Origin of the sequence: Saccharothrix sp. CB00851, assembly GCF_001905065.1 — a bacterium.
Lineage (GTDB): Bacteria > Actinomycetota > Actinomycetes > Mycobacteriales > Pseudonocardiaceae > Actinosynnema.
This window is the reverse complement of record NZ_LWLC01000003.1, coordinates 1-57,671: the sequence shown is the minus strand read 5'-3', so window position 1 is coordinate 57,671 and position 57,671 is coordinate 1. Positions and strand designations below refer to the sequence as shown.

Here is a 57,671-nt window from a genome sequence, read left to right as displayed (position 1 = left end):
GCGCGCCGGGACGCGGACGCGGCACGGGTCGAGGCCGAGGCCGCCGGCCGGGCCGTCGAGGACGCCCGCGTGCGGCTGGACGAGTTCGCCGGCGCGAGCTTCCAGCGGGGCAGCGTGGTCGGCTCGGTCTCGGCGTACTTCGGCGCGACCAGCCCGGAAGACCTCCTCGCCCGTGCGCAGCTGTTGCAGGCCGTCAGCGAGTCGAGCCTCGACGCGCTGGACGACGTCGAGCGCAGCCGGGCCGAGCAGGCGAACAAGGACTCGGCCGCGCGAGCCGCGCTCGACCTGGCCGACCGCAAGCAGGCCGCCGCCGACCAGGCCAAGCGGGACGCCGACGCGGCGCAGGCCACCGCCGTGCAGGCACAGCAGGGCCAGGCCGCCGCCGCGCGGAGCATCCAGGACGACAAGACCCGCGTCGAAGCCGAACTCGACCAAGCGCTGCAGGCAGTCGAAGGGCTGGAGGGCCGGCGCGCCCAGTACGACCAGTGGCTGGACGACAAGCGCCGCGAGGAGGAGGAAGCCGCCCGCCTGGCCGCCCTCGCCGCCGCGCCGAAACCGCAACCGCAGGCACCTCGGCCGCAACCGGTGACGGCGCCCGCCGGTGTCGGCGTGGAGACCGTCGTCGCTCGGGCCCTGCAGCAGCTGGGCGTGCGGTACTCCTGGGGCGGCGGCAACTACGACGGCCCGACGGTCGGCATCCGCGACGGCGGTGTCGGCGACGCGCACGGCGACTACTACAGCGTCGGCTTCGACTGCTCCGGGCTGATGATGTACGCGTTCGCGGGTGTCGGCATCTACCTGCCGCACTACAGCGGCTACCAGTACCACGCGGGCCGCAAGGTGCCGCTCACCCAGGCGCGGCGCGGCGACATGCTGTTCTGGGGACCGGGCGGCGGCACCCACGTCGCCCTCTACCTCGGCGGCGGCATGATGGTCGAGGCGCCCTTCTCCGGTTCGCACGTCCGCGTCGCCCCGGTCCGGTACAGCGGGATCATGCCGTACGCCACGCGGTTGTTGTAGCGCTTCCTGCGTACGCTGGAGTGGTGACCTGCTTGCTCGTCACTCCTTGGTGGCGCCACCGGCAGCCCGGGGAGGACCTCGAAGCGGTCGACGGTGGTGCGGAGCCGACGCCGATCCTCGACTGGGACCACCCGCTGGTGCGGTCGCTCGCCGCGAGGGTGACACCGTCGCGGGATCCGGTCGCCCGGCTCCGCGCGGCCCACCGACTCGTCACGGACGCGGTCCGACCGGTGTACGCGGTGGACGACGCGCAGCCGATCTCGCGCACCCTGCGGCGGGGACGAGGATCGTGCAGCCAGAGGATGGCGGTGCTCGAAGGTGTCGCGCGCGCCCACGGGATCGCGACGCGCGTGCGGGGACTCGTGGTCGACGGGCGGTTCTGGTACCCGCGGTTCCCCCGGGTGCCGTTCCTCGTGCCGGCGGGGGTTCTCCTGGCGTGGCCGGAGTTCCGGGTGGCGGGGGAGTGGCTGGCGGTCGACGCGCTGTTCGGCGCGCCGGCGGACCTGGCGGCGGGCGGCGGGTCCGGGTTCACCAACGCGGGCGGCGAGACCTTGTTCGACGCCGTCGCGCGCACCGCGGTGGACTGGGACGGTCTGACCTGCTCGCCGGGGGTGCCCTCGGCGTGCGACCTGTCCGCGACCGTGCTCACCGACCTCGGTCGGTTCGCCACCCGTGACGAGCTGTTCGCCCGGCACGGGCAGACGCTCTGCGGCCCGCTGACCACCCTGGCGGACCCCGTCCTGAGCAGGTGGGCGCCACCGGCCGTCGCGGCCCGCTGACACCGCGGGCTCAGCCGCGGTCGCCCACCGGTTCCAGGCGCAGCGCCCGGACTTCCTCGCGCAACGCCCTGATCTCCTCCAGCAACCGGTCGTCCGGCGTGCTCGGCGGGTGCGGCGCGGCCTCGGACTCCATCGCGCTGCACACCACCGCGATGAACAGGTTCAGCATGGTGAACGTGCCGACCAGCAGGTAGACCAGGAAGAAGATCCAGGCCAACGGCTGGGTGGCCATCAGGTCCCGCATCACGTCCGACCAGCCGTCGCCGGTGGTGATCTGGAACAGCGTCAGCAGGGTCGCGCCGAGGTCGCCGAACCGGGGATCGCCGCCGGCGCGGAACAGGTTGACCGCGACCACGCCGCCGACGTACAGCATCAGCACCAGCAGCCCGGACAGCGACAGCAGGCCCGGGATCGACTTCACCAGCGCGGACACCACCCGGCGCATGCTCGGCACCATCGCGATCAGCCGCAGCGCCCGCAGGATGCGCAGGGCGCGGACCACCGACAGCGGCCCGGCGGCGGGCAGCACGGCGACGCCGACGACGACGAAGTCGAAGCAGTTCCACGGGTCGCGGAAGAACCGGGGGCCGTGCGCGTAGAGCTTCGACGATCAGTCGGTAATCATCCATGGGCCATGATGGCGCGGGCCTCGGGAGGCCGGGACCCGCGCCCCGCGTCAGCGGTCCATCAAGGCGAACACGCCCCAGCCCAGGTACTCGCGTTGGTAGCGCGCGTACCGGGCCGGCGCGTGGTCGAGCTCGGCGCGCAGCACCGGCGCCAACTCGTCCTCCGGGTTCTCGTCCAGCCACCGGCGGGTGTTGAGCCACTGGGCCGCGACGTAGCGGTCCCAGCTGTCCTGGTCGGCCAGCACCATCTCGACCACGTCGCAGCCCAGCGCGCCGAACTGCGCCAGCAGGTCGGGCAGCGGCAGGAAGTCGTCCCGGCTGGACGCCTGGCTGCCTTCCACCGCGGCCTGGTCGGGCGGGTCGAGCCGCCAGAACGGGTGCCCGATCAGCAGCAGGCCGCCGGGGCGCAGGCTGCGCCGCAGCAGCTCCACCGTGCCGGGCACGCCGTCGCCGATCCAGGTGGCGCCGACGCACGCGGCGACGTCCACCGGCTCGTCCGCGACGTGACCCGACGCGTCGGCGTGCACGAACTCCACCCGGTCGGCCACACCCAACTCGGCCGCACGGGCTTTCGCCGAGGCCAGGAACGTCGCGCTGAGGTCGACGCCCGTGCCGGTGATCCCGTGGTCGCGGGCCCAGGTGCACAGCATCTCGCCCGAACCGCAGGCCAGGTCGAGCACGCTCCAGCCGGGAGCCGGGCGCAGTGCCCGCCCGAGGACGGCCAACTTGGCGTCGTCCAGCGGGTTGTGGATGCGGTGGGTGCTTTCGCGGATGGTGAAACTACGGGGTATGTCCACTTCCGGTTGTCCTCACGTGACGGGGAAAGGTCGGCGTGATCGGCCGCGTGGCGGCCGGGAACCGGACGGGCATGCAATGCACCTCTTCGCACTCGTGAGGACGGACGGCGGTGAGGCTAGGCGTGGCCGCGAGCGGCTGTCCACCGGTTTGCCGGAGCGTCTCGATTGGGCTGTCCACTGTGGACTACGGGTGGATATGAACCCCTATTCGGTCCGATCTCGGAATGGTGACCCCAGAATTGCGGGGAAATGCTCCTGATCACCCGAATGCGCGGCGCGGATTCGGTAGCGTCGATGGTTACAGGGAGGAAGTCAAGTCCAGGGGGGACCATGACGGCCGGCCGCTTGATTCTCGACGACGGCGAATTGTCCTACGACAGACGTGGCGACGGGCCACCGGTCGTGCTGCTGCACGCCGGCGGGCTCGGCGGCGTCACGTGGGACCGCCAGTTCACGTTGCTCGCACACGACCACACCGTGATCCGGTACGACGCGCGGGGCCACGGCGGGTCGTCGCCGGTGACGGGACCGTTCGCGCACCACGAAGACCTGAAGGAACTGCTGGACGGGCTCGGCCTCGACCGGGTGACGCTGGTCGGCCTGTCGCTGGGCGCCCGCACCGCGATCGACTTCGCGCTCCTGCACCCCGACCGGGTGGTCGTCGGCGACCGCGACTCGTCCGACATCCACGCGGTGGCCGACCTCGTGCGCGAGTCCGCGCCGCGCGCGGAGGAGGTCGTCGTGGAGGGCGCCGGTCACCTGGTGAACCTCGACCGCCCGGACGAGTTCGACCGGGCCCTGCTGCGGTTCCTCCGCGCGTCGCGATGAACGGCGGCTTCCACCAGGCGGTGCTCGAACGGGCCGACGCCGCCGTGCTGGTGGTGGATCCGAGCGACCTGGGCGTCCGGTGGGCGTCCCCGGCGGCCCGGCGGTTGTTCGGCGGCGCGTCCGGCCTGCTGCCGGACCTGGTGGCGACCGGTGACGCGGCGGCGGTCGGCACGTTCCTGCAGGCGACGGGCAGGGCGGGCGCCTCGCGGTTGTCGTGCGCGGTGCCGGTGGAGGGTTCCGTGCACCGACGGGTGGACCTGGTCGCCCGGGACCTGAGCGCGGACCCGGACGTGCGCGGCCTGGTGGTGGTGGCGCTCGACGTCACGGGCTGGGCGGAGACGGCCGACGAGCTGGGCAGCCGGCTCAACACCGACGCGCTGACGGGCCTGGCCAACCGCACCGGGTTCCTGCCGCGGCTGGAGCAGGCCGTGCGCGGCGCGCCGGGACCGGTGCTGGTGTTCCTCGACCTCGACCAGTTCAAGGACGTCAACGACCGCCACGGGCACGCCGCAGGCGACCACGTGCTGCGGCTGGTCGCGTCCCGGCTGGCCGCGGTGGTCGCCGGTCGCGGCACGGCGGCCAGGCTCGGCGGTGACGAGTTCGTCGTGCTGCTCGACGAGCTGGACGAGCAGCAGGCGATCGACGCGGCGCGGGAGATCCTGGCCGTGATCGCCACGCCGGTGACGTTGGACGAGGGCGTGATCCGGGTGTCGGTGTCGGCGGGCATCACGTTCGTCCGGTCCGGCCGCGGCGCGGAGGACCTGCTGCACCAGGCCGACCTGGCGATGTACCGGGCGAAGACGATCCCGGTCGGCGTCGCCGTCTACGACGAGGACCTGGAGGACTGGGCGCTGGCGCGCAAGCACCAGGTCGACCGGCTCGCCGAACGGCTGGAGGAGCTGCACGCGGAGAACCGGGCGCTGGCCGAGGCGGCGACCATCGACCAGCGGACGGGCCTGCCGAACCCGGCCACGTTCGACGCCGACCACGCCCGCCGCAACCGCGCCGGCGAGCCGTACGGCCTGCTGCTGGTCGACATCGACCGGTTCCACAGCTACAACACGCTGTACCGCTACCTGGCCGGGCACGAGACGTTGCGCAAGGTCGGCGAGGCCATCGTCCGCACCACCCGCACGGGTGATCGCGCGTACCGGTACGGGGGCGAGGAGTTCACCGTGCTGCTGCCCGGCACGCGGCTGGAGGGCGCGCTGGCGTCGGCCGAGCGGATCAGGCAGGCGGTGGAACGGCTGGGGCTGGAGCACCGGGGCAACACCGGTGGAGTGGTGACGGTGTCGATCGGCGCGGTGGAGGTGATGCCCGGCGCGTCCGTCACCGACGCGGTGGAGGAGGCCAGCGTGGCGGTGCTGGAGGCCAAGGACGCGGGCCGCAACCGCGTGGTCGGCCGCCGCACGGGCGGCTAGCTGAAGCCATCACCCGCCTGGGGCTGGCGTCGTCCGTTCAGCGCAGCCGATGACTACTTTGTGTAGAGAAATGTCGGAGATTCATGTCCAGTCGATGAACTCATCTGGACTAACGTCATGAGTGTGATGACTCTGAGTCAGGGTTCAGTGTGAACCACGACTCGCTTCAGCACTTCTCCGACGGCCTGTCCACCCTGGTGCTGGCCTACATCGTCTCCGTCATCGGCTCGCTGATCGGCCTGGCCTGCATGGCCCGCGCCCAGGGCGAGCCGACCCGTGCCACCAAGGCGCGCTGGACCGTGTTCGGCGCGTTCGCCATCGGTGGCGTCGCGATCTGGCTGATGCACTTCATCGCCATGCTCGGCTTCGACATCCCGGGCGCCGCGGTGAAGTACTCCGTGCCGCTGACCGCGCTGTCCGCCGTGGTGGCGATCGGCGTGGTCGGACTCGGGCTGTCGCTGGTGACGCTCGTCCGGTTCACCAGGATGCGGCTGCTCGTCGCGGGCACGCTGGCCGGGCTCGGCGTCGCCGGTATGCACTACCTGGGCATGTCGGCCATCCGGTTCCGCGGCGAGATCACCTACGACCGGACGCTCGTGGTGCTGTCCTGCGTGATCGCGGTCGTGGCGGCGACCGCCGCGTTCTGGTTCACCCTGGTCGTCAAGACCGGCGTGGCCAGGGTCGCGGCAGGGTTGATCATGGGCGTGGCGGTCACCGGCATGCACTACACCGGCATGGCCGCGGTGCGGGTCACGACCGACCCGACGATGCCCTCCCCGCAGGGCACCGCCGTGTTCGACCTGGTGTTCCCGGTGTTCGTGACCAGCGCCCTGGTGGTGGCGGCACTGCTGTGGATGCTCTTCACCGCCGACGACGAGGTGGTGGGGGAGACCGCGTAGGCACGGCTACGGTGGGCCGCGTGACGTGGTCGGCGGTGGTCCTGGCGGGTGGTCGGGGCAGCAGGCTGGGCGGCGTCGACAAGGCGTCGCTCGTGGTCGGCGGCCGCACGCTGCTCGACCACGTGCTGGACGCGGTGGCGCTCGCCCGGCGGACCGTCGTCGTCGGCCCGCGCAAGGACCACGTGCCCGGCGTGACGTGGGCCCGGGAGGAACCGCCCGGCGGCGGACCGGTCGCCGGGCTGGCCGCCGGGCTCGCCCACGTCGGGACGGACCTGGTGGTGGTGCTCGCGGTGGACCAGCCGGGCCTCACCCGGTCCACGGTGGACCGCCTCCTCGCGGCCGTCGGCGAGACCGGCGCGGTGCTCGTGGACGAGGAAGGGCGGTCGCAGTGGCTCATCGGCGCGTGGCGCACCGACGCGCTGCGCGCGGCCCTGCCGGACGACCCGCGCGACACCTCCCTGCGCTCGGTCCTCGGCCCGCTGGACCCGGTACCCGTCATCGCCCGACCGGGTGAGGCACGGGACGTCGACACGCCACGCGACCTGACACCGTGACGGGGTACCAAGATCGGGTGAGAACGGCGTGAGCTGCGTCGCTGCCCGGATTCCGGCGGCCGACCCCCTTCACAAGAGCCATACCGACGGCAGGAGAGACTGGGCCACAGTCGTACAACCCTGTCGAGGAGGACCTTTGTCCGAGCCCGCCGCCGAGGCGCCCAACACGCCGGCTCGTGACGCCCAGTTGCTCGAACGCACCGTGTTCGAGGTCAAGCGGGTGATCGTCGGTCAGGACCGGCTGGTCGAGCGGATGCTCGTCGGCCTGCTGGCCAAGGGCCACCTGCTGCTGGAGGGCGTGCCCGGCGTGGCCAAGACGCTGGCCGTGGAGACGTTCGCCAACGTCGTCGGCGGCTCGTTCTCCCGCGTCCAGTTCACCCCCGACCTGGTGCCCGCCGACATCCTCGGCACCCGCATCTACCGCCAGGGCAGCGAGAGCTTCGACGTCGAGCTCGGCCCCGTGGTGGCGAACTTCGTGCTCGCCGACGAGATCAACCGCGCGCCCGCCAAGGTGCAGTCGGCGATGCTGGAGGTCATGGCCGAGCGGCACGTGTCCATCGGCGGCAAGACGTTCCCGATGCCCACCCCGTTCCTGGTCCTGGCCACCCAGAACCCGATCGAGAACGAGGGCGTCTACCCGCTGCCCGAGGCGCAGCGCGACCGGTTCCTGTTCAAGATCCAGGTCGAGTACCCGACGGCCGAGGAGGAGCGGGAGATCGTCTACCGGATGGGCGTCGAGCCGCCGGTGCCCACCCAGGTGCTCGGCCCGGACGAGCTGGTCCGCCTGCAGGGCGTGGCCTCCCGGGTCTTCGTGCACCACGCGCTGGTCGACTACGTGGTGCGGCTGGTCATCGCGACCCGCGCGCCCAAGGAGCACCAGCTCACCGACGTCGCCGGGTGGGTCGCCTACGGCGCCTCGCCGCGTGCCAGCCTCGGCATCATCGCCGCCGCCCGCGCCCTGGCGCTGGTGCGCGGGCGCGACTACGTGCTGCCGCAGGACATCGTCGACGTGGTGCCGGACGTGCTGCGGCACCGACTGGTGCTGTCCTACGACGCGCTGGCCGACGGCGTCCCGCTGGACCACATCATCACCCGCGTGCTGCAGACGGTGCCGTTGCCGCAGGTCTCCGCACGTCCGCAGACGCCGCAGCCCGCGGGCAGGCCGTGACCGAGCCGAACCCGACGGCCGCCGACCGGCCGAGCTGGGCGCCGCCGGTGCTGCACGGCGGCCGGATGGAAGCGGCGCTGCGCACGCTCGAACTGGAGGTGCGCCGCCGGCTGGACGGCCTGCTCCAGGGCAACCACCTGGGCCTGGTGCCCGGACCGGGCTCCGAGCCCGGCGAGGCGCGGCCCTACCAGCCCGGTGACGACGTGCGGCGGATGGACTGGGCGGTCACCGCACGCACCACCGTGCCGCACATCCGCGAGACCGTCGCCGACCGCGAGCTGGAGACGTGGCTCGCGATCGACCTGTCGCCGAGCCTGGACTTCGGCACGGCGGCGTGCGAGAAGCGCGACCTGGTGGTTGCCGCGACGGCCGCCGTGGCGCACCTGACCCGCGGTGGTGGCAACCGGATCGGCGCCCTGGTGTCGACCGGCGACAACCTCGTCCGCGTGCCCGCGCGCGGCGGTCTGGCGCACTCGCGCGGCCTGATCCGCAAGGTGGCCGAGACGCCGCGCGCCCCCGAGGGCACCCGCGGCTCGCTGGCCGACGTGGTCGAGCAGCTGCGCCGTCCACCTCGTCGGCGCGGCCTGGTCGTGGTGATCTCGGACTTCCTCGGCGGCACCGAGTGGCAGCGCCCGCTGCGCGCGTTGTCCGCCCGGCACGACCTGGTGGCCGTCGAGGTCGTCGACCCGCGTGACATCGACCTGCCCGAGGTGGGCACGGTCGTGCTCGCGGACCCGGAGTCGGGGCGGCAGCGCGAGGTCGTCGCGTCACCGCTGCTGCGCCGGGAGTTCGCCGCCGCGGCGGCCGAGCACCGCGCCGAGGTGGCCGCGGGCCTGCGCCGCGCCGGTGCCGGCCACCTGGTGCTGCGCACCGACTCGGACTGGATCGCCGACACCGTGAGGTTCGTCGTCGCGCGCAAGCGGCGCTGGTCGGGAGGGGTGGCCTGATGAGCCTGTCGGGCTTCACCGCGCCGTGGTGGTTCCTGCTGCTCGTGGTGGTGGCGGGGCTGGCCGCGTTCTACGTGGTGCTGCAACGCGTGCTGCGCAAGCGGACGCTGCGGTTCGCCAACCTGCCGATGCTGGAGAAGGTCGCGCCCAAGCGGCAGGGCTGGTACAAGCACGTGCCGGCGGCGCTGCTGATGGTCGCGTTCATCGTGCTGACCGTGGCGCTGGCCGGGCCGACCGCCGAGCAGAAGGTGCCGCGCAACCGCGCCACGGTGATGCTGGTGGTCGACACGTCGCTGTCGATGAAGGCCACCGACGTGCAGCCGTCCCGGTTGGAGGCCGCGCAGGTGGCCGCCAAGTCGTTCGCCGACGGGCTCACGCCGGGCATCAACCTGGGGCTGATCTCGTTCGCGGGCTCGGCGACCGTGCTGGTCGCGCCGACCACCGACCGTGCCGCGGTCACGCAGAGCATCGACGGGCTCAAGCTGGCCCAGTCCACCGCGACCGGTGACGCGATCGTGGCCGCGCTGGCGGCGATCGACTCGTTCGGCAAGGTCGTCGGCGGTGCGGACGGCCCGCCGCCCGCGCGGATCGTGCTGATGACGGACGGCAAGGAGACCGTCGGCACGCGTGACGCGTTCGACGCGGCGGAGGACGCGAAGACGGCGGGCGTCCCGATTTCCACGATCTCGTTCGGCACCGAGGAGGGCGTGGTCGAGATCGAGGGGCGGCGGCAGGAGGTGCCGGTGGACGACGACTCGATGAAGGAGATCGCGAAGCTGTCCGGCGGCGAGTTCTTCAAGGCCGCGAGCGCCGAGGAGCTGCGCCGGGTGTACGACACGCTCGGCGAGCAGATCGGGTACGAGAAGAAGCAGGCCGACGCGTCGCGGCCGTGGGTGGCGCTGGGCACCGTGCTCGGGATGATCGCCGTGGCGGGTGCGCTGCTCTTCGGGCAACGTCTGCCGTGACGCGGCAGTATGTCGCCCGTGGTGGTGGCGGAGAACTGGCGGGAGATGGTCGACTGGTCCGTGGCGCTGCTGCGCCGCGGTACCGGCGAGGGCGTGCCGGAGTGGAATCGGCGGGTCTTGTCCACCGGCCTGGACAACGAGCGTGACCTGCGGATTTGGCTGCGTGAGCAGGGCGTGTCGGGCTATCCGCAGATGCTGCTGGTGATGGAGCGGTTCGGTTACCCCGAGCTGCTGAGCGCGTCGTCGGACGCGCTGGTGGACGCCCAGTACGCCGACCGGCCGGAACTGCGCCCCATCCTCGACCGGCTGCTGGCCGAGGCGGCGTTGCTGGGGCCGATGCACGTCCAGGCGCGCAAGACGTACGTGGCCCTGGTGACGCCGCGCCGGACGTTCGCGGTGGTCAAGGCCCGCACCCGGGCCCGCGTCGACCTGGGCCTGCGCCTGGCCGGCCACCCACCGACCGGCCGTCTGGAGCCGGCGGGCTCCGTGGGCAACGACACCATCACCCTGCGGATCGGCATCGGCAGCGCCGACGACATCGACGACGACACCCTCGCCTACCTGCGCCACGCCTACACCGCCAACACCTGACCGCGAGAGTCCAACGCTCACGCGCCGAGAGTCGTCCCTTCACCTCGCGCGTGTCCTACGTTCGCGTCGCGCGTGTCCTACGTTCAGAACACCCGAGTTGAACACTCAGCACACGGCCTGCCGTCCGGAGCGTTGAATTCGGGTGTTCCGAACGTAGGACACGCGCGTTCTGAAGGTAGGACACGCGCGTTCTGAACGTAGGACACACGCGGGCTGGGGGTTGGACTCTCGGGTCAGCCGTGGAGGGTGCGGTAGGTGGCGGCGGCGCCCGGGTGGAGGGGGAGGCCGGCGGTGCCGATCAGACTGCGGACGTCGAGGAACTGGGTGCCCAGGGTTTGGCCGGGGACCAGGGCGGCGGCGCGGGAGACCAGCGTCCGGGTGACGGCGGCGGCCACGTCGTCCGGCAACGACGCCCGGCACACCAGCAGGTTGGCCACGCCGATGGTCGGCACCTCACGGGTCGCGCCGTACACCCCGACCGGCACGGGCACCTGCTCGTACACCGAACCGTGCGCCGCCCGCAGCCGCGGCACGAGGTCGGCCAACGGCAGCAGCCGGATGCCCGCCAGGCCGTCCAACGTGGGCGTCGGCACGCCACCCGACCACAGCAGCGCGTCGATCCGCCGCTGCGCCAACGCCTGTGCCGCGTCACCGAGCCGCAGGTGCTCCACCCGCACGGCGCCGCGCAGCCCGAGCGCCACCAGCATCCGCTCACCCGACAGCGACGCCCCGGACCCCTCCGCGCCCAACGACAGGGTGCGCCCGGCGAGGTCGGCCGGAAGCCGCGCCGGGTCGTCATCGCGCACGACCAGCTGCAGGTAGTTCTCGTACACCCGGCCCAGCGCGCGCAACTCCAGCCCCGGATCGGCGACCAGGGCGGAGTCGGCCAGGGTCAGCGCGACCTGCGCCTCGCCCGACCCCAGCAACGCCAGGTTCGCCAGGCTGCCCTCGGTCTCCAACGCACGGCCGCGCACGTCGATCAGCTGCTCGGCGAGCAGGGTGGCGAAGTCGAAGTACATGCCGCCGCGCTCACCGGCGGCGATCGCGATCTCACCCGACGGCACGCCGGTCGTGCACCCCGCGGCCAGCAGCCCGAGCAGGAACACCCGCCGGTTCACAGCGCCGGCTCCAGCGGCAGCGCGACCCGCGCGGTGAACCCGTCCGCCGACGACAGGGTCAGCACGCCCTGCCGCGCCTTGACCAGCTGGTCCGCGATCGCCAGGCCCAGACCCGTGCCCGGCGGCCCGGACCGCCCCCGCCAGAACCTCGACGTGGCCAACGCCAGCTCCTCCTCGCTCAAGCCCGGACCGTCGTCGTGCACCTCCACCCACCCGATCCCGGCCGCCCGGTCCGCGCCGAGCGACACCCGCACCGCGCCGCCGTACTTGACCGCGTTGTCCAGCAGCACGTCGAGCACCTGTGCCAAGTCCGACTCCGGGCACCGCACCAGCACCGCCAGCACGGGCGTCTCCGGCAGCGGCACCTGCCAGAACCCGGCCCGGTCCACCGCCACCGCACCCACGTCGGCCAACTCCGGTTCACGCCCGCCCGCCGCGACCTCGGTGGCCGCGCTCTCCGCCGACGCCAGCGCCAGCAGACCGTCCAGCAGCGACTCCAGCCGTTCGATCTCGGCCACGCCCGCCGTGTACGCGCGCAGGCCCTCGGGCTTGACCTGACCGCTCAACGTGTCCATCCGCAGCCGCAATGCCGCCATCGGGTTGCGCAACTGGTGCGACGCGTCCGCGATCAGCCGCCGCTGCTGGTCGGCGGCCTCCGTCACGGCGTCGGACATCCGGTTGAACGACTCCGACAACTCACGCACCTCCGGTGGACCGCTGCTGCCCGGCACGTGCGCCCGCCGCTCGCCCGCGGCCACCGCGCGGACGCCGATCGCCAACTCCGCCAACGGCTTGAGCAGCCACCGCGCGACCGCCAGCACCAGCAGGACCGAGATGACGGCCGCCGCCAGCGCGCCGCCGAGGACCAGCAGCCACCGCGTGGTCACGTCCGCCGCCGCGCGGTCCAGCGACGCGCGCAGCACCACCGCACCGGCCACCCGCGTCCCCGTGCCGACCGGCCGGGCGAACACCACGTCACCCGACGACCACGGCTTCACCGTCGGCACCGACGACGCCGGCTGGTTGCGCAGCGCGGCGTCCAGCACCCGCGCCAACGCGGGGTCGTCGGCGGTCAGCCCGGCCTGCGCGACCGGTTGCCTGCGCGCGTCGACCACGACCACCGGATCGCCGTACAGCTCGACGTACGCGGCGACCTCGTCCTCCAAGGCCGCCTTGTCGCCGGTGGTCTCGGCCTGCTGCGCGAGTGCGGCGAAGCGGTCCAGGTCGCCGGTGCGGGTGAGCACGAACCGCTGCGTGCGCTCGGCGGCCGTGGACGACAGCAGCGGCACGGCGAACCCCGCCACCGCGACGGCGGAGAACAACAGCAGCACCAGCAGCAGACGACGGCGCATTCACTCACCGAGCCGGTAGCCGAAACCGCGGATGGTGGTCAGCAGGCCGGGGCGGTCCAGCTTGGCCCGCAGCCCCGCCAGGTGCACGTCCAGCGACCGTGACACGGCCAGGTACGCGTCACCCCACACCTCGTCCATGAGCTGCTGACGGCTGACCGCCGTGCCCGCGCGGCTGGCCAGCGCGGCGAGCACGTCGAACTCCTTGGTGGTCAACGAGACCTCCGCGGCTCCGACCACCACCCGCCTGCCCTCCAGGTCGATCTCGACGTCACCGACCCGCACCGTGCGGTCCTTCGGCCCGGTGAGCGCCGCACTCCGCCGCGCGACCGCGTCCATCCGGGCCAGCAACTCACCGAGGCGGACCGGTTTCACCAGGTAGTCGTCCGCACCGAGACGAAGGCCACGCACTATCGACCGCTCGTCGCCCCGCGCCGTGAGCACCAGCACAGGCACCGGCGACACCTTGCGGATCTTGCGCAGCACCTCCAGCCCGTCGGTGTCGGGCAGGCCCAAGTCGAGTAGCAGCAGGTCGAAGTCTCGGTGGACCAGGAGCGCGTCCGCGCCGCGGGCCACCCGGCTCGGCCGGTGGTCGTTGGCCTCCAGCGCCTCGACCAAGGCGTCGGCGACCCCGTCGTCGTCCTCGACGAGCAGCACGCGCACCCGTCCACCCCCTTTGGTTGGGGCGATTATGGCGTTCGAGGTGTAGACAGTGGCTGTGAGCATTGACGAACACGTGCCCGCGGTCCTGCTGGACGAGGCCAGTGAGGCATTGGAAGAGCTCGCGGGCGTGCTGGCCGAGGGCCAGACCTTGCGGGAGGCGTTGCAGCAGGTGGCCGAGTCGGCTTCCCGGGTCATCCCGGACGCGGAGAACGTCAGCGTGACCGTAGTCGACCCCGGCGGGGCGTCCACGCTGGCGGCGACCGACGAGAAAGTCCTCGCCATCGATGCCGACCAGTACGCGGCGGGCGACGGCCCGTGCTTGGAGGCGGCCACGAGGCAGCGGCCCATTCGGGCCACCGTGGCGGACGGCCGGGACAAGTGGCCCGAGTTCGCCGCCGCGGCCGAGCGCGCCGGGGTGCGCGCCTACCTGTCCGCGCCGATCGTGGTCGCGGACGAGATGATCGGCTCACTGAACCTCTACAGCTCCGAGGAACGGGCGTTCGACCCGTTCGACGAGGCGTTGCTGCGGCTGTTCGTCACCGCCGCGTCCACCACGATCACCGGGTTCCGCCGGTACGAGCGGTCCCGTCAGCTGGTCGAGCACCTCCAGCGCGCGCTGGAGTCGCGTGCCGAGATCGACCAGGCCAAGGGCGTGCTGATGGCCGCGCACGGTGTCGACGCCGAGGAGGCGTTCGGTCAGCTCGTGGCCGAGTCCCAGCAGCACAACACCAAGCTGCGCGAGGTGGCGCGCAACCTGCTCGACTCGGTGCGAAGACGGCCGTGATTGTCACCGCCCTGACAAAAGTCGAATTCGAATTTTGGTTTCCGCAACAGGCGTGAATTGGTCGGCGACGATACGGCGACGTGCGGTTAGGGTGGGGAAACTCGATTTCCCTATTCTGGTCCGAGGAGAAGCATGCGCTCCAACCGTGTCGCGGCGGCGGGATTCGCCGTAGTGGTCTCCGCTGTGCTTTCCGCGTGCGCCGACGACCCGTCGTCGGCGATGAGGACGTTCGACACGCCGCAGGCGTTGGCCGAGGCGAACCGGGTGGCCGCCGAGGGCAAGGGATCGGTCACCGTCGACCTCGACCTCGCGACGAACGGCAAGGGCAGCTGCGGGTTGCGCACCGACGACTTCGCCGCGTCGTGCCGGATCTCGATCGCCGACGCCGAGGAGGTCGCGTACGTGATGGTGCCGGACGGCATCTTCGTGCGGATACCGGCCGGCCAGGCGCCGCAGCCGGACAAGCCGTGGCTCAGGATCGACCCGGACGACCCGGACAACCCGTTGGGGCGGGCGATGGCGGAGGTCGCGGTGCGCATCCGCGACACCGCCGACATCCGCAAGGCGCTGCCCGAGGGCGCGCGGATCGTGGAGAAGGCAGAGGAGTCCTTGTCCGGCAGGCAGACCGTCCGCTACACCGCGCACGTGACGGTGAACGGGCAGGCGTCGGTGCTGAAGCTGTGGGTGGACGACGAGGACCTGCCGGTGAAGACCGAGGTGCGCACGCCGGTCGAGGGCGGCGAGCCGGTGCAGGTGGTGGCGCACTACCGCGATTGGGGCAAGCCGGTCGACATCACGGCGCCCACTCCGGAGCAGCTCGGGCAACTGCCGACGTTGCCGGGCTGACCGCGGATCGGCCCCCTCCGGGAGTTCCGCGGAGGGGGCCGATGTCGTTGGTGGGCAAGGGGATCTAGACGTGGCGACGGGTGCGGCGCAGATAGAGGAGGACGCCCGCGCCCACGGCGAGGAGCGCGCCACCCAGGACGAGCGGGCCCCTGATCGAGGAACCGGTGTTGGCGAGCCCCTTCTTGTCCGGGTGCGTCACCGGGACCACGGCCTGCGACGTGGTGGTCGTGGTGCTGCTGCTGGTGGCCGACGTCGTGGTGCTGGTGGCAGCGCTCGTGGTGGTGGACGTCGGAACCGTTGTGGTGGTGGACCCCGTAGTGGTGGTGGTGCTGGTGGTCGGTTGAGTGGTGGTCGTTGTGGTCGTGGTGGTGGTCGGCCGAGTGGTCGTCGTCGTGGTGGTTGTTGTGGTCGTGGTGGTTGTCGTCGTCGGACTCGTCGTGGTTGTCGTGGTGGGATCGGTGGTGGTGGTTGTCGTCGTCGGTGACGTCGTCGTGGTGGTTGTGGGTTCCGTCGTGGTGGTGGTGGTGGAGTCGGTGGTGGTGGTCGTCGGCTCCGTGGTGGTGGTCGTTGTCGTGGGTTCGGTCGTCGTTGTGGTAGGCGTCGTCGTGGTGGTGGTGCCCTCGGGCAGCACCGTGAACTCGTACAGGCGAGTCGACTGGCCCGGCTTGAGCGTGCACGGCGAGGTGAACGTGCCCAGCCCCGTCTCCGAACCGTCGGCGGTGCGCGGGGTCAGGGTGGTCGTGAAGTCACCGACGTCGATGGTCGTGGTGCCCGCGAAGGGGAAGCTCAACGACGGCTGGGTGCCCGTGGCGACCGTGTCGAACTCGCCCGACGGCGGGACCGCGGTCTTGGCCACGGTCAGGTCGGGCACGATGTCGAGCACCAGCCCCGCGTTGTCGATCACGGTCTGCGCCGACGCGGTGCCTTCCACGGTCGCCGCGCCGACGAGCGCCAGGCCCTGCGTCGCCAGTTCCGGCACGGTGGCGGTCGCGGTCACGCGGGCCTCGGGTACGGGTTCGCCGACCACCGCGGTGTCCGGGAGGTCCTCGACCACGATCTCGACGCTCATGTCCTGCGCGCCGATCAACGGGAACGGGCAGTTGTAGACCAGGGTGAGCGTCGCCGTCGCCGCGCTGCCGACACCCGCGCCCCACAGGGCCGATCCGCCGACCACCACCGCGGTGACACCCAGCGCGGCCACCCGGTGCCGCAATCTCATCTCAGATCCTCTCCTGGAGAAACGTCGGGGCGGGCCGGCGACGTCGCCGGCCCGCCCGCGGTCGGATCACTGCCCGGTGCCGTCGACGACGGTCAGGCCGTCACGGTGAAGGTGTGGAGCAGCGTGTTCTGGTTCGGCTTGAGCGTGCAGGCGGAGGTGAACGTGCCGAGGCCGGTCAAGCTGCCGTTGGACCGGCGCGGCGTCAACGTGGTGCTGAAGGCGCCGACGTTGACCGTGGTGGTGCCCGCCCTGGTGAAGGTGACCGGCGCCGTGCCGCCCGTGGCGATGGTGTTGAACGAGCCGGACGCCGGGATGTTCGTCTTGGCCACCACGAGGTTCGCCACGACGTTCTGCACCGCGCCCGCGTTGTCCACCGCGGTGCTCGCGACCGCGGTGCCCTCCACGGTCGCCGCGCCGACCAGCCTGAGCCCGAGGGTCGCGCTCGACGGCACGGTGGCGATGGCGGTCACCCGCGTCGGCGGGGCCGGCTGGCCGACCACCGCGGAGTCGGCCAGGTCGGCCACGGTGATGCGGACCGTCATGTCCTGGGTGCCGATCAACGGGAACGGGCAGCTGTACGCCAGGGTCAGGCTCTTGGTGGCGGCCATACCGGTGCCCGCGCCGGCGAACGCCACCGATCCGATGACGGCGATGGCGACCGCGAGTGCGCCGACGACCCTACGGCCAGTGAGTTTCAGCATGTGCGTCTCCTCGTCGAGAGCAGTGCGGAAAACAGGGTGTGTGCGGTGTGCGGCGGAAGGCTACTCGTCAGTAAAGTAGCTTTGACGCGCAGGCTGGGCAAGTATTTCTTTCACGTTTTCCCAGGCTGTGTCAGGGAGGCGACAAAAGCGCCGGAAAGAGTTGTCATACGCGTGACAAATCATCGCCCGGCGCTTGTCCGGCCCGGTTCGGGAAAGTAGTTTCGAAGAATGAGCGGAGGCGGGCGGTGAGGATCGCGGTGGTGCTGGCCGCCGTCGCCGTGCTGCTGGGCGCGGCGCTGACCCCGACGTGGGTCGTGCGCCACGCCGAGGTGCGCGCTCCGGTGCGGGCGGCCGGTATCAAGGTCTCCTACCAGGTCGACGGGGTGAGTCGGATCCACAAACTCCAGTCCGACCTCGCCATCGGCCCCGGCACGCTCGAAGCCGAGATCGACCTCGTCAGCGGCACCATCACCGGCGACCTCTCGCTGCCGCCGAGTTACGGGTACTTCATCGTGTTCGGCTTCGTGCCCAACACCGCGCGCACCGACCTGATCCCGGTCGCCAAGGTCACCGGCACCATCGAGGACGGGAACGTCAAGGCGAACGCCAAGCTCGTCATCCAGCTCGGCGAGGTCGCCGTCAACGCGCAGCCGCTGGACGTCGGCCAGGCGTGCCGGACGGTCGAACCCGCGTCGATCGACCTCGAAGGGCCGTTCGAGCTGGCGAAGATGCGGATGAAGGGCGTCTACACGATTCCGCCTTTCGGTGGCTGCCAGGGCCGGGAGCGGCTGGACCCGCTGCTGACCGGCCTGATCTCCGGGCCGGGCAACGCGATCGACCTCACGCTGACCTTGCTCCCGACGGTCCCGTGAATCCCGGCGGACCGGCCGACCCGAGCTGCCTGGCCGGTCCGGGTGACCCGCCGAGCAGCCGCAACGCCCGCAGCGCGATACCCATGTCGAACAACGCGTCCGGGTCGTGCAGCTTCGCCCCGAACAGCTCCTCCAACTGCCGCAACCGGTAGCGCACCGTCTGCGGGTGCACGGCGAGGCTGGACGCGACCTCGGGCGCGCTGCCCCGTGTCTCCACCCACGCGGTCATCGTCTCCCGCATCCGCTGCTGCTGCTTCGGCGTCAGCCCTTCCAGCGGTGCCAGCGTCCGCTTCACCAGCTCGCGCACCAGCTCCTCGTCACCGAGCAGCAGCAACGTCGACAGGTGCTCGGTGGTGTCCACCATCGGCTTGTCCGCGATCACGCCAGACTGGATCAGCGTGATCGTGCGGCGGGCCCAGCGCAGCGACTGCCGCGCCGACGCCAGCGGCACGACCGGGCCGACGGCCGCGCGCCACCCGCCGAGTTTCTGCTCCAGCGCGACCAGCTGCCGTTCCGGGTCGGTGAGCAGCAGGCACGGCTCGCTGCCCTCCAGGTCCATCAGGATGTCCTCGTGCAGCGACGGTATCGGCAGCTGGTGCTGGTCGGTCCGCCGTTCCAGCGCCACCACCAGCACCTTGTCCGGCAACGGCCAGTGCGCGGCCTCGGCCAGCTCCGCCAGCGCGTTCGGGTGGTAGCCCGGCTCGCCCAGGAGCAGTTCCAGCAACCGCTTGCGCCGCCGCTGCAACGCGCCCGCGTGCCGGGCCTGCGCCTCGGCGTACCCCTCCATCGAGCGCAGCGACAGCTCGTCGATGTACGCGAAGATCGCCTCGGCTATGAGGCACATGGTGGCCAGCGGCACGCGTTCGGTCTGGCCGAACTCGGAGATCCGCCGCCACGCCACCCGCGCACCGATCCGGTACGCGGTCTGCAGCAGGTCGAGGCTGCGTCCCGCGCTGACCTCCAGCTTGCCCAGCAGCCGGAACAGCTTGGCCCGGTCCTCGCGTTGCGCGGTCGGGTCGACCATCCGGTCGATGAACTGGTGGATCGCCTGTTCCACTCCCTCGACCACCACTTGGCCGAACATTCCCTCCAACTTCTGTGAATATTCGGTGATCTGGTTCTGGATTTCCCGGACCATGTCCACGGCCACGTCACCGGCCCTGGCGCGGAACTTCGGCGCGAGGTCGGCGGGCAGTTGCTCCCACAGGTCCGTGTTCCCGATGAGCGGTAACTCGGAGGCTCGGAGTTCTCCGGTTCTGTTCATGCTGTTCGCCCACCACCAAACGGTTGGGTGTGATTCCGAACACTGTATTTTTGATCATGAAAAGTTGTCAACCAGGGCGCACTCGCGTGACAAAGTCGCCAGGTCGGCTCCGGAGCTGAGCACCACGCGCAGCGCCGACAGGTCGTGCGACTCCAGTTCCAGCGGACCGAGGTCGAGGATCCGCCGGAGCATGGTCGGCGCGAGCATCACCGCGGTGGCCCGGTGCCGCGCGGCCAGCGCGACCGTCCGGCTCGCGTCGAACCTCCGGGTCAGGACCGCCGTCGAGCCGAGGCCCATCGCCAGCACCAGGTGCGCGAAGCCGATGCCGTGGAACACCGGCGCGGCGATCACCGTCACCTCGCCCGACCGCAGCGGCACGCGGTCCAGGAAGTCCACCGCGGCGAACGGCGAGCGCACTTCCCGGTGCGCACCCTTGGGCGTGCCGGTAGTGCCGCTGGTCAGCAGCACGACATCGCCCGGCCGCGCCGGTCGTGGCGGCTCGTGGTCCGGTGCCGAGTCGATCAGCTCGTCGAAGCCGCTGGTGGCGAACCTGGCCACGGCGGACGGCACCTCCGCCAGCACGGGCCCGAAGTCGTCGTCGTGCACCAGCGCGACCGCCCGTTCCCGGCGCACCACGTCGGCCAGCTGCGGTCCGGCGAACCCGGTGTTGAGCAGCAGCACCCGCGCGCCGATCCGGGCGCACGCCAGCATCGCCTCCACCGGACCGCGGTGGTTGCGGCACAGCACGGCCACCACGTGCTCGGCGCCGATGCCCGCCGCGTGCAGGGCCCGGGCCAGCGCCATCGACCGCCCGTGCAAATCGGCGTAGTCGCACGGCCCGGTTTCGTCGACCACCGCTGTGGCATCGGGCCGCTCCCGCACGGCACGCCGCACGGAACCCAGCAGCGGGCCCCACGCGCGCACGTCGACCAGCGACCGCAACGCCCGATCGGGCCGGTGCGCTTGGACCATTCCGGCGCGGTGCAGCACCCGAACGCAGTGCGGCAGATGTGACACGCGGGTACCCCCGATTCTCGACAACGCCGATCATTGTTAGCCGCACCGCGGGCCGGGGCGCCAGGCTCCGATCGGGTTTGTGCATCCGCGTGAGTGTTTCGCGGACAAACTTTGTCATGCCCTTGACAAGGCTTTCGGCGGCTTGTGCGGGGTGACATCCGTTAGTAACGTACTCGCCGGTAACGTCATTTCGGTTAATTCCCAGGAGAATGCCCGTGGCATTGCGCCGTCGCCTGTTGGGGCTGCTCTTCGCCGCCCTGCTGGTCGCGCTGTGCGGTTTGTCCGTGGCGGCGTACCAGAAGGTGTTCACGTCCCGGGTGACCGTCCTGCTGCGCACCGACCACGTCGGCAACCAGCTGCAGGCCGAGTCGGACGTGAAGCTGCTCGGCGTGCTGGTCGGCGAGGTGCGGGCGATCCGCTCGCACGGCGACGGCGCCGAGGTGGAACTGGGCCTGCGCCCGGACCAGGTCGGCCGCATCCCGGCGAACGTGTCCGCCCGGCTGCTGCCGAAGACGCTGTTCGGCGAGCGGTTCGTCAGCCTCGAACTCCCCGACGACCCGGCCGGCGCGCTCGGCGAGGGCGCGGTGATCGAGCAGGACCGCACGTCCGGCGCGATCGAGCTGGAACGGGTGCTCAGCGACCTGATGCCCACGTTGCAGGCCGTGCGGCCGGACAAGCTGGCGTCCGCGCTGACGTCGATGGCGCAGGCGCTGGACGGGCGCGGCGCGACGCTGGGTCGCACGATCGTGGAGCTGGACGCGTACCTGCGCGAGCTCAACCCGCAGCTGCCGGTGCTCAAGGAGGACATCAGCCGGTTCGCCGACGTCACCGACGTGTACGCGGACGCGGGCCCGGACCTGGTGCGGGCGCTGAAGGACGCCACCGCGGTCAGCCGCACGATCGCCGAGCAGCGCGCGAACCTCGACACCGTCTACACCAGCCTCACCACGGCGTCGGCCGACCTGACCGGGTTCCTGCGCGGCAACGGCGAGACGGTGGTGGCGCTGGCCGACCGCGCCCGGCCGACGCTGGAGCTGCTCGCCACCTACTCGCCCGAGTTCCCGTGCGTGCTCGACGCGGTCAACGCCATCCGACCGCGGATGGACGAAGTGCTCGGCAAGGGCACCGACCAGCCGGGCCTGCACGCGGAGATCACCGTCGTGCCGCCGGGGGAGAAGTACGTGCCGGGTCGCGACGACCCGGTGCACCAACGGGGTGGCGCGCCGCACTGCCCGGCCGGACCGGTCAACGCCGTCGCGCCGGACCAGGTGCCCGAGTGGGCGGGCCTGCTGGTGGGCGGCCGGACCGGGGGAGTCCGATGAGGAACATCGCCGCGCCCCTGACCAAGTTCGGGATCTTCGTCGTGGTCACGGTCGCCGCCACCGGGTTCCTGGCGGCCACCATCGCGGGCAGCCGGGTCGGCTCCACGGCCGAGTACGCGGCCCGGTTCACCGACGTCACGACGTTGGCCGAGGGTGACGACGTGCGCATGTCCGGCGTGAAGGTCGGCCAGGTCGAGTCGCTGGAGCTGGTGGACGACGAGCTGGTCGACGTCACGTTCTCGGTGGCCGACGGCCGGTCGCTGTCCGCCGACGTCACCGCGACCATCAAGTACCGCAACCTGGTCGGCCAGCGGTACATCGCGCTGGAGCAGCCCGCCGGACGGGTCGGGGAGGTGCTGCCGCCCGGCGGTCTCATCCCGGTCGAGCGGACCACCCCGGCGCTGGACCTGACCACGTTGTTCAACGGGTTCAAGCCGCTGTTCCAGGCGTTGGACCCGGAGGACGTCAACAAGCTGTCGCACGAGATCGTCCAGGTGTTGCAGGGCGAGGGCGGCACGGTGGAGAGCCTGCTCGCGCACACCGCGTCGCTCACCTCGGCGCTGGCCGCCAAGGACGACGTGATCGGCAAGGTCGTGACGAACCTGAACGCGGTGCTGGAGACGGTGAACTCGCGCGACGACCGGTTCGGGGAGCTGCTGACCGCGCTGCGGCAGCTCGTGTCCGGGTTCGCCGCCGACCGCGAGCCGATCGGCAACGCCATCACCGGCCTGGCCGCGTTGAGCGACAGCACGGCGTCGTTGCTGGAACAGGGCAGGCAGCCGCTCAAGGAGGACATCGCCGCGCTCGGCCTGCTCGCGGGCAACCTCGCCGACGCGCCCGAACTGGAGCCGTTCGTGCGGAACCTGCCGGTGAAGTTCGAGGCGATCGGCCGCACCGCGTCCTACGGCTCCTGGCTCAACTTCTACCTGTGCTTCGCCTCCTCGCAGGCGCCACCCGCGCCCGGCGGACCGCCGGTCGGCCTGCCCGTCACCGAATCGAGGTGCCACCGATGACCCGCAGACCGGTGCTGCTGGGAGCCGTCGGGCTCCTGGTCATCGCGGTCACCGCCCTGCTCACCTTCTTCCTGGAGGACCTGCCGTTCTTCGGCGGCGGCACGGAGCACACCGCCGAGTTCACCGAGGCGGCCGGCCTGCGCGTGGACGACGAGGTCCGCGTCGCGGGCCTGAAGGTCGGCACGGTGACCGACGTCGGGCTGCGCGAGGGCAAGGTGCTGGTGACGTTCCGGGTCGGTGGTGTCGAGCTGGGCGACCGCAGCCGGGCCGAGATCCGGATCAAGACCCTGCTGGGGCAGAAGTACCTGGCGCTGGACTCCGAGGGCCGCGACCCGCTCACCGACACCATCCCGGTCGAGCGCACCACCTCGCCGTACGACGTGATCGAGGCGTTCAGCGGGCTGTCCACCACGGTGAGCGAGATCGACGCCGACCAGTTGGCGGAGAGCTTCCGGGTGCTGTCGGAGACGTTCCGCGACTCGCCCGAACACGTGAAGCAGGCGTTGGAAGGTCTGTCGGCGCTGTCGAAGACGATCTCCTCGCGGGACGAGCAGCTGGCGTCGCTGATCAAGGGTGCGAACCAGATCAGTGGCGCGTTGGCGGAGCGCAACAAGGACTTCGCCGCGCTCATCACCGACGGCAACCTGCTGCTGGCGGAGATCGGGCACCGCCGGGACGCGATCTCGAAGCTGCTCGACGGCACGCGTGCGCTGTCCCGGCAGCTGTCCGGCCTGGTCGCGGACAACAACGAGCAGCTGCGACCCGCGCTGGAGCAGCTGGAACGGGTCACCGACGTGCTGCGGAACAACCAGGACGCGCTCGACCGCGGCCTCGCGCTGGCCGGGCCGTACTACCGGGTGCTGAACAACTCGCTGGGCAACGGCCAGTGGGTGGACACCTACCTGTGCGGGCTCGTGGTCGACCCGGGCGCGCGGCGCGACTGCCCGACGGGAGGCCGCTGATGTTCGTGCGGACGCGGGGCAGGCGTCGGCTGGTGGTGGCGCTGGCGCAGGGTTTCGTGCTCGTGCTGGTGGCGGCGGTCGCCGTGTGGTGGATCTTCCTGCGGCCCTCGCCGACCCGCGTCACGGCCTACTTCACCGCCGCCGTCGGCGTGTACGAGGGGTCGGACGTGCGGGTGCTGGGGGTGAAGGTCGGCCGGGTGGTCGGCGTGCTGCCCGACGGCGCGTCGGTGCGGGTCGACCTGGAGCTCGACCACGGCGTGGACGTGCCCGCCGACGCCCGAGCCGTGGTCGTGTCGCCGAACATCGTGGCCGACCGGTACGTGCAGCTCACGCCCGTCTACACCGGGGGTGACCGGATCGCGCCCGGTGCGGTGATCACCAGCGCGCGCACCGCGGGCACGGTCGAGCTGGACGAGCTGTACGCCAGCCTCGACACGTTGTTGACCGCGCTCGGCCCGGACGGCGCGAACCGCGAGGGTGCGTTGTCCGACCTGCTCAACACCGGTGCGGAGAACCTGGACGGCAACGGTGCGGCGTTCGGCGAGTCGATCCGGCAGCTGGCGGACGCGGCGCGGACGTTGGCCGGGTCGCGGGACGACCTGTTCGGCACCGTGGACAACCTCCAGTCGTTCACGGCGATGCTCGCGGCGAACGACGAGCAGGTGGGCACGCTGGCCGACCGACTGGCCGACGTGTCCGGGTTCTTCGCCGCCGAACGGGACGACCTGGGTGCGGCGCTGGGCGAGCTGGCCACCGCGTTGGAGCAGGTGCGGGACTTCGTGCACGACAACCGTGACCGCGTCAAGTCCAGTGTGGACGACCTGGCTGTGCTGACGGGGCTGCTGGTGCGGCAACAGGAGTCGCTGACCGAGATGCTGGAGGTCGCGCCGCTCGCGTTGCACAACGTGGTGAACGCCTACGACCCGGCCACCGGGACGTTGAACGCGCGGGCCAACCTGAACGAGTTCGTGACCGATTTGCTGAGCGTCCCGGGGGGTGTGCGGTGAAGAGGTTGGCGGCGGTGGGGCTCGTGCTGGTGCTGACCGGGTGTTCGGCGCTGCCGAGCGCGTACGACCTGCCGCTGCCCGGCGGCGCGGACCTCGGCGACCGGCCGTACCGGGTGACCGTCGAGTTCGACGACGTGCTCGACCTCGTGCCACACGCCGGGGTGAAGGTGGACGACGTGGCGGTGGGCAAGGTCGAGGACATCGGGCTGTCCGAGGACGGCTCCACGGCGTTGGTGCGGGTCGTGGTGCGCGGTGACGTGCTGCTGCCCGCGAACGCCCTCGCCCGGCTGCGGCAGTCGAGCCTGCTGGGGGAGAAGTACGTGGAGCTGGCCGTGCCCGAGGAGCGGTCCGCTTCGCCGCTGGTGGACGGCGCGGTGATCCCGGTGACGCGGACCAACCGCAACCCCGAGGTGGAGGAGGTGTTCGGCGCGTTGTCCATGCTGCTCAACGGCGGCGGTATCGCGCAGGTCCAGGACATCTCGCGGGAGCTGAGCGCGGCGCTGTCCGGCAACGAGGCCGCCGTCAGGTCGCTGCTGTCCACTGTGGAGTCGTTCGTGGGCGCGATGGACTCGCACAAGGACGAGATCACGCGCGCGCTGGAGGGCATGGACAAGCTCGCGTCGTCGTTGGAGTCGCGCAAGGGCGACATCGGCGAGGTGCTGGACGGGTTGGAACCGGGCTTGCGCGTGCTGCACGAGCAGCGCGGGCGGTTGGTGGGGCTGCTGGACGCGTTGCGGGACCTGTCCGACGTCGCGGTGGACACGGTGAACCGCGGCCGCGACGACCTGGTGGCCGACCTGCGGGCGCTGGAGCCGACCCTGCGGCGGCTCGCCGAGTCCGGGCAGGACCTGCCGCAGTCGCTGGAGATGCTGCTGACGTTCCCGTTCACCGACGCCGTGCTGGACGGCATCAGGGGCGACTACCTCAACACCTACCTGACGTTGAAGCCCGGAGGGCGTTGATGACCACCCGGCGGATCAGGTTGCAGATCGCGTTGTTCTCGGTGATCGCGCTGCTCGGCGTCACCTACGTGAGCGCGAAGTACGTGGGGCTCGTGGTGGTGGACGACGGGTACGTGGTCCGGCTGGAGCTGGCGCGGACCGGTGGGCTGTTCACCGGCGGCGAGGTGACGTACCGGGGCGTGCCGGTGGGCCGGGTCGGGCCGATCCGGTTGGGTGACGGGCAGGTCGAGGTCGAGCTGCGGATCGAGGCGTCCGCGCCGCCGATCCCGGCGGACCTGGAAGCCGTGGTCGCCAATCGTTCGGCGGTGGGCGAGCAGTACGTCGACCTCCGGCCGAAGGGCAGCGACGGGCCGTACCTGGGTGAGGGTGCGGTGATCCCGCGCTCGCGGACCACGCTGCCGTTGCCGGTGGAGCAGGTGCTGACCAGCCTGGACGACCTCGCGCGCTCGGTGCCGGTGGAGTCGCTGCGGACCGTGGTGGACGAGCTGGACCAGGCGTTGCGGGGTACCGGCCCGGACCTGCAGGTCCTGCTGGACGCGACGACGGAGTTCATCGGGACGGCCGGTGCGCACCTGCCGCGGACCACGGAGCTGCTCAACGACGCCGTCACCGTGCTGGGGACGCAGGTCGACCACTCGGCGGCGATCAACTCGTTCGCCGACAGCGCCCTGCTGGTGGCCGAACGGCTCCGTGCGGCGGACGGTGACCTGCGGCGGGTGATCGGGGCGGTGCCGGGTGCGGCGACGGAGGTGAGCGCGCTGCTGCGGGAGTCCGGGCCGAACCTCGGGATCGTGCTGGCCAACCTGCTCACCACGGCGGACGTGCTCGTGACGCGGCAGGGCGCGTTGGAGGAAGTCCTGGTCACCCTGCCGGACGCGGTGTCGGTGGGCGCGTCGACGGTCGCGTCCGGCCAGGCGCGGTTCGGGCTGGCCCTGACGTTCTTCGAACCTCCGCCGTGCACGGCGGGCTACGAGACCACACCGCGCAAGGGCGGCCTGGACACCTCCGTCGGCCCGTTCAACACCGCCGCCGGCTGCACCCTCCCTCCCGGTTCCGCCACCGGCGTCCGGGGTTCCCAGAACGCACCGCGCTAGCGGGCGGACATCACCCAGCCCGACCAGTCCACCAGTTCGGCCACTCGTGCCTTCCCCGCTCGTCGGGCGGCGGCCAGGTCTTTCGGCAGGCGGCCGGCGGCGCGCAGTTGTGCCCACTGGTCGGCGTTGAGGGTCAGTGCCCGGATGCCGAGGTCGGCGAGCGCCGGCACGTCGTCGACCTCGGTTTCGGAGAGGTCGAGGGAGGACAGCGCGGGTAGGCGGGCCAGGTCGGCGACCCGCACCGGGAGGTCCTTGACGGTGAGGTCCCACAGCGCCGGGTGTCCGGACAGGACGGACAGGTCGGCGTGCCGTGCGTCCAACTTGAGGCCCTCGACCGTGTCGGGCAGCCGCAGGTCGACGTGGCCGGCCCGGTTGATGCGCAGCTCTCGGACGCGCGGTGTCGCGGTGAGGGCGCTCAGGTCGAGTGTTTCGGCGTCGTTGAGGTAGAGCTGCTGCACGGTGTCGCGGTGGGGGATCTCGCGCAGCACGTCGGCCAGGTCGCGGTCCCCGACCCGCTCCGACGCGTTGTACGGGTCGTCACCGTCGGGCAGGGAGATGTCCGGGTAGCCGTCCCACTCGACCTCGCCGGCGTCCAGCTCGGCCAGGACCGCCTCCATCCGCGCGGTGACCGACTCGGCGATGTAGCCGACCGGTCCGTGGTAGTCGCGGCCGTAGACGAGGAGTTGACCAGGCCGTCCGCCGGGGCCGGGGTCGAGGTCGAGGGCGCAGTAGTTGCCCCCGAAGTCGGAGGCGACCACGACCCACCAGTCGTTGCGCGACACCCGGCGCACCAAGCCGGGCGGGTCGGCCTCCAGCACGACCCGGTTCAGGCCGAACAGGTCCTCGTCCCAGCCCCAGGCGCCCGGTTGACCTTCGAGGTACTCCGAGGCCACGCCCTCCAGCGAGAGCAGGCTGTAGCGGCCCATCAGCCCGGTCTCGTTGCGGTCGTCGCCGATCAGCCGGTACAGCGCGCGCACGTCCTCCGGCAGCCGCAGCCCCATCTCCCGCTCCGCGGCCACCAGGTCCGCTTCCGTGCGCGCCTCGCCGAACTCCGGTGCCTCGCCCGAAAGCCGTTGGTAGTGCTCGGTGAACCGGGCGACCAACCCGGCGACGTGCGCCAGCACCGAGGGGTCGGTCGGCTCGTCGGTCGGAGCCGCCGCCCCGGTGCGCGGCATCCCGGGCCGCGGGTGGCCGGGGTGGCGGTAGTCGGAGTCGAGCACCACGGTGTTCACGGCCGCCGCGGATGCGGCGAACGCGTGCCGGAACGTCCAGCCGCCGCTCCCGTCCGACGACACCTCCATCACCAGCGGGCGGTCCTCGCCGGGACCCCGCAGCGACGCCCCCAAGGCTTGGAGCAGGGTGAACTCGCGGGCGTGATCCCTGCCGTCGAGCACGTTCGCGCGCTCAGGGAACGTGCGGAACTCCATGACGCCGCCGGAGATCTCGACCTGCCAGGTGCTTTCGCGCGTCGGGTCGAGCTGACCGCGCACCATGCGCACCAACTCGTCCACCAGCGCTTCACGATCTTCAGTCACGGGCGTGAGCATGCCGGCGGACACCGACAGACTACGTGGGGGAGACGTAGAGCCAGGTCCCGTCCTCGCGGACGAAGCGGCTGTTCTCGTGCAGCACGTCGCGGTGGCCCTGCCACCGGTAGTGGGCGCGGAACTCCACGGTGCCCGTCGTCTGGAACGGCGTGCCGCCGCTGTGCGAGAGGATCTCCAGGTGGGTCCAGCGCTGGTCCGGGTCGAGGTCCAGCGAGGCCGGGCGGGTGCTCGGGTGCCAGGTGGCCAGCAGGTAGTCCTCGTCACCCAGCGCGAACGCGCTGTACCGGGAGCGCATGAGGGCCTCGGCGGTCGGCGCCCGGCGAAGGCCCCGGTGCAACGGGCCGCAGCACGTCTCGTACGACTCACCCCGCCCGCACGGGCAGCGCTCGCTCATTCCGGCCGGTCGCAGGCCGTGCGGCCGGAACGGTCGTAGCGCACCCACGCCAGCGCGTTCTCCGCCTCGCGGTCACCGGCCGCCGCCTCCGCCGACAACGCCGCGTGCACCTGGTAGCGCAGGTCGGCGGGCACGGCTGGGTTGGTGAGCAGGTTCGCGCGGATGACCGGGCTCGGGTCGTCGGCGAGCGCCGCCAACGCCTCGGCGGGCGCGGACGGGTCGGTCGACAGCGCCTCGCGCACGGCGGCGGGCATCGGTTCGGTCACGTGACCAGGATATGTGCCTATCACGGCATATAGAGGAAGCGGCCCCCTCCCGTTGACTGCCAGTCGGGGAGGAGGCCGCTTCGGGGCCGGAACTACGGCATCAGCCGCACGCCACACCGTTCAGAATGGGAGAAGTGAACGGTGGGGTACCGCCGCTGTAGCTCGCGTTGTAACCGATGGTCGCGGTACCACCGGTCGCGAGCGTGCCGTTCCAGGACGCGTTGCCGACGCGGACGATGTCGCCGCCGTCGGTCCACGTCCCGTTCCAGCCCTGGGAAACGGTCACACCGGGCGCGGAGAACGTGAGGGTCCAGCCGTTGATCAGCGCGCCCCGGTTCTCGATGACGATCTCACCGGTGTAACCGCCGGACCACTGGCTCACCACGCGGTGCGTCACCCGGCATCCGTCCCCTGGAGGCGGAGTGGTGGTCGTGGTGGTAGTGGTCGTGGAAGTAGTGGTGCTCGTGGTTGTCGAGGTCGTGGTGGACGTCGTCGTGGTGGACGTCGGGCCGGCCGCGATGGCCAGGTCGTACGCCCGCTGCGGCACGAACTGGCCGGCCTGCGCGATGCAGCCGTCGGCCTCGCCGGGCAGCTTGACCCACAGGAACGCGGCGATGCGGGAGTCGCCCGTGTTGGTGGTGCTGGGCGTGCCGATCGCGCGTCCGGCGGGGTCGCACCACTCGGTGCCCAGCGGGCCGTTGCCGTTGCGGCTGGTGTCGATCACGGCGGTCAGCCTGCTGTCACCGACGGCGTTGAGGATGTTCTTGGTGTAAGCCACCTCGTCGGACGTGCGGCGGTAGTTCGACACGTTCGAGGAGATGCCGTCGGCGCTGTTGGAGATGTCGGCGGCGCGCAGCCGGTTGGCGGCCTCCGACGGGGTCAGCCACGCGGAGTTGCCGATGTCGTAGTAGACCTTGGCCTGCCCGGAACCGGACTTGAGCTTCTTGCCCGCGTACGCCATCGACGCCCTGGTCTCGGCCTGCTGGGTCGAGCTCTGGCAGTTGGTCATGATCGGCAGCACGTCGGGCTCGAGCACGATCCACGCCGGCCGACCCGCCAACCCGGCCGCGACCTCGTCCACCCACGCCCGGTAGGCCGAGTGCGAGGGGGCGCCGCCGCCGCTGGCACCGCCGCAGTCGCGGTTGGGGATGTTGTAGACGACCATGATCGGGATCTTCCCGGCCGACGCCGCCGCGCCGACGTAGGAGCTGACCTCCGAGCGCACCGTCGAGGTGTTGGTGGTGGTGAACCACCGCGCCGCGGGCACCGAGGCGATCCGGTCGCGGATCACCGCCGCCCGCGAGTCACCGGGGTTGGCGGCGACCCACCTCGCACTCGAGGTGTTCGGGTCGGTGTAGAACGCGGAGTCGGCCGCCTGCGCCGTGGTGGCGCCGCCGCCGAGGACCAGGGCCACCGCACTGGCCACCAGCGCGCTGGACAGCGCTCCTGCCGTGGCCACCCTGGCCTTGTGCCGCGGTCGTCGCACGTCGTGGCTGGATTCGTGGGCGTTGTGTGCTCGCATCGGTAGTCCTCGCAGCGTCGGTGCTGAACGGGGGCTGGCTCGGCTGGGAGCGCTCCCAGGTGGCAGGACTGTAGCCAGTGGGAAACGGTGAAGAAAAGAGGCCGTGATCGGCCGGTGACCCGCGCCGTTTTATACGGTCCGTGAAGGAAACGCCGGATGAACCGCGCCTGAGATGGCTTGGCGGCCGACGAACGGGGCGTTCGCCACTGACTGTGTTCATTTTCCGGGCTCGCTGGTCTGACCGGGTGATTGAGACGCAGGTCACGGCCGTGTCGAAGTTGATGTCGAAATTTCGTCGAATTACACCGTGCAGCGGCACGAGTGCTAGCCCGAAAAGTCCATCTCTGGTGCATTGAACCGGACATTCCTAGTCTGGGAACGCTCCCAGTCCCCCTCGGACCCTGTTCTCGACCCGGAGGCAACGCAATGACGCGCACTCCCTCCCGACCCGTGGCGGTGGCCGTGACGACGGCCCTCCTGGCGGCCGTCGCCCTCACCGCCACCGTGCTGGTGCCCCACCTGCGACCGGTGGCCACCGCGCAGGTGGCGGCCCAAGCCGACCCGCGGGTCGAGCAGCTGCTCGCCCGCATGTCGCTGGACGACAAGGTCGGCCAGATGACCCAGGTCGACCGCGGCGCCCTCGACTCGCCGCAGGACCTGGCCACCTACCGGATCGGCTCGCTGCTGTCCGGCGGCGGCTCCGCGCCGGCCTCGAACACGCCCCAGTCGTGGGCCGACATGTACGACAACTTCCAGCGCACGGCCATGTCCACGCCGCTGGGCATCCCGCTGATCTACGGCGTGGACGCGGTGCACGGGCACAACAACGTGCGCGGCGCGACGATCTTCCCGCACAACATCGGCCTGGGTGCCACGCGCGACCCGGAGCTGGTCGAGCGCATCGGCGAGGTCACCGCGAAGGAGGTCGCGGGCACCGGCATCGACTGGAACTTCGCGCCCTGCCTGTGCGTGGCGCGCGACGACCGGTGGGGCCGCACCTACGAGTCGTTCGGCGAGGTGCCGGAGATCCCCACCGCGATGACCACCTACATCGACGGCCTCCAGGGCGCCACGCTCGGCGGCACGCCCAGCTCGGTGCTCGCCACCGCGAAGCACTTCATCGGCGACGGCGGCACGGACGGCGGTGACGACCAAGGCGACGCGCGGATCAGCGAGCAGGAGCTGCGCGCGGTGCACCTGCCGCCGTTCAAGGCCGCCGTGGACCGGGGCGTCGGCTCGGTGATGATCTCCTACAGCAGCTGGAACGGCGTCAAGGCGCACGGCCACCGCTACCTGATCACCGACCTGCTCAAGACCGAGCTGGGCTTCACCGGGTTCGTGGTCTCGGACTGGGCGGGCATCGACCAGATCGACGGCGCCACCGGGTTCACCGGCGCCGAGGTCGCCGCCGCCGTCAACGCGGGCATCGACATGGTGATGGCGCCGACCGACTACCAGCGGTTCACCAGCCTGCTCAAGGCCGAGGTGCAGGCCGGTCGGGTGACGATGGTTCGGATCGACGACGCCAACCGCCGCATCCTGACCAAGAAGTTCGAGCTGGGCCTGTTCGAGCGCCCGCTCACCGATCGGTCGCTGACCTCGACGATCGGCTCGGCCGCGCACCGCGACCTGGCCCGCCAGGCGGTGCGGCAGTCGCAGGTGCTGCTGCGCAACGACGGCGTGCTGCCGCTGGCCAAGTCCGGCAAGTACTTCGTGGCGGGCAAGTCGGCCGACAACATCGGCTACCAGAGCGGCGGCTGGACGATCTCGTGGCAGGGCGGCAGCGGCAACATCACGCCCGGCACCACGATCCTGCAGGGCATCCGCGACGCGGTCGGCTCGGGTGCGACGATCACCCACGACCGGTACGGCACCGGGGTCGACGGCTCGTACACCGCGGCCATCGCGGTGGTGGGGGAGACCCCGTACGCCGAGGGCCAGGGCGACCGGCCGTCCGGCCTGGGCATGGACCGCGAGGACCTGGAGACGATCAACCGGCTGCGCTCGGCGGGCGTCCCGGTGGTCGTCGTGCTGGTGTCCGGGCGCCCGCTCGACTTCGCGGGCCAACAGAACCAGTGGGACGCGGTGCTCGCCTCATGGCTGCCCGGCACCGAGGGCCGCGGCGTCGCCGACGTGCTGTTCGGCGACTACAACCCGACCGGCAAGCTGCCCGTGACCTGGATGGCGAGCGGCTCGCAGCAGCCGATCAACGCCGGTGACGGCAAGGCCGCCCTCTACCCGCTCGGCCACGGTCTGAGCTACGGCCCGACCACGACCACCACCACGCCGACCAGCACGACAACCACAACCACCACAACGACGACGACCACCACGACGACGACCACCACGCCGCCGACCAGCAGTTGCGTGGCCACCGCCCGGATCGTGAGCGCCTGGCAGGGCGGTTTCCAGGTCGAGGTCACCGTCACCAACACCGGCACGACCCCGATCTCCGGCTGGCTCATCACCTGGACCAAGCCGGTCGACCAAACGATCCACCAACTGTGGAACGGCCGGATGACGGTGTCCGGAACGTCGGTGTCCGTGGAGGGTGTCGGCTGGAACACCACGATCCCGCCGGGTGCTTCGGTGTCCTTCGGGTACACGGCGAGCGGGCCGGCGGTGGCGCCCCAGCTGACCTGCCGACCGAGGTAGCGGAGACCGCGGTGACGTTCTGGGAGCGCTCCCCCACGCTGGGTCATTCAGTCCAACGGCCGCCGACGTTCGGCGCAGCTTCTGAAGGCCTTCAGGTCGTAGTTGTCAAGGCTTTGTGGCTGAACCCTCTTTTCACGGTGTTTCGATGCCGTTACAGTCCCCGACTGGGAGCGCTCCCAGAAACCTCCACCGCCCTGCCCCCTCGGAGGCACCGCATGCGACGACGCATGTCCGGAGCACTGGCCGGCACGCTAGCTGTGCTGGTCAGCGCCTTGACGCTGACCCCGTTCCAGCCGTCCGCGACGGCCGCGCCCGCGTTCAACTACGGCGAGGCCCTGCAGAAGTCGATCTGGTTCTACGACGCCCAGAGGTCGGGCGACCTGCCTGCGGACAACCGGGTGAACTGGCGCGGTGACTCCGCGCTGCGCGACGGCAGCGACGTCGGCCTGGACCTCACGGGCGGTTTCTACGACGCGGGTGACCACGTCAAGTTCGGCCTGCCGTTCGCGGCCACGATGTCGATGCTCGCGTGGGGCGCGGTGGAGAACCGCGCCGCCTACGAGAGCTCGGGCCAGCTGCGGCACCTGATGGCGAACCTCAAGTGGGGCACGGACTGGATCATCAAGGCCCACCCGTCGCCGAACGTCGTCTACGGCCAGGTCGGCAAGGGCGACGACGACCACAAGTGGTGGGGCGCGGCCGAGGTCATGCAGATGGCCCGCCCGGCGTACAAAGTGGACGCCTCCTGCCCCGGTTCCGACCTCGCGGGCGAGTACGCGGCGGCGATGGCGTCGGCCTCGATGGTGTTCAAGCAGACCGACCCGACCTACGCGGCGACCCTGCTGACCCACGCCAAGCAGCTCTACACCTTCGCCGACACCTACCGCGGCAAGTACAGCGCCTGCATCACCGACTCGGCGAACTTCTACAACTCCTGGAGCGGCTACCAGGACGAGCTGGTGTGGGGCGCGATCTGGCTGTACCGCGCCACCGGTGACGCGAGCTACCTGGCCAAGGCCAAGGCGGAGTACCCGAAGCTGTCCACCGAGCCGCAGACCACCACGCGGTCGTACCGCTGGACCATCGCGTGGGACGACAAGTCCTACGGCGCCTACGCCCTGATGGCCAAGCTGACCGGTGAGGCCGAGTACGTCGCCGACGCCAACCGGTGGCTGGACTACTGGACCACCGGCTACAACGGCAACCGCGTGCGGTACTCCCCGGGCGGCCAGGCGCACCTCGACACCTGGGGCTCGCTGCGGTACGCGGCGAACACCGCGTTCGTCGCGCTGGTCTACAGCGACTGGCTGCGCGAGCGCGACGCCGCCAGGGCGACCACCTACCACGACTTCGGCGTGCGGCAGATCAACTACGCGCTGGGCGACAACCCGCGCAGCTCCAGCTACGTCGTCGGCTTCGGCGCCAACCCGCCGAAGAACCCCCACCACCGCACCGCGCACGGCGCTTGGGCCGACACCATGCAGGAGCCGGTGACCAGCAGGCACGTCCTGTACGGCGCGCTGGTCGGCGGCCCCGGCACGAACAACGACTCCTACAAGGACGACCGCACCGACTTCGTCGCCAACGAGGTCGCGCTGGACTACAACGCCGGGTTCACCGGCGCGCTCGCCCGGCTCTACCAGGAGTACGGTGGCACGCCGCTGGCGAACTTCCCGGTAGCCGAGGCCACCGACGGTCCCGAGCTGACCGTGCAGGCCTCGGTCAACCAGAGCGCGGCCGGCTTCACGGAGATCAAGTCGTTCGTCCTCAACAAGACCGCGTGGCCCGCCCGGATGTTCAACGGCTCGCTGCGCTACTACTTCACCCTGGACGGCGCCACCACGCCGGACCAGATCACCGTCACCACGAACTACAACCAGTGTGGCACGCCCAGCGGACCCGAGCAGCACAGCGGTTCCGTCTACTACGTCGACGTGCCGTGCCCGGGCGTGTACCCGGGTGGCCAGTCCGCGCACAAGCACGAGGTGCAGTTCCGCATCACCAGCGCGGGCACCTGGGACCCGTCCAACGACTGGTCGTACACCGGCCTCGGCACCGGCAACGCGGTCGCGCTGACCGACCGCCTGGTGCTCGTGCAGGACGGCGTGGTGCAGTGGGGCAAGGAACCCGGTCCGGCCGTGGAGGACCGCGAGGCCCCCACCGTCCCGATCGGACTGCGCGCGTCCGGCGTCGCCGCCACCAGCGCGACGCTGAGCTGGACCGCGTCCACCGACAACGTCGGGGTGACCGGCTACGAAGTGCTGCGGGCGGACGGCACGGTCGTAGGTGCCCCGGTCACCCCGACGTTCCAGCTCACCGGCCTGACGCCGGGCGAGCACAGCTTCTCCGTGCGCGCCAGGGACGCCGCGGGCAACCGGTCGGCCGCGAGCACGCCGATCTCGATCACCATCGTGGCCGGCGACGACGACGAGCCGCCCACCGCGCCCAACCGCCCGGTCGTCGGCTCCATCACCAGCACCGGCGCGACGTTGACCTGGCCCGCGTCGTCGGACAACGTGGCCGTCGCGGGCTACGAGATCCTCCGTCCGGACGCGACGGTCGCGGCGACCACGACCGCGACGACCTACACGTTCACCGGCCTGACGGCGGACACCTCGTACACGTTCACCGTCCGCGCCAAGGACACGTCCGGCAACCTGTCCCCGCCGAGCACCGGGGTGACGTTCCGGACCACGCCGGGCGGCGTCACGGGCACGCTGGCGGTGCAGCAGCGCGGCAACGGCTCGGCGAGCGCCAACCAGATCGGCGCGACGCTCGCCCTGGTCAACCGCGGCACGGCGGCGGTCGACCGGTCCACCGTCACCCTCCGGTACTGGTTCACCGGTGACACCGCCAACGCCAACTACCAGGTGTTCTGCGACTGGGCGGTGGTCGGTTGCGCCAACGTGCGCGCCACCGTCGTGAAGCTGCCCGACGCGCGACCGGGCGCGGACTCCTACCTGCAGGTGTCGTTCGCCGCGGGCACGCTCGCCGCGGGCGCGGGCACCGGCGACATCCAGCTGCGGGTTGCCAAGTCCGACTGGTCGGCCTTCAACCAGGCCGACGACCACAGCTACCGGGTCAGCTCCACGTTGGCCGACTTCGACCGGGTGACCGCCTACACCGGCGGCACCCTCGCCTGGGGCACCGAGCCCTAGCCCTCAGTCTCGGCACGGGGCGTTCTGCGCGCCCAGGCGTCCCGTGCCGACACCACTCCCCGCCACGCCCTTTGAAGCTCGCGGGTCAATGGCTGATCCGTGCAGGAGGAGGACGCATGAGGTACCGCACCAGAGCGGGACGGTTGCGCACCGGTCCGCTCGCGCTGATAGCCGCGGCGGCAACTGCCGCGGGTGTTATGCCGTTCGTCGCCCCGGTGGCGAACGCGGCCGTGGCTTGTACGGTCAACTACCAGGTCACGAGCCAGTGGCAGGGTGGCTTCGGCGCCAGCGTGTCCATTCGCAACGAGGGCGACCCGGTCACCAACTGGCGCCTCACGTGGACCTTCCCGGACGGCCAGCGCGTTCAGCAGGGCTGGAACGGCACGTTCACGCAGAGCGGCACCGGCGTCACCGTGGCGGCGCCCGGCTGGGCGCCGAACCTCGGCACCGGCGCCACCGCCACGCCGGGCTTCAACGGCTCGTGGACCGGCCAGAACCGGCCGCCCACGGACTTCGCCCTCAACGGCACGCGCTGCACCGGGCCCAACGTCAACGAGGACCCGACGGTGTCGCTGACCTCGCCGACGACCGCGCAGTCGTTCCAGGTCGGCCAGGCGATCCCGCTGGCGGCCACCGCGTCGGACACCGACGGCACCATCGCCAAGGTCGACTTCCTCGCCGACGGCGTGGTCGTCGCGACCGACACGAGCGCCCCGTACACGGGTTCGTGGACCGGCGCGACCGTGGGCGAGCACGCGATCGTGGCCCGCGCCACCGATGACAAGGGCGGGGTCGGCAACTCCAGCATCGCCAGCATCCGCGTCATCCAGGGCCAGGCGATCCAGGCCAGCCCGGCGTCGCTGACCGTGCGGCAGGGCGGCACGAACACCTTCGGCGTCTCGCTGGCCACCGCGCCGACCTCCAACGTGACGGTCGCCGTGGCGCGTTCGGCCGGCAGCACCGACCTCACGGCCGGTCCGGCGTCGCTGACGTTCACCCCGACCAACTGGTCGACCAAGCAGAACGTCACGGTCACCTCGGCGGCCAACGGCGGCGAGCCGGCCACGGCCACGTTCACCGCGAGCGCCACCGGTGCGACCGCGGCGACGGTCGAGGTGCGCGAGACCAGCGCCGAGACCTCGCCGTTCGAGCAGGAGTTCCTGGACCTCTACGCCAAGATCCACGACCCGGCGAGCGGCTACTTCCGCACCTTCTCCGATGGCCTGAAGGTGCCGTACCACTCGATCGAGACGCTGATGGTCGAGGCGCCGGACCACGGTCACCAGACCACGTCCGAGGCGTTCAGCTACTACCTGTGGCTGGAGGCGAGCTACGCCCGGATCACCGAGGACTGGTCTTCGTTCAAGAAGGCCTGGGCCTCGATGGAGAAGTACATCATCCCGGCCACGGCGGACCAGCCGACCAACAACAAGTACGACGCGTCCAAGCCCGCGACCTACGCGCCCGAGCACCCGCGGATGGACGCGTACCCGTCGCAGCTGGACTCCAACGCGCCGGTGGGTCGTGACCCGATCGCGGCCGAGCTGAAGGCGGCGTACGGCACCGACGACATCTACGGCATGCACTGGCTGCTCGACGTCGACAACACCTACGGCTTCGGCCGGTGCGGCGACGAGTCCGACGCGCTGCCCGCGTACATCAACACCTACCAGCGCGGTTCGTCGGAGTCGGTGTGGGAGACCATACCGCAGCCCTCGTGCGACACGTTCGCGCACGGTGGCCCCAACGGCTACCTCGACCTGTTCACCAAGGACGCCAGCTACGCCAAGCAGTACAAGTACACCAACGCCCCGGACGCCGACGCGCGTGCGGTGCAGGTGGCGCTGCTGGCCCAGAAGTGGGCGACCGAGCAGGGCAAGGGCGCCGAGGTGGCCCCCGAGGTCGCGAAGGCGGCCAAGATGGGTGACTACCTGCGCTACGCCATGTTCGACAAGTACTTCAAGCGGATCGGCAACTGCACCAGCCCGACCACGTGCCCCGGTGGCACCGGCAAGGACAGCGCGCACTACCTGATGTCCTGGTACTACGCGTGGGGTGGCGCGACCGACACGTCCGCGGGTTGGGCGTGGCGCATCGGCTCCGGTGCCTCGCACCAGGGCTACCAGAACCCGCTCGCCGCGTACGCGCTGGCGAACGAGCCGGCCCTGAAGCCGAAGTCGGCCACGGGTCAGCAGGACTGGGCCACGTCGATGACCCGTCAGCTCGAGCTGCTGCAGTGGCTGCAGTCGGCCGACGGCGCCATCGCCGGTGGTGTCACGAACACGTGGGAAGGCTCGTACAGCCAGCCGCCGGCCGGCACGCCGACCTTCTACGGCATGTTCTACGACGCCCACCCGGTGTGGCGCGACCCGCCGTCGAACCGCTGGTTCGGCTTCCAGGCGTGGCAGATGGAGCGCACCGCGGCGCTCTACGAGATGACCGGCAACGCGGCGGCCAAGAAGATCCTCGACAAGTGGGTCCCCTGGGCCATCGCGAACACCACCGTCGGCACCAACGGTCAGTTCCAGATCCCGTCGGACCTGGAGTGGACCGGCGCGCCGGACAACTGGAACGCCACCAACCCCGGTGCCAACGCGAACCTGCGCGTGCGCGTGCTCAACCACAGCACGGACGTCGGCATCGCCGCGTCCTACGCCAAGACGCTGCTCAACTACGCGGCCGAGTCGGGCAACGCCCAGGCGAAGACCGTCGGTGAGGGCCTCTTGACGGCGCTGCTGGCGCACAAGGACGACAAGGGCATCGCGGTGCCGGAGGAGCGCAAGGACTACAACCGCTTCGACGACGTCTACGACACGTCGACGCGTGAGGGTCCGTACGTTCCGTCGGGCTGGTCGGGCACCATGCCCAACGGCGACCAGATCAAGCCGGGTGTGTCCTTCGTGGACATCCGCTCGATGTTCAAGCAGGACAAGGACTGGCCGAAGGTCCAGGCGTACCTGGACGGCGGCCCCGCGCCGACCTTCACCTACCACCGGTTCTGGGCGCAAGCTGAGATCGCCACGGCGTTCCAGCTGCACGTGGAGCTGTTCGGGTAGGACCTGAGAAGGTCGCCGGCACCCCCCTCACGACGTGGTGAGGGGGGTGTTCGGCGTGTCTGTTGACGTCTCAATTGTCGAACGCGTTCGACGCCACATCGCGGGTGAAACAACCTTGAAACTTCGGTGTTGACTCCGGTGAGAGAGCTGTGCCACATTTCTGGCACCCCGCCCCGCTGACTCCGGTCGGCGTTGTTGTCGCAGCGATCGAAACGATTCGATTCAGTGAGCTGCACCTTCGAACAATTCGACGACCGCGAGAGGTGTGCCGTGGACCCGCTGCCGTTCCGCGATCCGGGTCTGCCGGTCGAGGACAGGGTGACCGACCTGCTCGGCCGGCTGACCGACGAGGAGAAGGTGGCGCTGCTGCACCAGCACCAGCCCGCCGTGCCGAGACTGGGGTTGGCGGCGTTCCACACCGGGATGGAGGCGCTGCACGGCGTCGCGTGGCTGGGGCCGGCCACCGTGTTCCCGCAAGCCGTCGGGCTGGCGTCGTCGTGGGACCTCGACCTCGTGCGGCGGGTCGGCGAGGCCGTCGGCGTGGAAGCACGGGGTTTCCACCACCGCGACCCGGTCGCGCACGGCCTGAACGTGTGGGCGCCGGTGGTGAACCCGTTGCGCGACCCGCGTTGGGGGCGCAACGAGGAGGGCTACTCCGAGGACCCGACGTTGACCGCGGCGATGGGCACGGCGTACGCGACGGGCTTGCGCGGCGATCACCCGCGCTACCTGCGGACGGCACCGACGTTGAAGCACTTCCTGGGCTACAACAACGAGGACGACCGCTGCGTCACGTCGTCCGACCTGCGGCCGCGGGTGCTGCACGAGTACGAGCTGCCGTGCTACCGGGGTCCGATCGAGGCGGGCGCGGCGGTGGCCGTGATGCCGTCCTACAACCTGGTCAACGGTCGTCCGGCGCACCTGAGCCCGTTGATCGGGCAGGAGTTGCGGAGGTGGGCGCCGGACGGGCTCGCGATCGTCAGCGACGCCTACGCGCCGTCGAACGTGGCCGGGTTGCAGGCGTACCTGGCGACCCAGCCCGAGGGACACGCGGCGTTGCTGAACGCGGGACTGGACAGCTTCACCGACCAGGACGCCGACCCGACGTTGATGATCGAGAGCGTCACCACGGCGATCAAGGACGGCCTGCTGGACCGGTCGGAGGTGGACCGGGCGGTCGGCAACGTGCTCGCGCTGCGGTTCCGGCTCGGCGAGTTCGACCCGGTGGACGACAACCCGTTCGCCGCCATCACGTCCGACGTGATCGGCACGCACGGCGAGCTGGCGCTGGAAGCCGCACGGCAGGCGGTCGTGCTGCTGCGCAACTCCTCCGCGCTGCCACTGGCCCGCGGCACGAAGCTCGCCGTCATCGGGACGCACGCGGACACGCTGTTCGAGGACTGGTACAGCGGCACCCTGCCGTACCAGGTGACCGTCCGAAGAGGACTGGAGGAGTTCGCCTCCGTCACCTGTGTCGAGGGCGTCGACCGGATCGCGCTGCGCACGGCGGATGGCCGTTACCTGGGTGTGCGCGGCGGTGTCGTCGGCTTGGGGGAGCGGGCGCTGTTCGACCGCTTCGACTGGGGCGACGGGGTGTGGACGCTGCGCGACGTGGGCTCGCGCCGCTACCTCGGCGTGGCCGAGGACGGTTCGCTGGTCGCCACCGCCGCCGCACCGGGCGGCTGGGACGTGCGCGAGCTGTTCGAGCCCCGGCTCACCGACGCGGGTGTGGTGCTGCGAAACACCGTCGGCGGAGCCGACAATCCGGCTACAGTCCAGGGGACCATCAGCTTGGAAAGCACCGCGTTCGAGATCGAACGGGTGGTGGACGGTATCGCGGCGGCAGTCGAAACGGCTGCCCAGGCCGACACCGTCGTGCTGGTGCTGGGCAACGACCCGCACATCAACGGCCGCGAGACCCAGGACCGCACCACGCTGCGCCTGCCGTCGCTGGACCTGGTGCGCGCGGTCCGCGAGGCCAACCCGAACACGGTGCTGGTGCTCGTGAGCAGCTACCCGTACGCGCTGGACGGCGAGGAAGAGCACCTGCCGGGCATCGTGTGGACCGCGCACGGCGGTCAAGAGCAGGGCCGGGCGGTGGCGGAGGCGTTGTTCGGCGTGTTCTCCCCGTCGGGCAAGCTGACCCAGACCTGGTACCGCTCCGACGACGACCTGCCGGACATCTTCGACTACGACATCATCCGCGCGGGCGGCACGTACCTGTACTTCACCGGCGAGCCGCTGTTCCCGTTCGGCCACGGCCTGTCCTACACCACGTTCGAGTACTCCGACCTCACGTGGGTCGACGGCGTCGCCACCGTGTCGGTGACCAACACCGGTGACGTCGCGGGCGCGGAGGTCGTGCAGCTGTACTCCTCGGCGCTGGACTCGCGGGTGCGCCAGCCGGTGCGCAAGCTCCAGTCGTTCCACCGGGTCCACCTCGCACCGGGTGAGACGGCGGTGGTCGAGCTGCGCGCCGACCAGCTCTGGCACTGGGACGTCACCACGGGGCGCCGGGTGGTCGAGGCCGGGCGGTACGAGCTGCTGGTCGGCGCGTCGTCCCGGGACGTCCGGTCGCGGCTGGTGGTGGACGTGGCGGGGGAGACCATCGCGCCGCGCGTGGGCGTCCTGCCCGCCCTGGACTTCGACGACTGCGACGGCGTGCGGCTGGTGGACGACGAGGTCGTGTTCACCCACGAGGGTGCGTGGATCTCGTTCGACGACGTGATGCCGGGGCCGCGGTCCGCCCCACCGGGCACGCGGATCTCGGTCGACGGCACGTCGCTGGTGCTCACCGCGGAAGCGGCGGGCGTGCGGGTGCGGGAGGTGCGCTGACGTGGTCACCATCGCCGACGTCGCGCGGCACGCGGGTGTCGCGCCGAGCACGGTGTCGTACGTGCTCACCGGCCGCCGCTCGATCTCCTCGGCCACCAAGGCGAGGGTCGAGGCGAGCGTGCGGGCCCTGGGCTACCACCCGCACGCGGGCGCCAGGTCGCTGGCCAGCAACCGCGCCAACGTGCTCGCGCTCGTCCTGCCGATGCGCGAGGGCATGCACATGCCGGTGCTGATGCAGTTCGTCGTCGCGGTCGCCAACGCGGCCCGCCGGCACGACCACGACGTGCTGCTGGTGACCGCCGACCAGGGTGCGGCGGGGCTGCGCCGGGTGGCGGGCAGCGCCCAGGTCGACGGGCTGCTCGTGATGGACGTGGAGATGCACGACGAGCGCGTACCCGTGCTGCGGGACCTGGACCGGCCCTCGGTGCTCATCGGCTTCCCCGCCGACGCGGCCGGGCTGACGTGCGTCGACCTGGACTTCGCCGAGGCGGGCTCGCGGTGCGTCGACCACCTGGCAGACCTCGGGCACACCTACGTGGCACTGGTCGGCGCGCCGCGCGCGGTCTACCAGCGCGACACCGGTTTCGCGCACCGCACCATGGCGGGGTTCAGCGCGGCGGCGATGCGGCGCGGCGTCTCGTCGACCACGCTGCCCACCGAGACCGACCACGAGTCGGTCCGGGTCGCCATCACCGGCCTGCTCGAACGCCACCCCGCGGTGACGGGCCTGGTGGTGCACAACGAGGCCGCGCTGCCGTCCGTGGTCGAGGTGCTGCGGTCGCTGGGCCGCAAGGTGCCCGACGACGTCGCGGTGATCGCGATCTGCCCGGACGACCAGGCCGAGCGGCTGATGCCCCCGCTGACCTCGGTGGCCGTGCCCGCCGAGCAACTGGGCCACCACGCGGTGGCGCTGCTGATGGCCAAGCTCGACCGGACCCCGACACCTCCGCTCACGCTGTTGCCGCCACGGCTCACCGAGAGGGCGAGCACGACCCGCTGACCACCGCTCTGCCGTCCGGCGCGAGCCCGCGCCCGGTTTCGAAGCGCTTCGACTCACCACGGAGGGACACCGATGGGTACGCGTGAGATCACCGGCGGCTTCGACTGGCGCGACGGCCACCAGGTGGTGCGCGTCGAGGCGTGGGGCCCGGACGCGGTCCGGGTGCGGGTCGGTCTGCACGGTGTCCGCGATGACGTGCCCGGCGCGCTGGAACACCGGCCCGACGCCGAGGTCGACGTCGAGGTCGGCGCGGACCACGCCGTGCTGGTCAACGGCACGCTGCGGGTGGAGCTGGGCGACGGGCTGCTGCGGTTCGCCCGCGCGGACACGGGGTCCGAGCTGCTGGCCGAGGAGCGGATCCACTTCTGGTGGCCGGGCGCGCGGCAGTTCACCGCCACCGGCAACGGCTACCACCGGATCGCGCAGAACTTCCGCGCCTACGACGGCGAACGCCTCTTCGGCCTCGGGCAGCACCAGCACGGCCTGCTCGACCAGAAGGGCGCGGTGGTCGAGCTGGTGCAGCGCAACTCCGAGGTCACCATCCCGTTCCTGGTCTCCAGCCGCGGCTACGGGCTGCTGTGGAACTCACCCGCCGTCGGACGGGTGGAGCTGGGCGTCACCGGGACGCGTTGGGTGTCCGACAGCGCACGTCAGGTCGACTACTGGTTCACCGCGGGCGCGCCCGCCGACGTGCTGCGCAAGTACGCGGACGTGACCGGCCACGCGCCGCCGTTCCCGGAGTGGGCGGCCGGTTTCTGGCAGAGCAAGCTGCGCTACCGCTCGCAGGAGGAGTTGCTGGCGGTGGCCCGCGAGCACCGCGACCGCGGCCTGCCGCTGTCGGTGATCGTGGTGGACTTCTTCCACTGGACCCACCTCGGCGAGTGGCGATTCGACCCGGCCGAGTGGCCGGACCCGGCGGCGGCCGTGCGCGAGTTGGACGGGATGGGCGTCAAGCTCATGGTCTCGGTGTGGCCGTCGGTCAGCCCGCTGTCGCCGCTGTACCGGGAGATGACCGACCGGGGCCTGCTGCTGGCGTCCGAGGCAGGTCCGCCGGTGCACGCGGACTGGCCGGACAAGGGCGTGGCAGACGTGGTCGGCGTGTCGTTCTACGACCCGTTCGACCCGGAGGCCCGCGCGTTCGTCTGGGACCAGGTCAAGCGCAACTACTACGACCACGGCGTGCGGGTGTGGTGGCTGGACGCGTGCGAGCCGGAGCTCAAGCCCGGCACGCCGGCGAACCTGCGCACCCACGCCGGACCCGGCCAGGAAGTCCTCAACGCCTACCCGCTGCACAACGCCAAGGCGTTCCACGACGGCATGCGGGCGCAGGGCGAGACCGAGATCATCACGCTGAACCGCTCGGCGTGGGCGGGCAGCCAGCGCTACGGCGCGGCGCTGTGGTCCGGTGACATCCCGGCGACCTTCGAGTCCCTGTCCGCGCAGATCCGGGCCGGGTTGAACGTGGCGCTGTCCGGCATCCCGTGGTGGACCACCGACATCGGCGGCTTCCACGGCGGCGACCCGGACTCGCCCGAGTACCGCGAGCTGGTCGTGCGCTGGTTCCAGTACGGCGCGCTGTGCCCGTTGTTCCGCCTGCACGGCTACCGCGAACCGGCGACGCCGTTCAGCCCGGCCATGACCGGGGGCCCCAACGAGGTGTGGTCCTACGGCGAGGAAGCGTACGGGCACATCACCGCCGCCCTGCGGCTGCGCGAATCGCTGCGGCCGTACGTGGTGGCGCAGATGCGGGTGGCCTCCGAAACCGGTCTGCCGCCCATGCGCCCGTTGTTCGTGGACTTCCCGGACGACGAGGCCGCGTGGGCGGTGGACGACCAGTACCTGTTCGGCCCGGACCTCCTCGTCGCCCCGGTCTACCGGCTCGGTCGGCGATCACGCGAGGTGCTCCTCCCGGCGGGCGCGCGGTGGACCGACCGCGCGACCGGCGTGCTCCACGAGGGCGGCCAGACGCTCACGGTCGACGCACCGCTCGACCGCATCCCCCTCTTCGTGCGCGAAGGCGCACAACTTCCCTGATCCGACACAAAGGGGCGTTCTTCCGATGATTCTCAACCGCAGAGGCTTCCTGACCTTCACGGCGGCGGCCGGCGGCACCCTGCTGGTGGGTTGCGGCGGTCCGGCCGCGCAGCACACCGGCTCCGCGCTGGGCGAGGACGCGCTGGCCAAGGTGCTGCCGTCCTACGTCCCGGTGGAGTACGCCAAGCCGGACCTCCCCGGCGTGAACGGCTCACTGGCCGGCTACCTGAAGTTCCCCGCGAACCTGGTCGACGCCGTGAAGGACAAGGTTCTCAACGGCGGTGAGGTCACCGCGATGACGCCCGCGTTCTGGCCGCTGCCACCCGGTCTGGGTGAGAACTCCTACTGGGAGGCGGTCAACCAGCGCATCGGCGGCACGGTCAAGTTCGAGCAGGTGCAGGGCGCGGACTACCAGGCCAAGCTCGGCGCCATGGTGGCGGCCAAGCAGGTGCCCGAGATCACCGTGATGCCGACCTTCACCATCCCGCCGCGGTTCAGCGAGGGCGTGGGCCAGGTGTTCGCGGACCTGACCGACCTCCTCAGCGGCGACAACGTCAAGGACTACCCGCTGCTGGCCAACATCCCGTCCGAGTCGTGGCACGCGTGCGTCTACGGCGGCCGGCTCTACGGCGTGCCGTTCCAGGGCGAGATGTTCCCCGAGACGATCATGTACCGGCGCGACATCATCGAGCAGCTCGGCGGGCAGGCGCCCAAGAACGTCGACGAGTTCTTCCAGTTGTGCAAGAAGATCAACGACCCGGGCGCCAACCGGTGGGCGCTCGGTGACGTGTTCCGGTCGATGGTCCGGGTCTTCGGCGACCCGGGCGACTGGAGCCGCGACTCGTCGGGCAAGGTCGTGAACAAGATCGAGACCGAGGCCTACAAGGAAGCCGTCAAGTTCACCCGCTCGCTGTTCGAGGCGGGTTTCGTGCACCCCAACATCGTGGCGGGCGGCAACACCGGCATCAACGAGCTGTTCGAGGGCGGCCAGATGCTCATCCACCTGGCCGGCATGGGCTTCTGGGGCGAGGCGATGCGGCGGCAGCGGCCGACCAACCCGTCGTTCGGCCTGGAGGCCATGCCGCTGTTCGCGCACGACGGCGGCAAGCCCCGGTACATCGTCTCCGCGCCGACGGCGATGGTCACCCTGTTCCGCAAGGACCTCTCGGCCGACCGGATCAGGGAGCTGCTGCGGCTCACGAACTTCGTCGCCGCCCCGGTGGGCACCACCGAGCACTACCTGGTCAACTACGGCGTCGAGGGCAAGCACAGCGTCCGCGACGCCAGTGGCGCACCCGGCCTGAACGAGCTGGGCCGCAAGGAGGTCACCCTCACCTACGGGTTCATGTCCCGGGCGCCGGAGGCCATCATCGACGCCCAGTACCCGGACTTCGTCAAGGCCAAGCACGCCTGGTTCGCCGACGCCTACCAGCACCAGGTGCGCCCGCCCACGTTCGGCCTGCGCATCGAGGAGCCCGCGGAGTACACCAAGCTGCCCAAGGAGTTCGAGGACCGCACGGGCGACTTCCTGCGCGGGCGCCGTCCGCTGTCCGAGGTGGACCAGCTCGCCGAGGAGTGGCGCAAGGCGGGCGGCGACAAGCTGCGCGAGTTCTACGACAAGGCCCTCTCCGATGCCGGGCGCTGACCTGTTGGAACGGCCGTCCGTCCAGCCCCGCACGCCGGCAGCCGCCGGCCGGCGTGCGGGGTGGCGGCGCAGGCTGAAGCGGGACTGGGTGCTGCTGGTCATGGTGGCGCCCGCCATCGGGCTGCTCACCGTGTTCCACTACGTGCCGCTGCTGGGCAACGTGGTGGCGTTCCAGGACTACTCGCCGTTCGTGGGCATGGTCTACAGCCCGTGGGTGGGCGTGTCGAACTTCGCCCGGATCATGGAGGACCCGGAGTTCTGGTCCGCCACCGCCAACACGCTGGTCATCACCGCGTTCCAGCTGGTGTTCTACTTCCCGGTACCGATCGGGCTGGCGCTGCTGGTGCACAGCCTGATGAGCCCGCGGCTGCGGATGTTCGTGCAGAGCGTGGTCTACCTGCCGCACTTCTTCTCGTGGGTGCTGGTGATCACGCTGTTCCAGCAGATGCTGGGCGGCGCGGGCGTGCTCAACCAGGTGCTGCGCGCCAACGGCGTGGCGACGTTCGACGTGATGACCAATCCGGACCTGTTCATCGCCCTGGTGACGTCGCAGTCGGTGTGGAAGGACGCGGGCTGGGGCGCGATCGTGTTCCTGGCGGCCCTGGCCACCATCGACACCTCGCTGTACGAGGCCGCGGCGGTGGACGGCGCGGGCCGGTGGCGGCGGATGTGGCACGTGACGCTGCCCGCGCTGGTCCCGGTGATCGTGCTGCTGCTCATCCTGCGCCTCGGCGAGGCGCTGACCGTCGGCTTCGAGCAGTTCCTGCTGCAACGCGAGGCGGTCGGCCAGAAAGCCGCGGAGGTGCTGGACACCTACGTGTACTACACCGGCGTGGTCAACGCCGACTTCTCCTACGCCGCCGCGGCGGGCCTGATCAAGGGCGTGATCGGGTTGCTGCTGGTGCTGGCGGCGAACCGGGTGGCGCACATGGTGGGCGAGCAGGGGGTGTACTCGCGATGACGACGGCAGTCGGTTCCACCCGCCGCGACCCGCGGCGCCGGGGCGGGCGACCGGTGTGGGACGAGCCGCCCACCCGGATCGGCCAGACCGCCAAGGGCGTGCTGATCGGGTTGGTGCTGCTCGCCGTGCTGTTCCCGCTGTGGGTGGTGGTGGTCACCAGCTTCTCGCCGGCCGAGGCCATCACCAGGGCGGGCGGCCTGGTGATCGTGCCGGACGGGTTCAGCCTCGGCGCGTACGCCGAACTGCTCTCCGGCAGCGTGGTGACCAGGTCGGTGCTGGTCAGCACCGGTGTCACGGTCATCGGCACGCTGTTCAGCACGGTGGTGACGCTGCTGGCCGCCTACGGGCTGTCGCGTCCCGGGTCGTTCCTGCACCGGCCGCTGCTGTTCATGGTGCTGCTGACGTTCCTGTTCGGGCCGGGCCTGATCCCGACCTACCTGCTGGTCAACTCGCTGGGGCTGCTGGACACCTACGCGGCGCTGGTCCTGCCGGGCGCGGTGGCCGCGTTCAACCTGGTGGTGCTGCGGTCGTTCTTCATGAACCTGCCGCAGGAGGTCATCGACAGCGCGCGCATCGACGGCGCGAGCGAGTTCGGCGTGCTGACCCGGATCGTGCTGCCGCTGTCCAAGGGCGTCACGGCGGTCATCGCCCTGTTCTACGGGGTGGGCTACTGGAACGCGTTCTTCAACGCCTTCCTGTACCTCAACTCCAACGACAAGTGGCCGTTGCAGCTGGTGCTGCGCACGTACGTGCTGCAGGGCCAGTCGATCCCGGGCGCGAGCGCGGTCGACTCCACGCTGACCGGCACGGGCGGTGTGGTGGCCACGCTGGCGATCAAGATGGCGGTGATCGTGCTCGCGCTGGTCCCGGTGCTCGTGGTGTACCCGTTCGTGCAGAAGCACTTCACCAAGGGAGTGATCGTGGGGGCGATCAAGGGATGACGGGCCTGCGCTACGGCGGCGACTACAACCCCGAGCAGTGGCCCGAGGAGGTGTGGGCGCAGGACGTCGAGCTGATGCGCCGGGCGGGCGTGAACACCGTGACGGTCGGCGTGTTCTCGTGGGCCCGCATCGAGCCGCGGCCGGGTGAGCGGGACTTCGGCTGGCTGGACCGGGTGCTCGACCTGCTGCACGCGGGCGGGATCGACGTCTTCCTGGCCACGCCGACCGCCTCGCCGCCGCCGTGGCTCGGGTACCGGCACCCGGAGACGCTGCCGGTGGACTTCGACGGGCACCGGCTCGGCTACGGCTCGCGCAACCAGTTCTGCCCGTCCTCCCCGGTGTACCGGGAGCATGCGTTGGCGCTGGTGGAGGCGTTGGCGCGGCGGTACGCCGACCACCCGGCGCTGAAGTTGTGGCACGTGGGCAACGAGCTGGGCCAGGTGTGCCACTGCGACGTGACGGCCGGGCACTTCCGGTCGTGGCTGCGGGACCGGTACGGCTCGCTGGACGAGCTGAACACCGCCTGGCACACCACGTTCTGGAGCCAGCGCTACGGCGAGTGGGACGAGGTGATCCCGCCGCGCCGGGCGCCGTACCTGATCAACCCGGGCCAGCGGCTGGACTTCGCCCGGTTCTGCTCGGACGCGTTGCTGGCGTGCTTCCTGGCCGAACGGGACGTGCTGCGGCGGTTCACCCCGGACGTGCCGGTGACCACGAACTTCATCGGCCTGCAGGCGCCGATGGACTACTGGGAGCTGGCCCGGCACGAGGACGTCGTGTCGCACGACTGGTACGCCGACCCGTTCGACCCGAACGGGCACGTGATGAGCGCGTTGAGCTTCGACCTGATGCGGTCGCTGGCTGGCGGGCCGTGGGTGCTGATGGAGCAGGCGGCGAGCGCGGTGAACTGGCGCCGGCGCAACCCGCCGAAGCCCGCGGGCCAGTTGCGGGCGCAGTCCGTGCAGGCGGTGGCCCGCGGCGCGGACGCGGTGTGCTTCTTCCAGTGGCGTGCCTCGCGCGGTGGCGCGGAGAAGTTCCACTCGGGGATGCTGCCGCACGCCGGTCCGGACAGCCGGGTGTTCCGCGAGGTCGTCGCCCTCGGCGCGGACCTGCGGGCGCTGGCGCCGGTGGCGGGCACGTCGGTGACCGCGTCGGTGGCCGTGGTGCTGGACTGGGAGAGCTGGTGGGCCGCGCAGCTGGACGGGCACCCGTCGGGCGACTTCGACCTGCTCACCCGGCTGCGCGACTTCTACGAGCCGCTGTTCGACCTCGGCGTGACGGTGGACTTCGCGCACCCGTCCGCCGACCTGTCGGCGTACCGGCTGGTGGTGGTGCCGAACCTGTACCTGGTGCGGGACGCGCAGCCGTTGGTGTCCTTCGTGGCCGGTGGCGGCACGCTGGTGATGGGTTTCTTCTCCGGCGTCGTGGACGAGCACGACCGGGTGCACCTCGGCGGCTACCCCGCGCCGTTCCGGGAAGTGCTGGGGCTGCGCATCGAGGAGATGGTGCCGCTCGCGCCGGACGAGGTGCTGACGTGCACCTCCGAGTCGTTGGGCGGGTTCACCGCCGACTTCTGGTACGACGACCTGCGGGCCGAGGGAGCGGAGGTCGTCGCGTCGCTGGTCGACGGCGTGCCCGTGGTGCTGCGCAACTCCTACGGCTCCGGTACGGCCTGGTACGTGGGCACCCGGCCGTCCGCCGGGGCGATGAGGCGACTGCTCGCGCGGGTGGTGGCGGAGGCCGGGGTCGAACCCGTGCTCGACCCGCCGCGCGGGGTGGAGGCGGTGCGCCGGGGCGACGTGCTGTTCCTCGTCAACCACGGCGTCGCCGACGTGCGGCTGGACGTGCCGGGCGCGCACGTCGACCTGCTCACCGGTGCGACCGTCACCGACTGCGTGACGCTGGGGAAGTACGGCGTCGCGGCCCTGGCGCCGCCGCTACCCTCCGGTGGATGAGCGACAACCACGTCGTGGTCATCACCACCACCGACAGCGAGGACGCGGCGGGCACCCTGGCGAAGGCGATCGTGGAGGCGCGGCTGGCCGCGTGCGTGCAGATCAGCAGCCCGATCCGGAGCGTCTACCGGTGGGACGGCGAGGTGCACGACGACCGCGAGTGGCAACTGTGGATCAAGACCGCCTACGACCGGGTGGACGAGCTGACCGAGTTCGTCAAGGCGCGGCACACCTACGACGTGCCCGAGGTGCTGGCCCTGCCGGTGCTCGGCGGCAACCCCGACTACCTGGCCTGGCTGACCGACGAGACCCGGCCCGCGTGAGCGGTGCCCGGCGGGTGGCGGTCCGCGCCCCAGCGGACCGCCACCCGCGCGGTCACTCGGACGTGGTCCGGGCGCGTTCCTCGGCGCGGTCCTGCGCCAGCGACGCGCGGAACGCCTTCAGCTCCCGCTTGACCACCGGCGCCAGCAGGTACAGGCCGATGATGTTGAACAGGGCCAGCGTGAACAGCACCGCGTCGGCGAAGTCCAGCACGCTGCCCAGCGTGAGCACCGACCCGACCACGGTGAACGCGCAGAACAGCACCCGGTAGGCGGTCTCGCTGCCCTTGCTCTTGCCGAACAGGTAGACCCACGCCTTCTCGCCGTAGTAGCTCCACGTGATGATCGTGGACACGGCGAACAGGACGACGGCCACCGTCAGCACGTACGGGAACCACGGCAGCACGGTGCCGAAGGACTCCGACGTGACCGTGACGCCGTCCGGGCGCGGACCGCCCGCGGCGACGGTGGCCTGGGCGTCCTTCCAGAACTGGGTCTGCGCCACGACGATGGTCAAGGCGGTCATCGTGCAGATGACCACGGTGTCGATGAACGGTTCGAGCAACGCCACGTAACCCTCGGTGACCGGGCGGCGGGTCTTCACCGCCGAGTGCGCGATGGACGCCGAGCCCAGGCCGGCCTCGTTGGAGAACGCGGCCCGCTGGAACCCGACGATCAACGCGCCGACAGCGCCTCCCGCGACGCTGTCGGCGCTGAACGCACCGGAGACGATCTGCCCGATCGCGTCCGGGATCGTGGTGATGTTCAGCAGGATCACGACGAGGCACGCCGAGACGTAGAGGATCGCCATCGCGGGCACCAGCTTGCCGGTGACCCGGCCGATCGACTTGATGCCGCCGATGATGACCGCGCCGACCACCAGCGCCAGGACGATGCCGAAGACGAGCGCCGCGCCGTCGCCGCCCAGGAAGCCGTCCGAACCGCCGGTCACCGACCTCAGCTGCGCGAACGTCTGGTTCGCCTGGAACATGTTGCCGCCCGCGATCCCGAAGAACAGGATCATGATCGCCGCGCCGACGGCGAGCACCCGGCCGACGCCGCGCCCGGCCGGGTTGGGGAACCGCTCGGCCAGGCCCTTGCGCAGGTAGTGCATGGGACCGCCGGACACCGAGCCGTCCGCGTGCACGTCCCGGTACTTCACGCCCAACGTGCACTCGACGAACTTCGTGCACATCCCGAGCAGGCCGCACACGATCATCCAGAACGTCGCGCCCGCGCCGCCGATGGTCACCGCGACGCCGACACCGGCGATGTTGCCCAGGCCGACGGTGCCCGACACGGCGGAGCTGAGCGCCTGGAAGTGGCTGATCTCACCGGGGTCGTCCGGCTTGCTGTGCTTGCCGCGCACGATCCGCAGCGCCGTGCCGAAACCGCGGAGCTGGATGACGCCGAAGTACGCGGTGAAGATCGCCGCGGCCAGCACCAGCCAGCCGACGATCCACGGGAACGTCACGCCGAAGACCGTGACCTCGGCGAAGATGAAACCGGAGACGGCCTCCGAGATCGGGGTGAAGGCCTTGTTGATCGCCTCTTCCACCGAGGACAGGGCGCCGCCCTCGGCGGCGAGGACGGTCGGTGGTGGTGGCAAGGGTGGACTTGTGGTCATGGGCGCGTAGTGGACCGCATTCGGTGAGCCGACAGAAGTGGACTTGAGCATCTCTTTAGGTTCGGTTCACCTCCGGGACGCCTGCGGCGGCACCCGCCCGACGCCGGGTGGTTTCGCGGGCCGGCGCCGGGCCACCCTTCGGGCATGGTCCCGACACCGGCCCACGACCTGTACCGGCGTTGGCTCGACGAGCTGTGGAACGGCCGCCCCGACGTGGCCGCGCGCCTGGTCACCGACGACTTCGTCGGGCACTGGCCGGACCGCGAGGTCACCGGACCCGTCGAACTCGCCGACGTCGTCGGCCAGACCCACGCGATGTTCACCGACCTGTCGTTCCGGCTCGACGTCGGGCCCGTCGTGGACGGCGACCTCCTGGCGGCGCGCTGGACGGGGCGCGGTCGCACGCCCGAGGGGCTGATGACCTTCATCGGCCACGACATCCTGCGGGTCCGGGACGGCCGGTTCGCCGAGTACTGGGTCGCGACCTGGACCGGCGGCTGACCGGCGGCCCTCACAGGCCCAGTCGCCGCCGGAGCAGGGTGGCGGTGTGCACGGGTTCGGCGGCCGTGCCGTGGCGGACCTGCGTGCGGCAGCTGAAGCCGTCCGCCACGACCGCCGTGTCGCCCTCCGCCGACCGCACGGCCGGGAACAGGGTCTGCTCGCCGACCGCCATCGACACCTCGTAGTGCCCGCGCTCGAACCCGAAGTTGCCCGCCAGCCCGCAGCACCCCTCCAGCACCGACGCGTCCACCCCGGTCTTGGCCAGCAGCTCCCGGTCGGCGTCCAGGCCGATCTCCGCGTACTGGTGGCAGTGCGGCTGCACGACCGCCCGCCCACCGCCCGCCACCGGCTCGACCAGCGGCGACACGTGCTCGGCGAACGTGCGCACCGACTCGGCCAGCCGCACCACGTCCGGGTCGTCGCCCGCGACCTCCAGCGCGTCGGACCGCAGGAACGCCGTGCAGCTGGGCTCCAACCCCACCACCGGCACGCCGTCCCGCGTCCACGGCCGCAGCACCCGGACCGTCCGCCGGACCACCCGCCGCGCCACGCCGAGCTGACCGGTGGAGAACCACGTCAGCCCGCAGCACACCGCCGACTTCGGCACCTCCACCCCCTGGCCGACGTGCCCGAGCACCGCCGCCGCGTCGAACCCGATGCCCGGCTCGAAGTGGTTGGTGAACGTGTCCGGGAACAGCAGCACCCGATCACCGCCACCGGCCGGCGTGAACCGCGACTGGAACGACCGCACCGGCGTCGGCAGCGGCCGTTCCGGGGCCACGCCGCCGAACCCCCCGAACCGCGCGGTGAGCCCGTTCACCAGCCGCAGCCGCAGCCACAGCGGCAGCCACCCCATCGAGTAGTGCGCCGCCGGCCGCACCCGTCCCCGGTAGTGGTGGTGCAGGAACTCCGCCTTGTAGGTGGCCATGTCCACGTCCACCGGGCAGTCCCGCTTGCACCCCTTGCAGCCCAGGCACAGGTCCAGCGCCTCCCGGACCTCGTCGGACCGCCACCCGCCGCGCACCACCTGCCCGCCCAGCATCTCGAACAGCAGCCGCGCCCGGCCGCGCGTGGAGTGCTTCTCCTCCTTCGTCACCCGGTAGCTCGGGCACATCACCCCGCCGGACGTGTTCAGGCACTTGCCCACGCCCACGCACCGCCGCGTCGCCGCCGCCAGGTCACCGCCGTCGGCGTGCAGCGCGAGCGCGGCCCGGGTCGGGATCACCGGCGGCGCGACCAGCACGCGCAGGTCGGCGTCCAGCTCGAGGGGCGCGACGATCCGACCGGGGTTCATCCGGTTGTCCGGGTCGAACGCCGCCTTGAACCGCCCGAACGCCTCGATCGCGGCCGGCGGGTACATCCGCGGCAGCAGCTCCGACCGCGCCTGCCCGTCGCCGTGCTCGCCCGACAGGGACCCGCCGTGCGCCACCACCAGGTCGGCCGCGTCCTGGAGGAACGACCGGTGCCCGCGCCGGAAGTCGAAGTCGATCCGGACGTGCAGGCAGCCCTCGCCGTAGTGCCCGTAGGTGATGCCACGCCGGCCGTGCCCGGCCAGCAACGCGTCGAACTCCCGCAGGTAGGCGCCCAGCCGCTCGGGCGGCACGGCCGCGTCCTCCCACCCCGACCACGCCTCGCCGCCGTCGGGCATCCGGGTCGCCAGCCCCGCGCCGTCCTCCCTCACCCGCCACAGCGCGCGCTGTCGTCCCGGGTCGGTCACCACCAGCGAGTGCGGTGCGAGCGCGGCGGCCTGGTGCGCGACCGAGTCCTCCACCGCCTCCACGAACAACCAGCTCTGGCCAGGGGGCAGCAACCGCCACGAGTCGCCCGCCGCCTGGACCAGCTCGAGGTTCAGGCCCTCGATCGTGAGCACGTCCAACTCGCGCAGGTGCGGCGCCAGGTCGGCGGCGTCGTAGGGGCCGTCGAAGCCGAGCACCGCCAGCACCCGGCGCGGCGGCGCCTCCACCAGCCGCACGGTCGCACCGAGCACCGTCGCGCACGTGCCCTCCGAGCCGACCAACGCCCTGGTCAGGTCCGGCAGCGCGTCCAGCCGGTAGCCCGACACCCGCCGGTCCAGCGCGGGGAACCACGACGGGTCCGCCTCGGGCAGGTCCAGCGGCGGGGGAGTGCGGGTGTCGAACCGTCGGCCGTCGGCCAGCAGCACGTCGAGCGCGTGCACGTTGTCGCTGGTCTTGCCCCAGGCGACGGAGTGCGCGCCGCACGCGTCGTTGCCGATCATGCCGCCGAGCGTGCAGCGGGAGTGGGTGGACGGGTCGGGCCCGAACACCAGCCCGTGCGGCCGGGCGGCGTCGTTGAGCCGGTCCAGCACCACCCCCGGCTGCACCACCGCGACCCGCTCGACCGGGTCCACCGAGATCACCCGGTCGAGGTACCGGGAGAAGTCGATCACCAGCCCTTCGCCGGCCGAGTTGCCCGCGATCGACGTACCCGCGCCCCGGTTGGTGATCGGCACGCCGTGCTCGACCGCCACCCCGACCGCCGCCACCACCGCGTCCACCGACCGGGGCCGCACCACGACCTCGGGCACGTGGCGGTAGTTCGACGCGTCGACGGAGTACAGCGCGCGGTCGCCGGGCTCGGCGAGCACGTCGCCGTCCACCGCGGCCCTGAGTCGTTCGACGAAACCGGTCACCGGCCGATTGTGATCCACCACCGGCCAGTGGTGGCGTACTTGGGGGTAGGAGATAGCCTCGCCCGCATCAACCAGCAGCGATGGGAGCAAGCGTGTCGAGGTCCGTTCTGGTCACCGGCGGCAACCGGGGCATCGGTCTGGCGATCGCGCGGGCGTTCGCCGCGCAGGGCGACAAGGTCGCGGTGACGCACCGCGGGTCCGGCGCGCCCGAGGGCCTGCTCGGCGTCAAGTGCGACGTGACCAGTTCCGCCGAGGTCGACGCGGCGTTCGCCGAGGTCGAGGCCGCGCACGGGCCGGTCGAGGTGGTCGTGGCCAACGCGGGCATCACCGACGACACCCTGCTGCTGCGGATGACCGACGACCAGTTCTCCCGCGTCCTCGACGCCAACCTGACCGGCGCGTTCCGGGTCGCGCAGCGCGCGTCAAAGGGCATGCTGCGCAAGCGCTACGGCCGCATCGTGTTCATCTCGTCCGTCGTCGGCCACCTGGGCGGCGCGGGCCAGGTCAACTACGCCGCCAGCAAGGCGGGCCTGGTCGGCGTGGCCCGGTCGATCGCCCGCGAACTCGGCACCCGCAACATCACCGCGAACGTCGTCGCACCCGGGTTCATCACCACGGACATGACCGACGCGCTGCCCGAGGACCGCAAGAAGCAGATCCTCGCCCAGGTGCCGTCGGGCCGCTACGGCACGACCGACGAGATCGCCGCCGCCGTCACGTTCCTGGCCTCCGACGCCGCCGCCTACATCACCGGCGCGGTGCTGCCGGTGGACGGCGGCCTCGGCATGGGCCACTGAGCCAAACACCAAGCACAACATCTCGGAGGACGGGTTTCAGTGACGGGACTGCTCGAAGGCAAGCGGCTGCTGGTCACCGGCGTGATCACCGACGCGTCGATCGCCTTCCACGTGGCCAAGGTCGCGCAGGAGCAGGGCGCCCAGGTCGTGCTCACCGGCTTCGGCCGGCTGAGCCTCGTTGAGCGGATCGCCAAGCGCCTGCCGCAGCCGGCGCCGGTGGTCGAGCTCGACGTGCAGAACCAGGAGCACCTGGACACGCTGGCCGACCGGGTGCGCGAGCACGTGGACGGCCTGGACGGCGTGGTGCACGCGATCGGCTACGCACCGCCGTCGTGCCTGGGCGCGCCGTTCATGGACGCGCCGTGGGAGGACGTGTCCACGGCCGTGCACGTCTCTGCCTACTCCTACAAGGCACTGGTCAAGGCCACCCTGCCGCTGATGGGTCCGGGCTCGTCGGTGGTCGGCCTCGACTTCGACGCCCGCCAGACCTGGCCCGCCTACAACTGGATGGGCCCGGCGAAGGCCGCGTTCGAGGCGATCAACCGCTACCTCGCCCGCGACCTGGGTCCGCAGGGCATCCGGGTCAACCTGGTCTCCGCCGGCCCCGTCCGCACCATGGCCGCCAAGTCCATCCCCGGCTTCGCGCAGCTGGAGGCCATGTGGGGCGAGAAGGCCCCGCTGGGCTGGAACGTGGACGACCCCGAGCCGGTCGCCAAGTCGGTGTGCGGACTGCTGTCCGACTGGTTCCCCGCCACCACCGGCTCGATGGTGTTCGTCGACGGCGGCGTCCACTTCCTAGGCCTCTAGGCAGGACCGAGGCCCCTTCGGAAGCGACTCGCGCCTTTGCATTTGGTAGCCGATTCGCGCCGATTTTACATGGGGTTCGGGTGCTTTAGGCTGGTCGAAGCCGGGCAGGCTTGGCGGGCGCTCTTCCCGCCAGGCCTGCCCGGCTTTGGCCTGCCTGGAGTGCCCGTAAGCTTGATCTTTAACCTCGGGGTTGGTGGCGTGGACCCCGGTTG

At 71.2% G+C, this 57,671-nt stretch carries 47 protein-coding genes and 2 pseudogenes (1 of these 49 running past the window's edge); 34 read left to right on the top strand and 15 right to left on the bottom strand.

All coding sequences use genetic code 11. The annotated features are described in order from the left end of the window. Both A6A25_RS05570 and A6A25_RS05565 read left to right on the top strand, forming a co-directional pair. Positions 1 to 1,020, top strand: the 3' portion of a protein-coding gene (locus tag A6A25_RS05570; RefSeq protein WP_073886689.1) for an NlpC/P60 family protein. Its footprint begins 285 nt before the window's first position; only the last 1,020 of its 1,305 coding nucleotides appear in the window; its start codon lies beyond the left edge, outside the window; the stop codon is at positions 1,018 to 1,020. Positions 1,021 to 1,043: 23 nt separating this feature from the next. Beyond that, positions 1,044 to 1,799, top strand: a complete 756-nt coding sequence (locus A6A25_RS05565; RefSeq protein WP_198932579.1) for a transglutaminase domain-containing protein — start codon at positions 1,044 to 1,046, stop codon at positions 1,797 to 1,799. A gap of 10 nt (positions 1,800 to 1,809) precedes the next feature. Here the strand turns inward: A6A25_RS05565 and A6A25_RS05560 are convergent. Both A6A25_RS05560 and A6A25_RS05555 read right to left on the bottom strand, forming a co-directional pair. Beyond that, positions 1,810 to 2,391: pseudogene (locus A6A25_RS05560) on the bottom strand (ion transporter); the annotation flags it as partial. Positions 2,392 to 2,475: 84 nt separating this feature from the next. Further along, positions 2,476 to 3,222, bottom strand: a complete 747-nt coding sequence (locus A6A25_RS05555; RefSeq protein ID WP_073886686.1) for an SAM-dependent methyltransferase — start codon at positions 3,220 to 3,222, stop codon at positions 2,476 to 2,478. A 330-nt stretch (positions 3,223 to 3,552) separates the two neighbouring features. Between A6A25_RS05555 and A6A25_RS05550 the strand changes: the two genes are divergently transcribed. From A6A25_RS05550 to A6A25_RS05515, 8 genes are all read left to right on the top strand, one after another. After that, positions 3,553 to 4,050 carry an alpha/beta fold hydrolase gene (locus tag A6A25_RS05550; RefSeq protein WP_073886685.1) on the top strand — a complete coding sequence of 166 codons (498 nt, stop codon included), beginning with the start codon at positions 3,553 to 3,555 and terminating at the stop codon, positions 4,048 to 4,050. After that, complete coding sequence (locus tag A6A25_RS05545; protein WP_073886684.1) at positions 4,047 to 5,471, top strand: sensor domain-containing diguanylate cyclase; 1,425 nt, start codon at positions 4,047 to 4,049, stop codon at positions 5,469 to 5,471. Before A6A25_RS05550 ends, A6A25_RS05545 begins: the two co-directional genes overlap by 4 nt. Before the next feature lie 149 nt (positions 5,472 to 5,620). Continuing rightward, positions 5,621 to 6,370 carry an MHYT domain-containing protein gene (locus A6A25_RS05540; RefSeq protein WP_073886683.1) on the top strand — a complete coding sequence of 250 codons (750 nt, stop codon included), beginning with the start codon at positions 5,621 to 5,623 and terminating at the stop codon, positions 6,368 to 6,370. Positions 6,371 to 6,390: 20 nt separating this feature from the next. After that, complete coding sequence (gene mobA, locus A6A25_RS05535) at positions 6,391 to 6,924, top strand: molybdenum cofactor guanylyltransferase (RefSeq protein WP_073886813.1); 534 nt, start codon at positions 6,391 to 6,393, stop codon at positions 6,922 to 6,924. A gap of 136 nt (positions 6,925 to 7,060) precedes the next feature. Continuing rightward, complete coding sequence (locus A6A25_RS05530; protein ID WP_073886682.1) at positions 7,061 to 8,092, top strand: AAA family ATPase; 1,032 nt, start codon at positions 7,061 to 7,063, stop codon at positions 8,090 to 8,092. Between the two features lie 65 nt (positions 8,093 to 8,157). Beyond that, positions 8,158 to 9,039: a DUF58 domain-containing protein gene (locus tag A6A25_RS05525; protein ID WP_241828522.1), complete on the top strand. Its 882-nt coding sequence runs from the start codon at positions 8,158 to 8,160 to the stop codon at positions 9,037 to 9,039. Further along, positions 9,039 to 10,004 (top strand): VWA domain-containing protein, encoded by a 966-nt coding sequence (locus tag A6A25_RS05520; RefSeq protein ID WP_073886680.1) that lies wholly within the window; start codon positions 9,039 to 9,041, stop codon positions 10,002 to 10,004. Before A6A25_RS05525 ends, A6A25_RS05520 begins: the two co-directional genes overlap by 1 nt. Before the next feature lie 9 nt (positions 10,005 to 10,013). Then, positions 10,014 to 10,595: a DUF5655 domain-containing protein gene (locus A6A25_RS05515; protein WP_073886679.1), complete on the top strand. Its 582-nt coding sequence runs from the start codon at positions 10,014 to 10,016 to the stop codon at positions 10,593 to 10,595. Positions 10,596 to 10,828: 233 nt separating this feature from the next. On the opposite strand, the gene A6A25_RS05510 is transcribed toward A6A25_RS05515, so the two are convergent. The 3 genes from A6A25_RS05510 to A6A25_RS05500 are packed head-to-tail and all read right to left on the bottom strand — an operon-like array spanning position 10,829 to position 13,725. Further along, the gene (locus A6A25_RS05510) at positions 10,829 to 11,713 is read right to left on the bottom strand and encodes a TAXI family TRAP transporter solute-binding subunit (RefSeq protein WP_073886678.1); all 885 of its coding nucleotides are present in this window, start codon (positions 11,711 to 11,713) and stop codon (positions 10,829 to 10,831) included. Then, a complete protein-coding gene (locus A6A25_RS05505; protein ID WP_073886677.1) occupies positions 11,710 to 13,065 on the bottom strand; it encodes a sensor histidine kinase in 1,356 nt (451 codons plus the stop codon). The genes A6A25_RS05510 and A6A25_RS05505 overlap by 4 nt, the downstream gene beginning before the upstream one ends. Further along, positions 13,066 to 13,725, bottom strand: coding sequence for a response regulator transcription factor (locus tag A6A25_RS05500; RefSeq protein WP_073886676.1), 660 nt, complete (start codon positions 13,723 to 13,725; stop codon positions 13,066 to 13,068). Between the two features lie 49 nt (positions 13,726 to 13,774). On the opposite strand from A6A25_RS05500, the gene A6A25_RS05495 reads away from it, so the two are divergent. Together A6A25_RS05495 and A6A25_RS05490 are read left to right on the top strand one after the other, a co-directional pair. Continuing rightward, positions 13,775 to 14,509, top strand: coding sequence for an ANTAR domain-containing response regulator (locus A6A25_RS05495; RefSeq protein ID WP_073886675.1), 735 nt, complete (start codon positions 13,775 to 13,777; stop codon positions 14,507 to 14,509). A 132-nt stretch (positions 14,510 to 14,641) separates the two neighbouring features. Then, positions 14,642 to 15,355, top strand: a complete 714-nt coding sequence (locus tag A6A25_RS05490; protein ID WP_073886674.1) for a hypothetical protein — start codon at positions 14,642 to 14,644, stop codon at positions 15,353 to 15,355. Positions 15,356 to 15,419: 64 nt separating this feature from the next. On the opposite strand, the gene A6A25_RS44590 is transcribed toward A6A25_RS05490, so the two are convergent. Together A6A25_RS44590 and A6A25_RS05480 are read right to left on the bottom strand one after the other, a co-directional pair. Continuing rightward, entirely contained in the window at positions 15,420 to 16,574 is a 1,155-nt protein-coding gene (locus A6A25_RS44590; RefSeq protein ID WP_198932578.1) for a DUF6801 domain-containing protein, read from the bottom strand. Positions 16,575 to 16,666: 92 nt separating this feature from the next. Then, a complete protein-coding gene (locus A6A25_RS05480) occupies positions 16,667 to 17,275 on the bottom strand; it encodes a DUF6801 domain-containing protein (RefSeq protein WP_083667993.1) in 609 nt (202 codons plus the stop codon). Between the two features lie 245 nt (positions 17,276 to 17,520). Here A6A25_RS05480 and A6A25_RS05475 point away from each other — a divergent pair, with 245 nt between their 5' ends. After that, complete coding sequence (locus tag A6A25_RS05475) at positions 17,521 to 18,147, top strand: hypothetical protein (RefSeq protein ID WP_073886673.1); 627 nt, start codon at positions 17,521 to 17,523, stop codon at positions 18,145 to 18,147. Here the strand turns inward: A6A25_RS05475 and A6A25_RS05470 are convergent. Continuing rightward, a complete protein-coding gene (locus A6A25_RS05470) occupies positions 18,116 to 19,411 on the bottom strand; it encodes a helix-turn-helix domain-containing protein (RefSeq protein WP_073886672.1) in 1,296 nt (431 codons plus the stop codon). The genes A6A25_RS05475 and A6A25_RS05470 overlap by 32 nt on opposite strands. Before the next feature lie 54 nt (positions 19,412 to 19,465). Then, positions 19,466 to 20,428 (bottom strand): AMP-binding protein, encoded by a 963-nt coding sequence (locus A6A25_RS05465; RefSeq protein ID WP_143192969.1) that lies wholly within the window; start codon positions 20,426 to 20,428, stop codon positions 19,466 to 19,468. Positions 20,429 to 20,637: 209 nt separating this feature from the next. On the opposite strand from A6A25_RS05465, the gene A6A25_RS05460 reads away from it, so the two are divergent. The 6 genes from A6A25_RS05460 to A6A25_RS05435 are packed head-to-tail and all read left to right on the top strand — an operon-like array spanning position 20,638 to position 26,788. Continuing rightward, the gene (locus A6A25_RS05460) at positions 20,638 to 21,750 is read left to right on the top strand and encodes an MCE family protein (RefSeq protein WP_073886670.1); all 1,113 of its coding nucleotides are present in this window, start codon (positions 20,638 to 20,640) and stop codon (positions 21,748 to 21,750) included. Continuing rightward, positions 21,747 to 22,763 (top strand): MCE family protein, encoded by a 1,017-nt coding sequence (locus A6A25_RS05455; RefSeq protein WP_073886669.1) that lies wholly within the window; start codon positions 21,747 to 21,749, stop codon positions 22,761 to 22,763. The genes A6A25_RS05460 and A6A25_RS05455 overlap by 4 nt, the downstream gene beginning before the upstream one ends. Further along, positions 22,760 to 23,725 carry an MCE family protein gene (locus A6A25_RS05450; protein ID WP_073886668.1) on the top strand — a complete coding sequence of 322 codons (966 nt, stop codon included), beginning with the start codon at positions 22,760 to 22,762 and terminating at the stop codon, positions 23,723 to 23,725. Before A6A25_RS05455 ends, A6A25_RS05450 begins: the two co-directional genes overlap by 4 nt. Next, the gene (locus A6A25_RS05445) at positions 23,725 to 24,732 is read left to right on the top strand and encodes an MCE family protein (RefSeq protein WP_073886811.1); all 1,008 of its coding nucleotides are present in this window, start codon (positions 23,725 to 23,727) and stop codon (positions 24,730 to 24,732) included. The genes A6A25_RS05450 and A6A25_RS05445 overlap by 1 nt, the downstream gene beginning before the upstream one ends. Then, entirely contained in the window at positions 24,729 to 25,694 is a 966-nt protein-coding gene (locus A6A25_RS05440; protein WP_073886667.1) for an MCE family protein, read from the top strand. Before A6A25_RS05445 ends, A6A25_RS05440 begins: the two co-directional genes overlap by 4 nt. Then, a complete protein-coding gene (locus A6A25_RS05435) occupies positions 25,694 to 26,788 on the top strand; it encodes an MCE family protein (protein WP_073886666.1) in 1,095 nt (364 codons plus the stop codon). The genes A6A25_RS05440 and A6A25_RS05435 overlap by 1 nt, the downstream gene beginning before the upstream one ends. On the opposite strand, the gene A6A25_RS05430 is transcribed toward A6A25_RS05435, so the two are convergent. The 4 genes from A6A25_RS05430 to A6A25_RS05415 form a co-directional block, all read right to left on the bottom strand. Continuing rightward, positions 26,785 to 28,323, bottom strand: a complete 1,539-nt coding sequence (locus A6A25_RS05430; protein ID WP_158073683.1) for an SMI1/KNR4 family protein — start codon at positions 28,321 to 28,323, stop codon at positions 26,785 to 26,787. The two genes, A6A25_RS05435 and A6A25_RS05430, sit on opposite strands and share 4 nt — an antisense overlap. A gap of 31 nt (positions 28,324 to 28,354) precedes the next feature. After that, positions 28,355 to 28,729: a YchJ family protein gene (locus A6A25_RS05425; RefSeq protein ID WP_073886664.1), complete on the bottom strand. Its 375-nt coding sequence runs from the start codon at positions 28,727 to 28,729 to the stop codon at positions 28,355 to 28,357. After that, positions 28,726 to 28,995: a hypothetical protein gene (locus A6A25_RS05420; protein WP_073886663.1), complete on the bottom strand. Its 270-nt coding sequence runs from the start codon at positions 28,993 to 28,995 to the stop codon at positions 28,726 to 28,728. The genes A6A25_RS05425 and A6A25_RS05420 overlap by 4 nt, the downstream gene beginning before the upstream one ends. Positions 28,996 to 29,095: 100 nt before the next feature. Beyond that, entirely contained in the window at positions 29,096 to 30,517 is a 1,422-nt protein-coding gene (locus A6A25_RS05415) for a glycoside hydrolase family 6 protein (protein WP_083667991.1), read from the bottom strand. 426 nt (positions 30,518 to 30,943) lie between these two features. On the opposite strand from A6A25_RS05415, the pseudogene A6A25_RS05410 reads away from it, so the two are divergent. The 12 genes and pseudogenes from A6A25_RS05410 to cutA all read left to right on the top strand — a co-directional run. Continuing rightward, positions 30,944 to 32,779: pseudogene (locus A6A25_RS05410) on the top strand (glycoside hydrolase family 3 protein); the annotation flags it as partial. A 105-nt stretch (positions 32,780 to 32,884) separates the two neighbouring features. Beyond that, positions 32,885 to 33,172 carry a cellulose binding domain-containing protein gene (locus tag A6A25_RS45240; protein ID WP_241828520.1) on the top strand — a complete coding sequence of 96 codons (288 nt, stop codon included), beginning with the start codon at positions 32,885 to 32,887 and terminating at the stop codon, positions 33,170 to 33,172. Between the two features lie 215 nt (positions 33,173 to 33,387). Then, complete coding sequence (locus A6A25_RS05405; protein WP_083667989.1) at positions 33,388 to 36,330, top strand: glycoside hydrolase family 9 protein; 2,943 nt, start codon at positions 33,388 to 33,390, stop codon at positions 36,328 to 36,330. 197 nt (positions 36,331 to 36,527) lie between these two features. After that, positions 36,528 to 39,386, top strand: coding sequence for a glycoside hydrolase family 48 protein (locus tag A6A25_RS05400; protein WP_241828509.1), 2,859 nt, complete (start codon positions 36,528 to 36,530; stop codon positions 39,384 to 39,386). Between the two features lie 225 nt (positions 39,387 to 39,611). Next, a complete protein-coding gene (locus A6A25_RS05395) occupies positions 39,612 to 42,221 on the top strand; it encodes a beta-glucosidase family protein (RefSeq protein ID WP_198932577.1) in 2,610 nt (869 codons plus the stop codon). Position 42,222: 1 nt separating this feature from the next. After that, complete coding sequence (locus A6A25_RS05390) at positions 42,223 to 43,221, top strand: LacI family DNA-binding transcriptional regulator (RefSeq protein ID WP_073886659.1); 999 nt, start codon at positions 42,223 to 42,225, stop codon at positions 43,219 to 43,221. Between the two features lie 72 nt (positions 43,222 to 43,293). Next, positions 43,294 to 45,255, top strand: a complete 1,962-nt coding sequence (locus tag A6A25_RS05385) for a glycoside hydrolase family 31 protein (protein ID WP_073886658.1) — start codon at positions 43,294 to 43,296, stop codon at positions 45,253 to 45,255. A gap of 25 nt (positions 45,256 to 45,280) precedes the next feature. Further along, positions 45,281 to 46,900 carry an extracellular solute-binding protein gene (locus A6A25_RS05380; RefSeq protein WP_073886657.1) on the top strand — a complete coding sequence of 540 codons (1,620 nt, stop codon included), beginning with the start codon at positions 45,281 to 45,283 and terminating at the stop codon, positions 46,898 to 46,900. Continuing rightward, the gene (locus A6A25_RS05375; RefSeq protein ID WP_073886656.1) at positions 46,887 to 47,861 is read left to right on the top strand and encodes an ABC transporter permease; all 975 of its coding nucleotides are present in this window, start codon (positions 46,887 to 46,889) and stop codon (positions 47,859 to 47,861) included. The genes A6A25_RS05380 and A6A25_RS05375 overlap by 14 nt, the downstream gene beginning before the upstream one ends. Beyond that, positions 47,858 to 48,802: a carbohydrate ABC transporter permease gene (locus tag A6A25_RS05370; RefSeq protein ID WP_073886655.1), complete on the top strand. Its 945-nt coding sequence runs from the start codon at positions 47,858 to 47,860 to the stop codon at positions 48,800 to 48,802. The genes A6A25_RS05375 and A6A25_RS05370 overlap by 4 nt, the downstream gene beginning before the upstream one ends. Next, entirely contained in the window at positions 48,799 to 50,757 is a 1,959-nt protein-coding gene (locus tag A6A25_RS05365; RefSeq protein ID WP_073886654.1) for a beta-galactosidase, read from the top strand. Before A6A25_RS05370 ends, A6A25_RS05365 begins: the two co-directional genes overlap by 4 nt. Continuing rightward, positions 50,754 to 51,080, top strand: coding sequence for a divalent-cation tolerance protein CutA (cutA, locus tag A6A25_RS05360; protein ID WP_073886653.1), 327 nt, complete (start codon positions 50,754 to 50,756; stop codon positions 51,078 to 51,080). Before A6A25_RS05365 ends, cutA begins: the two co-directional genes overlap by 4 nt. Before the next feature lie 52 nt (positions 51,081 to 51,132). Here cutA and A6A25_RS05355 read toward each other — a convergent pair whose 3' ends face one another. Next, on the bottom strand, positions 51,133 to 52,704 hold the full coding sequence (locus tag A6A25_RS05355; RefSeq protein WP_073886652.1) for an alanine/glycine:cation symporter family protein: 1,572 nt from the start codon (positions 52,702 to 52,704) through the stop codon (positions 51,133 to 51,135). Between the two features lie 144 nt (positions 52,705 to 52,848). Here A6A25_RS05355 and A6A25_RS05350 point away from each other — a divergent pair, with 144 nt between their 5' ends. After that, complete coding sequence (locus tag A6A25_RS05350; RefSeq protein ID WP_073886651.1) at positions 52,849 to 53,205, top strand: ester cyclase; 357 nt, start codon at positions 52,849 to 52,851, stop codon at positions 53,203 to 53,205. A 10-nt stretch (positions 53,206 to 53,215) separates the two neighbouring features. On the opposite strand, the gene A6A25_RS05345 is transcribed toward A6A25_RS05350, so the two are convergent. Continuing rightward, on the bottom strand, positions 53,216 to 55,855 hold the full coding sequence (locus tag A6A25_RS05345) for an FAD-binding and (Fe-S)-binding domain-containing protein (RefSeq protein WP_073886650.1): 2,640 nt from the start codon (positions 55,853 to 55,855) through the stop codon (positions 53,216 to 53,218). A gap of 92 nt (positions 55,856 to 55,947) precedes the next feature. Here A6A25_RS05345 and fabG point away from each other — a divergent pair, with 92 nt between their 5' ends. Both fabG and fabI read left to right on the top strand, forming a co-directional pair. Next, positions 55,948 to 56,652, top strand: coding sequence for a beta-ketoacyl-ACP reductase (gene fabG / locus A6A25_RS05340; protein ID WP_073886649.1), 705 nt, complete (start codon positions 55,948 to 55,950; stop codon positions 56,650 to 56,652). 39 nt (positions 56,653 to 56,691) lie between these two features. Continuing rightward, positions 56,692 to 57,459: an enoyl-ACP reductase FabI gene (gene fabI, locus A6A25_RS05335; RefSeq protein ID WP_073886648.1), complete on the top strand. Its 768-nt coding sequence runs from the start codon at positions 56,692 to 56,694 to the stop codon at positions 57,457 to 57,459. Positions 57,460 to 57,671 lie beyond the last annotated feature (212 nt).

What these genes read in the sequence shown, in the direction of transcription:
- A6A25_RS05405 (WP_083667989.1), top strand. Translation starts at nt 33,388, where the DNA reads ATGCGACGACGCATGTCCGGAGCACTGGCCGGCACGCTAGCTGTGCTG.
- A6A25_RS05355 (WP_073886652.1), bottom strand. Translation starts at nt 52,704, where the DNA reads ATGACCACAAGTCCACCCTTGCCACCACCACCGACCGTCCTCGCCGCC.
- A6A25_RS05350 (WP_073886651.1), top strand. Translation starts at nt 52,849, where the DNA reads ATGGTCCCGACACCGGCCCACGACCTGTACCGGCGTTGGCTCGACGAG.
- A6A25_RS05490 (WP_073886674.1), top strand. Translation starts at nt 14,642, where the DNA reads ATGCGCTCCAACCGTGTCGCGGCGGCGGGATTCGCCGTAGTGGTCTCC.
- A6A25_RS05425 (WP_073886664.1), bottom strand. Translation starts at nt 28,729, where the DNA reads ATGAGCGAGCGCTGCCCGTGCGGGCGGGGTGAGTCGTACGAGACGTGC.
- A6A25_RS05415 (WP_083667991.1), bottom strand. Translation starts at nt 30,517, where the DNA reads ATGCGAGCACACAACGCCCACGAATCCAGCCACGACGTGCGACGACCG.
- A6A25_RS05375 (WP_073886656.1), top strand. Translation starts at nt 46,887, where the DNA reads ATGCCGGGCGCTGACCTGTTGGAACGGCCGTCCGTCCAGCCCCGCACG.
- A6A25_RS44590 (WP_198932578.1), bottom strand. Translation starts at nt 16,574, where the DNA reads ATGAGATTGCGGCACCGGGTGGCCGCGCTGGGTGTCACCGCGGTGGTG.
- A6A25_RS05365 (WP_073886654.1), top strand. Translation starts at nt 48,799, where the DNA reads ATGACGGGCCTGCGCTACGGCGGCGACTACAACCCCGAGCAGTGGCCC.
- A6A25_RS05445 (WP_073886811.1), top strand. Translation starts at nt 23,725, where the DNA reads ATGTTCGTGCGGACGCGGGGCAGGCGTCGGCTGGTGGTGGCGCTGGCG.
- A6A25_RS05545 (WP_073886684.1), top strand. Translation starts at nt 4,047, where the DNA reads ATGAACGGCGGCTTCCACCAGGCGGTGCTCGAACGGGCCGACGCCGCC.
- A6A25_RS05460 (WP_073886670.1), top strand. Translation starts at nt 20,638, where the DNA reads ATGCCCGTGGCATTGCGCCGTCGCCTGTTGGGGCTGCTCTTCGCCGCC.
- A6A25_RS05380 (WP_073886657.1), top strand. Translation starts at nt 45,281, where the DNA reads ATGATTCTCAACCGCAGAGGCTTCCTGACCTTCACGGCGGCGGCCGGC.
- A6A25_RS05385 (WP_073886658.1), top strand. Translation starts at nt 43,294, where the DNA reads ATGGGTACGCGTGAGATCACCGGCGGCTTCGACTGGCGCGACGGCCAC.
- A6A25_RS05525 (WP_241828522.1), top strand. Translation starts at nt 8,158, where the DNA reads ATGGAAGCGGCGCTGCGCACGCTCGAACTGGAGGTGCGCCGCCGGCTG.
- A6A25_RS05520 (WP_073886680.1), top strand. Translation starts at nt 9,039, where the DNA reads ATGAGCCTGTCGGGCTTCACCGCGCCGTGGTGGTTCCTGCTGCTCGTG.
- A6A25_RS05480 (WP_083667993.1), bottom strand. Translation starts at nt 17,275, where the DNA reads ATGCTGAAACTCACTGGCCGTAGGGTCGTCGGCGCACTCGCGGTCGCC.
- A6A25_RS05455 (WP_073886669.1), top strand. Translation starts at nt 21,747, where the DNA reads ATGAGGAACATCGCCGCGCCCCTGACCAAGTTCGGGATCTTCGTCGTG.
- A6A25_RS05450 (WP_073886668.1), top strand. Translation starts at nt 22,760, where the DNA reads ATGACCCGCAGACCGGTGCTGCTGGGAGCCGTCGGGCTCCTGGTCATC.
- A6A25_RS05470 (WP_073886672.1), bottom strand. Translation starts at nt 19,411, where the DNA reads ATGAACAGAACCGGAGAACTCCGAGCCTCCGAGTTACCGCTCATCGGG.
- cutA (WP_073886653.1), top strand. Translation starts at nt 50,754, where the DNA reads ATGAGCGACAACCACGTCGTGGTCATCACCACCACCGACAGCGAGGAC.
- A6A25_RS05370 (WP_073886655.1), top strand. Translation starts at nt 47,858, where the DNA reads ATGACGACGGCAGTCGGTTCCACCCGCCGCGACCCGCGGCGCCGGGGC.
- A6A25_RS05400 (WP_241828509.1), top strand. Translation starts at nt 36,528, where the DNA reads ATGCCGTTCGTCGCCCCGGTGGCGAACGCGGCCGTGGCTTGTACGGTC.
- A6A25_RS05435 (WP_073886666.1), top strand. Translation starts at nt 25,694, where the DNA reads ATGACCACCCGGCGGATCAGGTTGCAGATCGCGTTGTTCTCGGTGATC.
- A6A25_RS05505 (WP_073886677.1), bottom strand. Translation starts at nt 13,065, where the DNA reads ATGCGCCGTCGTCTGCTGCTGGTGCTGCTGTTGTTCTCCGCCGTCGCG.
- A6A25_RS05550 (WP_073886685.1), top strand. Translation starts at nt 3,553, where the DNA reads ATGACGGCCGGCCGCTTGATTCTCGACGACGGCGAATTGTCCTACGAC.
- A6A25_RS05515 (WP_073886679.1), top strand. Translation starts at nt 10,014, where the DNA reads ATGTCGCCCGTGGTGGTGGCGGAGAACTGGCGGGAGATGGTCGACTGG.